Annotated in this window: 53 protein-coding genes, 1 tRNA gene and 5 pseudogenes (1 of these 59 running past the window's edge); 42 read left to right on the top strand and 17 right to left on the bottom strand. The window is 59.5% G+C overall.

Annotated elements, in window-relative coordinates; translation table 11 throughout:
• The 4 genes from NKH90_RS22870 to NKH90_RS22850 form a co-directional block, all read left to right on the top strand.
• Positions 1–202: the end of a peroxiredoxin gene (locus NKH90_RS22870; protein WP_352639849.1), read on the top strand. It extends 332 nt beyond the left edge of the window; the window shows 202 of its 534 coding nt (coding positions 333–534); its start codon lies off the left edge, out of view; it ends in the stop codon at positions 200–202.
• 69 nt (positions 203–271) lie between these two features.
• Positions 272–1,708 carry an RNA polymerase factor sigma-54 gene (rpoN, locus tag NKH90_RS22865; protein ID WP_352821022.1) on the top strand — a complete coding sequence of 479 codons (1,437 nt, stop codon included), beginning with the start codon at positions 272–274 and terminating at the stop codon, positions 1,706–1,708.
• Positions 1,709–1,765: 57 nt separating this feature from the next.
• Positions 1,766–2,983: an MFS transporter gene (locus NKH90_RS22860; protein WP_352639853.1), complete on the top strand. Its 1,218-nt coding sequence runs from the start codon at positions 1,766–1,768 to the stop codon at positions 2,981–2,983.
• A 443-nt stretch (positions 2,984–3,426) separates the two neighbouring features.
• Entirely contained in the window at positions 3,427–3,681 is a 255-nt protein-coding gene (locus NKH90_RS22850) for a hypothetical protein (protein WP_352821018.1), read from the top strand.
• A gap of 294 nt (positions 3,682–3,975) precedes the next feature.
• On the opposite strand, the gene NKH90_RS22845 is transcribed toward NKH90_RS22850, so the two are convergent.
• From NKH90_RS22845 to NKH90_RS22835, 3 genes are all read right to left on the bottom strand, one after another.
• Complete coding sequence (locus tag NKH90_RS22845; protein WP_352821015.1) at positions 3,976–4,854, bottom strand: hypothetical protein; 879 nt, start codon at positions 4,852–4,854, stop codon at positions 3,976–3,978.
• Positions 4,855–5,172: 318 nt separating this feature from the next.
• Positions 5,173–5,865, bottom strand: coding sequence for a pentapeptide repeat-containing protein (locus NKH90_RS22840; RefSeq protein WP_352821012.1), 693 nt, complete (start codon positions 5,863–5,865; stop codon positions 5,173–5,175).
• Positions 5,866–5,872: 7 nt separating this feature from the next.
• A protein-coding gene (locus NKH90_RS22835) for an IS3 family transposase (RefSeq protein WP_352821009.1) occupies positions 5,873–7,062 on the bottom strand; the annotation gives its coding sequence in 2 pieces (ribosomal slippage) (positions 5,873–6,810 and positions 6,810–7,062; 1,191 coding nt in all).
• 287 nt (positions 7,063–7,349) lie between these two features.
• On the opposite strand from NKH90_RS22835, the gene NKH90_RS22830 reads away from it, so the two are divergent.
• Together NKH90_RS22830 and NKH90_RS22825 are read left to right on the top strand one after the other, a co-directional pair.
• Positions 7,350–7,697 (top strand): hypothetical protein, encoded by a 348-nt coding sequence (locus NKH90_RS22830; protein ID WP_352639890.1) that lies wholly within the window; start codon positions 7,350–7,352, stop codon positions 7,695–7,697.
• Positions 7,694–8,167 carry a hypothetical protein gene (locus tag NKH90_RS22825; protein WP_352821006.1) on the top strand — a complete coding sequence of 158 codons (474 nt, stop codon included), beginning with the start codon at positions 7,694–7,696 and terminating at the stop codon, positions 8,165–8,167. The genes NKH90_RS22830 and NKH90_RS22825 overlap by 4 nt, the downstream gene beginning before the upstream one ends.
• Positions 8,168–8,251: 84 nt before the next feature.
• On the opposite strand, the gene NKH90_RS22820 is transcribed toward NKH90_RS22825, so the two are convergent.
• A complete protein-coding gene (locus NKH90_RS22820; RefSeq protein WP_352639894.1) occupies positions 8,252–8,470 on the bottom strand; it encodes a hypothetical protein in 219 nt (72 codons plus the stop codon).
• A gap of 146 nt (positions 8,471–8,616) precedes the next feature.
• On the opposite strand from NKH90_RS22820, the pseudogene NKH90_RS22815 reads away from it, so the two are divergent.
• Positions 8,617–8,730, top strand: a pseudogene (locus tag NKH90_RS22815) (transposase); the annotation flags it as partial.
• Between the two features lie 225 nt (positions 8,731–8,955).
• Here the strand turns inward: NKH90_RS22815 and NKH90_RS22810 are convergent.
• From NKH90_RS22810 to hemP, 5 genes are all read right to left on the bottom strand, one after another.
• Positions 8,956–9,576 (bottom strand): nitrogen fixation protein NifQ, encoded by a 621-nt coding sequence (locus tag NKH90_RS22810; protein WP_352821090.1) that lies wholly within the window; start codon positions 9,574–9,576, stop codon positions 8,956–8,958.
• Between the two features lie 341 nt (positions 9,577–9,917).
• Positions 9,918–10,130 (bottom strand): ferredoxin, encoded by a 213-nt coding sequence (locus tag NKH90_RS22805; protein ID WP_352821002.1) that lies wholly within the window; start codon positions 10,128–10,130, stop codon positions 9,918–9,920.
• Positions 10,131–10,169: 39 nt separating this feature from the next.
• On the bottom strand, positions 10,170–11,387 hold the full coding sequence (locus tag NKH90_RS22800) for a cytochrome P450 (RefSeq protein ID WP_352548234.1): 1,218 nt from the start codon (positions 11,385–11,387) through the stop codon (positions 10,170–10,172).
• Positions 11,388–12,235: 848 nt separating this feature from the next.
• On the bottom strand, positions 12,236–13,303 hold the full coding sequence (locus tag NKH90_RS22795) for a hemin-degrading factor (protein WP_352821000.1): 1,068 nt from the start codon (positions 13,301–13,303) through the stop codon (positions 12,236–12,238).
• A 32-nt stretch (positions 13,304–13,335) separates the two neighbouring features.
• Positions 13,336–13,440 carry a hemin uptake protein HemP gene (hemP, locus tag NKH90_RS22790; RefSeq protein WP_023678236.1) on the bottom strand — a complete coding sequence of 35 codons (105 nt, stop codon included), beginning with the start codon at positions 13,438–13,440 and terminating at the stop codon, positions 13,336–13,338.
• Positions 13,441–14,029: 589 nt separating this feature from the next.
• Here hemP and NKH90_RS22785 point away from each other — a divergent pair.
• From NKH90_RS22785 to NKH90_RS22705, 17 genes are all read left to right on the top strand, one after another.
• On the top strand, positions 14,030–14,350 hold the full coding sequence (locus NKH90_RS22785) for a HesB/IscA family protein (protein ID WP_352820997.1): 321 nt from the start codon (positions 14,030–14,032) through the stop codon (positions 14,348–14,350).
• Positions 14,351–14,613: 263 nt separating this feature from the next.
• On the top strand, positions 14,614–14,859 hold the full coding sequence (locus NKH90_RS22780; protein WP_352491468.1) for a NifU family protein: 246 nt from the start codon (positions 14,614–14,616) through the stop codon (positions 14,857–14,859).
• Entirely contained in the window at positions 14,810–16,027 is a 1,218-nt protein-coding gene (gene nifS / locus NKH90_RS22775) for a cysteine desulfurase NifS (RefSeq protein WP_352820994.1), read from the top strand. The genes NKH90_RS22780 and nifS overlap by 50 nt, the downstream gene beginning before the upstream one ends.
• Positions 16,024–17,232, top strand: coding sequence for a homocitrate synthase (gene nifV / locus NKH90_RS22770; protein ID WP_352491470.1), 1,209 nt, complete (start codon positions 16,024–16,026; stop codon positions 17,230–17,232). Before nifS ends, nifV begins: the two co-directional genes overlap by 4 nt.
• On the top strand, positions 17,229–17,609 hold the full coding sequence (nifW, locus tag NKH90_RS22765) for a nitrogenase stabilizing/protective protein NifW (protein WP_352491471.1): 381 nt from the start codon (positions 17,229–17,231) through the stop codon (positions 17,607–17,609). Before nifV ends, nifW begins: the two co-directional genes overlap by 4 nt.
• 178 nt (positions 17,610–17,787) lie before the next feature.
• Positions 17,788–18,639: an electron transfer flavoprotein subunit beta/FixA family protein gene (locus NKH90_RS22760; protein ID WP_352491472.1), complete on the top strand. Its 852-nt coding sequence runs from the start codon at positions 17,788–17,790 to the stop codon at positions 18,637–18,639.
• Positions 18,640–18,657: 18 nt separating this feature from the next.
• Positions 18,658–19,767: an electron transfer flavoprotein subunit alpha/FixB family protein gene (locus NKH90_RS22755; protein ID WP_352491473.1), complete on the top strand. Its 1,110-nt coding sequence runs from the start codon at positions 18,658–18,660 to the stop codon at positions 19,765–19,767.
• Positions 19,768–19,776: 9 nt separating this feature from the next.
• On the top strand, positions 19,777–21,084 hold the full coding sequence (locus NKH90_RS22750) for an FAD-binding protein (RefSeq protein ID WP_352491521.1): 1,308 nt from the start codon (positions 19,777–19,779) through the stop codon (positions 21,082–21,084).
• An 11-nt stretch (positions 21,085–21,095) separates the two neighbouring features.
• Positions 21,096–21,395, top strand: coding sequence for a ferredoxin family protein (locus tag NKH90_RS22745; RefSeq protein WP_352480510.1), 300 nt, complete (start codon positions 21,096–21,098; stop codon positions 21,393–21,395).
• Positions 21,396–21,577: 182 nt separating this feature from the next.
• The gene (gene nifA, locus NKH90_RS22740) at positions 21,578–23,341 is read left to right on the top strand and encodes a nif-specific transcriptional activator NifA (RefSeq protein ID WP_352820988.1); all 1,764 of its coding nucleotides are present in this window, start codon (positions 21,578–21,580) and stop codon (positions 23,339–23,341) included.
• 236 nt (positions 23,342–23,577) lie between these two features.
• Positions 23,578–25,056, top strand: a complete 1,479-nt coding sequence (gene nifB / locus NKH90_RS22735; protein ID WP_352821086.1) for a nitrogenase cofactor biosynthesis protein NifB — start codon at positions 23,578–23,580, stop codon at positions 25,054–25,056.
• Positions 25,057–25,088: 32 nt separating this feature from the next.
• Positions 25,089–25,283 (top strand): 4Fe-4S dicluster domain-containing protein, encoded by a 195-nt coding sequence (locus tag NKH90_RS34880; protein ID WP_023678248.1) that lies wholly within the window; start codon positions 25,089–25,091, stop codon positions 25,281–25,283.
• Positions 25,284–25,381: 98 nt separating this feature from the next.
• Positions 25,382–25,702, top strand: a complete 321-nt coding sequence (locus tag NKH90_RS22725) for a nitrogen fixation protein NifZ (RefSeq protein WP_352542072.1) — start codon at positions 25,382–25,384, stop codon at positions 25,700–25,702.
• Positions 25,699–25,911: a putative nitrogen fixation protein NifT gene (nifT, locus tag NKH90_RS22720; RefSeq protein WP_352687744.1), complete on the top strand. Its 213-nt coding sequence runs from the start codon at positions 25,699–25,701 to the stop codon at positions 25,909–25,911. Before NKH90_RS22725 ends, nifT begins: the two co-directional genes overlap by 4 nt.
• 38 nt (positions 25,912–25,949) lie before the next feature.
• Positions 25,950–26,855, top strand: a complete 906-nt coding sequence (locus NKH90_RS22715; protein WP_352820985.1) for an SIR2 family NAD-dependent protein deacylase — start codon at positions 25,950–25,952, stop codon at positions 26,853–26,855.
• A 73-nt stretch (positions 26,856–26,928) separates the two neighbouring features.
• Positions 26,929–28,797 carry an ABC transporter ATP-binding protein gene (locus NKH90_RS22710; protein WP_352820983.1) on the top strand — a complete coding sequence of 623 codons (1,869 nt, stop codon included), beginning with the start codon at positions 26,929–26,931 and terminating at the stop codon, positions 28,795–28,797.
• On the top strand, positions 28,797–30,692 hold the full coding sequence (locus NKH90_RS22705) for an ABC transporter ATP-binding protein (RefSeq protein WP_352820981.1): 1,896 nt from the start codon (positions 28,797–28,799) through the stop codon (positions 30,690–30,692). The genes NKH90_RS22710 and NKH90_RS22705 overlap by 1 nt, the downstream gene beginning before the upstream one ends.
• A 578-nt stretch (positions 30,693–31,270) precedes the next feature.
• On the opposite strand, the gene NKH90_RS22700 is transcribed toward NKH90_RS22705, so the two are convergent.
• The 3 genes from NKH90_RS22700 to nifA (NKH90_RS22690) all read right to left on the bottom strand — a co-directional run bounded on the left by NKH90_RS22700 (position 31,271) and on the right by nifA (NKH90_RS22690) (position 35,574).
• Positions 31,271–32,335: an LLM class flavin-dependent oxidoreductase gene (locus NKH90_RS22700; protein ID WP_352753917.1), complete on the bottom strand. Its 1,065-nt coding sequence runs from the start codon at positions 32,333–32,335 to the stop codon at positions 31,271–31,273.
• Positions 32,336–32,426: 91 nt separating this feature from the next.
• Complete coding sequence (hisC, locus tag NKH90_RS22695) at positions 32,427–33,566, bottom strand: histidinol-phosphate transaminase (RefSeq protein ID WP_352820978.1); 1,140 nt, start codon at positions 33,564–33,566, stop codon at positions 32,427–32,429.
• Between the two features lie 235 nt (positions 33,567–33,801).
• Positions 33,802–35,574 (bottom strand): nif-specific transcriptional activator NifA, encoded by a 1,773-nt coding sequence (gene nifA / locus NKH90_RS22690; RefSeq protein ID WP_352566037.1) that lies wholly within the window; start codon positions 35,572–35,574, stop codon positions 33,802–33,804.
• Between the two features lie 998 nt (positions 35,575–36,572).
• On the opposite strand from nifA (NKH90_RS22690), the gene NKH90_RS22685 reads away from it, so the two are divergent.
• The 3 genes from NKH90_RS22685 (at position 36,573) to NKH90_RS22675 (ending at position 39,482) form a co-directional block, all read left to right on the top strand.
• Positions 36,573–37,901, top strand: a complete 1,329-nt coding sequence (locus NKH90_RS22685; RefSeq protein WP_352591359.1) for a dicarboxylate/amino acid:cation symporter — start codon at positions 36,573–36,575, stop codon at positions 37,899–37,901.
• A gap of 302 nt (positions 37,902–38,203) precedes the next feature.
• Positions 38,204–39,235 (top strand): LacI family DNA-binding transcriptional regulator, encoded by a 1,032-nt coding sequence (locus NKH90_RS22680; RefSeq protein WP_023678260.1) that lies wholly within the window; start codon positions 38,204–38,206, stop codon positions 39,233–39,235.
• 61 nt (positions 39,236–39,296) lie between these two features.
• Positions 39,297–39,482, top strand: coding sequence for a hypothetical protein (locus NKH90_RS22675; RefSeq protein ID WP_352591356.1), 186 nt, complete (start codon positions 39,297–39,299; stop codon positions 39,480–39,482).
• A gap of 307 nt (positions 39,483–39,789) precedes the next feature.
• On the opposite strand, the gene NKH90_RS22670 is transcribed toward NKH90_RS22675, so the two are convergent.
• A complete protein-coding gene (locus tag NKH90_RS22670) occupies positions 39,790–40,719 on the bottom strand; it encodes a LysR family transcriptional regulator (protein ID WP_352591353.1) in 930 nt (309 codons plus the stop codon).
• 266 nt (positions 40,720–40,985) lie between these two features.
• Here NKH90_RS22670 and NKH90_RS22665 point away from each other — a divergent pair, with 266 nt between their 5' ends.
• The 9 genes and pseudogenes from NKH90_RS22665 to NKH90_RS22625 all read left to right on the top strand — a co-directional run.
• Positions 40,986–41,579, top strand: coding sequence for a NodA family N-acyltransferase (locus tag NKH90_RS22665; protein WP_352483781.1), 594 nt, complete (start codon positions 40,986–40,988; stop codon positions 41,577–41,579).
• The gene (gene nodB / locus NKH90_RS22660) at positions 41,576–42,235 is read left to right on the top strand and encodes a chitooligosaccharide deacetylase NodB (RefSeq protein ID WP_352457035.1); all 660 of its coding nucleotides are present in this window, start codon (positions 41,576–41,578) and stop codon (positions 42,233–42,235) included. The genes NKH90_RS22665 and nodB overlap by 4 nt, the downstream gene beginning before the upstream one ends.
• Positions 42,236–42,249: 14 nt before the next feature.
• Positions 42,250–43,575 (top strand): chitooligosaccharide synthase NodC, encoded by a 1,326-nt coding sequence (gene nodC, locus NKH90_RS22655; RefSeq protein ID WP_352753915.1) that lies wholly within the window; start codon positions 42,250–42,252, stop codon positions 43,573–43,575.
• Between the two features lie 80 nt (positions 43,576–43,655).
• Entirely contained in the window at positions 43,656–44,252 is a 597-nt protein-coding gene (gene nodS, locus NKH90_RS22650; RefSeq protein ID WP_352637458.1) for a nodulation methyltransferase NodS, read from the top strand.
• Between the two features lie 35 nt (positions 44,253–44,287).
• Positions 44,288–44,536 (top strand): annotated as a pseudogene (locus tag NKH90_RS22645) (carbamoyltransferase N-terminal domain-containing protein); the annotation flags it as partial.
• 38 nt (positions 44,537–44,574) lie between these two features.
• A complete protein-coding gene (gene nodI / locus NKH90_RS22640) occupies positions 44,575–45,486 on the top strand; it encodes a nodulation factor ABC transporter ATP-binding protein NodI (protein WP_352609809.1) in 912 nt (303 codons plus the stop codon).
• Positions 45,487–45,489: 3 nt separating this feature from the next.
• A complete protein-coding gene (locus tag NKH90_RS22635; protein WP_352450738.1) occupies positions 45,490–46,278 on the top strand; it encodes an ABC transporter permease in 789 nt (262 codons plus the stop codon).
• Between the two features lie 67 nt (positions 46,279–46,345).
• On the top strand, positions 46,346–47,308 hold the full coding sequence (locus NKH90_RS22630; protein WP_352516375.1) for a LysR family transcriptional regulator: 963 nt from the start codon (positions 46,346–46,348) through the stop codon (positions 47,306–47,308).
• Between the two features lie 8 nt (positions 47,309–47,316).
• Positions 47,317–47,579, top strand: a pseudogene (locus NKH90_RS22625) (hypothetical protein); the annotation flags it as partial.
• 77 nt (positions 47,580–47,656) lie between these two features.
• On the opposite strand, the pseudogene NKH90_RS22620 reads toward NKH90_RS22625, so the two are convergent.
• Positions 47,657–47,719 (bottom strand): annotated as a pseudogene (locus NKH90_RS22620) (hypothetical protein); the annotation flags it as partial.
• Between the two features lie 760 nt (positions 47,720–48,479).
• Here NKH90_RS22620 and NKH90_RS22615 point away from each other — a divergent pair.
• The 4 genes from NKH90_RS22615 (at position 48,480) to NKH90_RS22600 (ending at position 54,609) form a co-directional block, all read left to right on the top strand.
• Positions 48,480–49,271, top strand: a complete 792-nt coding sequence (locus tag NKH90_RS22615; protein ID WP_352820976.1) for a calcium-binding protein — start codon at positions 48,480–48,482, stop codon at positions 49,269–49,271.
• A gap of 386 nt (positions 49,272–49,657) precedes the next feature.
• A complete protein-coding gene (locus NKH90_RS22610; protein WP_352821083.1) occupies positions 49,658–51,430 on the top strand; it encodes a type I secretion system permease/ATPase in 1,773 nt (590 codons plus the stop codon).
• Complete coding sequence (locus tag NKH90_RS22605; RefSeq protein ID WP_352566043.1) at positions 51,408–52,721, top strand: HlyD family type I secretion periplasmic adaptor subunit; 1,314 nt, start codon at positions 51,408–51,410, stop codon at positions 52,719–52,721. The genes NKH90_RS22610 and NKH90_RS22605 overlap by 23 nt, the downstream gene beginning before the upstream one ends.
• Positions 52,722–53,391: 670 nt before the next feature.
• A complete protein-coding gene (locus NKH90_RS22600) occupies positions 53,392–54,609 on the top strand; it encodes a tyrosine-type recombinase/integrase (protein WP_352820973.1) in 1,218 nt (405 codons plus the stop codon).
• A gap of 21 nt (positions 54,610–54,630) precedes the next feature.
• Here NKH90_RS22600 and NKH90_RS22595 read toward each other — a convergent pair.
• Positions 54,631–54,706, bottom strand: a tRNA-Ile gene (locus NKH90_RS22595).
• Between the two features lie 173 nt (positions 54,707–54,879).
• Between NKH90_RS22595 and NKH90_RS22590 the strand changes: the two genes are divergently transcribed.
• Positions 54,880–55,590, top strand: a complete 711-nt coding sequence (locus tag NKH90_RS22590) for an SIMPL domain-containing protein (protein WP_352472400.1) — start codon at positions 54,880–54,882, stop codon at positions 55,588–55,590.
• A 132-nt stretch (positions 55,591–55,722) separates the two neighbouring features.
• Here NKH90_RS22590 and NKH90_RS22585 read toward each other — a convergent pair whose 3' ends face one another.
• Positions 55,723–56,082, bottom strand: coding sequence for a hypothetical protein (locus tag NKH90_RS22585; RefSeq protein WP_352637442.1), 360 nt, complete (start codon positions 56,080–56,082; stop codon positions 55,723–55,725).
• Positions 56,083–56,307: 225 nt separating this feature from the next.
• A complete protein-coding gene (locus tag NKH90_RS22580; protein WP_023678278.1) occupies positions 56,308–56,754 on the bottom strand; it encodes a YcgN family cysteine cluster protein in 447 nt (148 codons plus the stop codon).
• 232 nt (positions 56,755–56,986) lie between these two features.
• Between NKH90_RS22580 and NKH90_RS22575 the strand changes: the two are divergent.
• A pseudogene (locus NKH90_RS22575) lies at positions 56,987–57,416 on the top strand (OmpA family protein); the annotation flags it as partial.

The following is a 57,416-nucleotide window of genomic DNA, read 5'->3' as shown; positions in this document are numbered from 1 at the left end:
GTTCACACGCAAGATGGGCATGCTGGTGGCCAAGGACAATCTCGGCTTCGGGATGCGCTCCTGGCGCTACGCCGCCCTGATCAACAATGGCGTGGTGGAGCAGTGGTTCGAGGAGGAAGGTTTCTCCGACAACTGCGAGGCCGACCCCTATGGCGTCTCATCCCCGCAAAACGTTCTCGAAACGCTGAAAGCCGCCGCATGACCTAGAAAACGTCTCACTGGTGCCATTGCCCGCCCCAAGAGGCTCCTCGACAGGATTATCGCGCTCACCATGCAATCCTCAGCAAGCCTGCTTCAGCGCCAGAAGCAATCCATGGTCGCATCGCCTCAACTCATTGAGTCGATTCGCTTGCTGCAACTGGCGCATACTGAACTGCATCAGTTCGTGGAGCGGGAAATCGAGAAGAATCCGCTCTTGGAATCTGCGTCAAACGATGGCGGGCCTTTTGGCGATGTTTCGATTTCGGGAGCGGATCAGCCTGTCGGCCCACGCGCAAACGCCGTTGACGGACCGACCGGGGCCGGGTCGCCTGAACGGCTCGGGCAATGGAAATCACTTCGCAACACGACCAACAACCCGCCGGGTAATGGCCCTTCCCTCGACGAGTTTGCCACCCTCGCCGAAACATTGCACGACCATGTCGCTCGTCAGATCGCCCTCACCGCGTTCACACCACAGGAGCGGCTGATCGCTGGCCAGCTTGCCGCCGATCTGGAAGACACTGGCTATCTTCGGGCAAACCTTTTGGAGCTGGCCGAGAGCCTGAATGTCCGGGAGGCTGATGTGGAACGGGTTCTCGGAGCCTTGCAGCACTTTGATCCACCGGGAATTTTTGCGCGAACTCTCGGAGAATGCCTCGAAATCCAGTTGCGCCAGCGAGACCGGTTCGACCCGGCAATGGCAGCTTTGGTTGCCAATCTTGAAATGCTTGCGCGACGTGATTTTCAGGCACTGAAGCAGCATTGCGGCGTCGATGAAGACGACCTTCTCGACATGATGCATGAGATTCGGGCGCTCGATCCCAAGCCTGGAAATCGATTCCAATCCGGTGCGTCTGAATCAATCATACCCGACGTCTGGGTCACGCCCTCGCCGGAAGGCGGGTGGCAGATCGAACTCGATCCCGCCACACTGCCAAAGCTGCTGATCAACCAAAGCTACTATGCCGAAGTCTCGCGTCAAACTGCCCAAAGTGCGAAGGATAAAGCATTTCTCGACGAATGCTTGCAAAACGCGACCTGGCTGATCCGCAGCCTCGATCAGCGCGCCAAGACCATTGTTAAGGTTGCGGCTGAAATCGTGCGTCAGCAGGATGCCTTTTTGGAACATGGCGTCGCCCACCTGCGGCCTCTCAATCTCAGAACCGTCGCTGACGCGATCGGCGTGCACGAGTCGACGGTAAGCCGGGTGACCTCGAACAAGTACATGCTTACCCCGCGCGGAGTCTTTGAACTGAAGTATTTTTTTACCGTCGCGATCGCGTCCTGCCAAGGCGGCGATGCGCACTCCGCCGAAGCTGTCCGCCATCGGATCAAAGCGATAATTGCCGCAGAATCTCACGGGGACGTGCTTTCCGACGATGACATCGCTGTTCGGCTGAAGGAAACCGGCATCGATGTTGCGCGCCGCACCGTCACAAAATATCGCGAGGCAATGAACATCCCCTCCTCCGTGCAACGCCGCCGGGAAAGGCGCTTGTGTTTTTAATTTGGGTCAAGGCAGCCAACATCATGTTGCAGGGCATCCAAAGTGGAGACTTCGTTCATGACCCAATCCGCGGCAGGCGTCGTGGACGCTGTTCTGCACGACCCAGAAAGGCCCGACCAACCGTCTGGTCCCGCCTGGGGTGCGGTAATTTCGCTTTCCTTGGGCATCTTCGGGCTGGTGACGGCAGAGTTTCTGCCTGTCAGCCTGCTCACGCCGCTCGCGCATGATCTCGGTATCACCGAGGGTGCGGCTGGACAGGCGATGACGGCGACCGCTATCGTCGGGGCGATCTCGGCGCCGACGGTGGCCATCATCACAAAGCGCCTGGACCGCAGGATCGTCATGTGGGCGATGACGCTGCTGCTGATACTGTCGGACGTTCTGGCGGCCGGCGCGTGGTCGCTGGCGGTTCTCCTGACTGCACGCGTCGTGCTCGGCATAGCGCTCGGAGGCTTCTGGTCGGTGTCGGCAGCACTGGCGATGCGGCTCGTTCCAAGCCACCTCCTGCCGCGCGCCATGTCGATCATCCTCACCGGCGTTTCCGTCGCTACCGTTTGCGCAGCTCCAATCGGCGCCTATGTCGGCGATATCTGGGGATGGCGAAGCGCCTTCATGCTCGCCGCGGTCGTCGGCGCCGCTACACTGCTGGTGCAACTCATAACCATTCCGAGGCTGCCTCCGGTTGGAGTGGTTAGCTTCCGCAGCCTGCTGCATGTGGCCAAGAATCCGATGATCAAGGTCGCGCTTTTGGTGGTCCTGCTGGTCGCTTCCGGCCACTTCGCCGGCTTCACCTATATCCGCGCCTTCCTCGAGAAGGTTCCCGCGCTCGATGTCGAGACGATCTCGCTAGTGTTGCTTGCTTTTGGCATCGGCGGCTTCTTCGGCAATTTAGCCGGCGGGCTTCTGGCCGAGTACAGTCTCAAGGCAGTCGCGGCCCTGGCACCGCTGCTCATAGCGATATCCGCTGTCTCGCTGCTGACGGCGGGATCATCGGCCTCGGCCTCGGCGCTGGCGGTTGCCGCGTGGGGCTTGGCCTTCGGCGCGGTGCCGGTGGGATTGCAGACGTGGATGGTGCGGGGCGCCCCTCCTGAGCAGGTCGAAAGCGCCGGTGTGCTGATGGTCGTAGCGTTCCAAGTGGCAATCGCAGCCGGCGCCATTTTCGGCGGACTATTGGTGGACAATGCCGGGATTACCAGTGGCATTGCCTACAGTGCTATTGCCACGTCCCTCGCCGCCCTGACAGTATTCCTGCTAGGCCCGAAGCGCGAAACCTAGACCGCCTGACAGAAGAGGCCTCACCAGCGCAACGGGACGAGAGATGCAATCGCATGCACGGCGCGGCGCGATTAGCATGGACCAGCGCAAGCGCCTCGCCGGCTTCACCTCCGGGTCATGGCGACCTTCGCCGCCAGACACGCGAACCTCGCCGGCACCGGTTTCCATTTGGCGACGATGACGCTGCCAGCGCGATGGAACCCTTGCTGGCGGTCATATCCTTCACGACAAGCCGGCATTCTGGGCGAGCGACAGCTACGCGCCGGCCTTGCCCGTCAGAACGCCGGCGAAGATGCCGCACGATAGCGCAGACAGGTCGCGAAATGCCAGTGGTGTCAACGGCGGCCGTATTGTCGTCGATCGCGCGAAGCCCTAGGCCGACGCGGGTGCTAAACAGCACCAACCAGGCAGATGGCATCATTAGGACGCGACATAGACCAGCAGTGAATGTCTTTGCGTCCGACGAAGGAATGCCGCTCGACCACCACAACATTCTTGCGCGCGTCTGGACGCCCCTCCTCGTTGGTGCTGGGCTATTTAGTTTTCACCCCGTCAGGCGCGATGCTGACGGTGCTCCAATGAAAATCGCCAAGTACAATTTTCATGCGCTGCGTCATGCGGCGGCGAGCCTCTTCATCCAACAGAAGCTCTCGCCGAAGCGTGTACAGACGATATGGGACACAGCTCGATCAGGGTGACGTTCGACACTTATGGCCATCTTTTCGAAGATGACGCCGCCGATCAGACGGCAGTCTCTGAGATCGAGGCTCGACTGCTTTCCTAACGAAGGCTGCAACACGGCTGCAACACGGCTGCATTTCCTAGCAAAAACAACGGATAGATCCGTCTCTGCCTCCGTTAGTCCTGGTTCGAATCCAGGTTTCCCAGCCATTCTATCTTTATTGAACAAAATCAATGCTTACAGGAAATTCATTTTTTTAATGTAAGGTATTCTAGGGCACCTTTTTAGGCCGCAATCGCGAGTGCGCGGTTCAACGAACTGGCCCTGCCAAGAGGTCCGATCTGGCGATTCTTTTGTCTATGCGCGCTAGCTCGCAAAACGACCTGACGGCGTCTTCAAACCATATAGGGGATGCTGGCGAAACATATATGCCCAGGATCAGTTCTGATAAATCACACCGGACAGCCTTGCCGGGCGCGGGATCAATTTTGTCGCGCTCAGCTTTTGGTCGCTCTCCTTTCATGACGCGCAATGTCCCGTTCAACGGAAATAGGACATCCATCTCGCTGTCAGAAAAGTCCCAAATGAGAAGCCTCATCTCTTTTTCATGCCCGAAGCTTAGACGTTTGTGTAAAGCCGGAATGAACCCATTGGACATGTCTAAAGTTTCTGATTCATAGTCTATGTAATCGACGCTCCCGGCGAATATCTCTTCCTTGGTTGCGTTGAATGCTTTTGCTATAGAATTAATGTCACTGGTCACCGCAATCCCAAACTGCCTCTCCCCATAAATGTGCCACATCGAAGCAGACTCATAACTCGAAATATGCCAGCAATTAATATAATTTTCTTTTCGAGCATTATATGCTTCATCAACCTCATTATCTAACAACGCTTTGTATGCTTTAATATCGCTATTGATATCTCCACCTTTGCCGATGAAACTTCCTCGTTTTATGTCGTTTAATTTTTTTTGTGGAACGTCGGCTTCGTTGTTCCACTGGCGATGGGCATAATTTCCGGCTGGCAATATTCCCTCATATGGATCATCCACGCTCAGAGTGTGCATGTTAGAAAACCAAAGAGTTTTCGTTGTAATCATTGAGGCGAATTTCGGGAAATTTATATATCGCCATAGAACCTGTTCCTTTGCCGGCCTTCTAAAGGCCGAATGTTCCGCTAGTGGCATTTTTCTCCCCTTCGTGGCGGCGCTTCATCCCTAGTCGTTGTCGCCACTCTTCTTAGCGAAATCTTTCACGACTTCGATCAACTTCGCCCCACCAAAAGTGGCCATGCTCATCAACGCTGCGTAAGTTGCAGGCGCTCCGCAGAGTGTTAAAAACGGCATGCTCACACCAATAAATGCCAGTTCGCCAAATTCCCGCGACCATGCCCTTGTTTTCGCTCGCCCAACTCTCTATCCGATCTCTAATTGCAGTGACAATTTCGCGAGCCGACGAATAGTCGCCACTACCGGGGTTCTTGCCGGCTTGTTCGATAGCTTCAGCTAACGATCAAGAGACTTTGCTAATTCCTCTAAAAAGTTTGTAAGCCCTTCGAAGCGAGCGAGATCGTCGGGCCTGTTTGGGCGCGAAGACTGCATTTCCTCTAACTCTTCCCGCACCGCAGCAGAGAGCATGGCTGCCATAAGAGCGAAACCTTTCGGCGCTTCGGCTAGCCGGATCTCGATCGTTCTTGCAAGGTCGCCAGAATTGCCCTTGCGGTTGGAGGTGTTGGCATCCGGAGAACTGTCCGATCTTAAGTCGTCCTCCTTATCTTCACTGCTCTCTTTTTCGCTGGGAGCCGCAGCTGCAGTCGCTCCGTCTTTTCGAACAAGCTTACCGCCAGAATAGTTATATCTGCTAAAAACGGGATACCTAGATGTGCTCCTGAGAATTTCTACATTATCAAATCGTGTTTGCTCATCGTATGTCACATTGTCAAATTTTATGTCCTCTCCAAATATTCCTCCGATAAAGTCAGCTCCGCTAATGTTTGCTGAACTAAAGTCAACGCGTGATCCTCTAAAACCTATTTTTGCGTTTCTCAAATTGGAATTATTAAGTTTCACGGCTACCATCACCGCAGGAAAGACGACACCGGAAAGGTCAGCGTTACAAAAATCGGCGCCAACGATAGAGGCACTACTTAGATTAGCTCCGGATAGATTGGCATCTTTCGCCCTTATCTGACCTGCCACTGAACTGTCATCCAGTTGCGATTAGAGCTGCGACCATTTCTGTTACGCCGTTTGGCGCGGGTAAAGCAACCGGCGGAGGCGCGGAGCCTTCGATCGGCGCAGCGTCGGAGCCGGTTGCGGTGATGACCTCGGCATAGGCTGCCGGGGTCTGGTAGCCAAGCGAGGAATGTGGCCTGGCGGTGTTGAAGTCCTCCCTCCATTCGGCGATGGCGCTGCGAGCGTGGTCGAGGCCGAAGAACAGGCTCTCGTTCAACAGCTCGTCGCGCATCCGGCCGTTGAAGCTCTCGACGTAACCGTTCTGCATCGGCTTGCCCGGCGCGATGTAGTGCCATTCGATCCTGTAATCCTTCGACCAGGCGAGGATGGCGTTCGAGGTGAACTCGGTGCCGTGGTCGGAGACGATCATGCCCGGCTTGCCGCGGTGGGCGATCAGTTCCGTCAGTTCACGGGCAACCCGACGGCCGGAGATCGAGGTGTCCGGGATCGCGGCCAGGCATTCGCGCGTCACGTCGTCGACGATGTTGAGCACGCGGAACCTCCGGCCGCAGGCGAACTGGTCATGCACGAAATCCAGCGACCAGCGCGCGTTCGGCTTTGCCTCGACCAGGATCGGCGCCCGCGTGCCGACCGCTCGCCGCCTTGCCCGGCGCTTGCGCACCGTCAGGCCCTCCTCGCGGTAGAGCCGATAGATGCGGTTGACCCCAGATGCCTCGCCCTCGCGCCTGAGCAGGATGAACAGCCGCCGGTAGCCAAAGCGTCGGCGCTCGTTGGCGAGGTCACGCAACCTGCCGCGCAACTGCGTCTCGGGTGGACGCCGGGACTGGTAGCGGATCATCTTGCGATCAGCGCCCACAAAGGAACAGGCCCGACGCTCCGACAAGCCCATGACGGCCTGCAGATGCGCGACGGCTTCGCGCTTGACGGCGGGCCCTACCATTTTTTTGACAGAAGCTCACGCAGCGCCGAGGCTTCGAGCATCTGGTCGGCGAGCAGCTTCTTCAGCTTGGCGTTCTCGTCTTCCAGGGCCTTCAGCCGCTTGGCGTCGGAGACGTCCATCCCGCCGTACTTGGCCTTCCAGTTATACAGCGTCGCCTCCGAGATCCCATGCTTGCGGGCCAGATCGCCCGCCTTTGCACCCGCCTCATGCTCGCGCAGAACCGCAATGATCTGCTCTTCCGTGAACCGCTTTCTCTTCATCAGTCCGTCCTTCAATCAAGGGCCGGACTCTAATCTCAGATGGAGGAAAAACTCAGTGGCAGGTCAAAATGAAATAGGGGCAAATCCAAGCCCTACCGCGCGAGCGGCGGGCTTCTGGTCGGTCGGCGCTGGCGGCACATATTTGCACCCCTCTAATCTCTTAGGCTCGCCCGCACGCTAAGCGGGCCAAGGTCCAACACTCTTTGCCATGGTTCGCTTCGGTGCCATGCACCACGCGCTTTCCCGTCTGCCCGGTCCATCCTTGGGTCGAACATGACGCCGCTGAAATGGTCACGGAACGCTTCGGCCGATGCAAGATCGGCGAAGCAATGAAGCCGGAAAAGCTCTTCCCTGCCATTCGACCAGATCGCCGTCGCGTGCCTGATCAGGAAGGCAAGGCCGCGCTGGTGGCAAAAATCCCTGATCAGCGTGAAGGTCCGATCGACACAAGGACCGTCAAGCAGCGCGAGCTGATAGGGCCACTCACGATCGATTCTTGTCGGCGATGGGCCGCCACTACGCCTCACCATGGGCACGATAAGAACAAACCAGGAACCACTGAGGTCAAGCTCCTTGCACGGAGGGAGGCGGCTCGGCTACTGAAAGAACTGTGGGTTTTGGAGGGACTAATATGACCGCTGACTTTTTTGCCCGAGCGCTGAAGCAAGTGTTTCTTGACGAGTATGGGCACTTTGCCGACAAGCGTCAGAAGAATCTAGACACCGCATCACGATTTATTGTCGATGATCGGAACGAGGGAGACTATGACGCGCGGAACAAACTGTTCGGATGGTTTTGTCAAATCACGGCTGATGTAAAGACCCGCGACCGTGTGGACCTCTCGATTGGCAGCCAAGTGCCAAAGAGTCCTGCGGTAGAGGCTTGGTTGAAAGCGAACACAAGTCCAGGATCGTATGGGTTCCCCGCGATCGTGATCAACCGTGGGGACCAATCAAAGCTGCTGGAATTGGCGGCCGCGATAAAGGCAATCACGGCAAGGGGTGCACCCCGCTATGAAGTGAAGGCCTATAAATTCGTTTGCCCGCGCACGGCCGACTCCCTAAAGCGAGTCAAAATTGTATTAGACAAAGCGTGGAATGCCTAACGGGGCGCGACAAAGGATAGGGAAGCGGGCACTGGACACCCTAAGAGAAGAGAAATGCGGAGTAAAAATGCCCCGCCATTCTTGTCAGTGTCCGACAGGTTTGATCCTGCATCGCCTGAAAAGCTCTGCGATCAAATCATTGATGATCACTGTGCCGGCATCGCCGGACGCCGGTTTGGCGGTCGATCGTTTGTCACCGTTGCCTTGGACATGGATCATGTCGTTTTGCTCGTATACTTCGAATGAGTAGGACTCACCGTTAAGCGTGCGGTGTTGGTCTTTGTATTCGGTGCGCTTCCCCATCACGCCGTCTTGCCATCATCAGCCTGAACGCTAGCCGGCCAGATCCAAGCGGCCATGAGTGCATCCACGAATTGGTAGGGCTTGACCTTGCCCCTCTGATCTAATCCGGTTTGAAGTTCGTTCTGGCCCATCGAGAGGACCAGGACATGAAACGTAGCCGCTTCTCTGAAGAGCAGATTATCGGACTTTTGAAGGAACATGAGGCCGGGGTATCGGTTGCCGATCTGTGCCGCAAGCACGGGGTCAGCGACGCCTCGATTTAAAACTGGAAGGCCCGCTTCGGCGGGATGGATGTCTCCGAGGCTCGGCGACGGGTGCGGGTCGGGTCGTGCACCGCCATGATGACGGCGCCCGCCGAAGCGAGCATCGCGAGCAATCGGACAGCAGGCACAGCATTCAAATCCCCGAAGGCGTCCGTCGACATTCGACAGGAGACAGATGGGGCGGCGCGAGCGCTGGCGCTGTACGACTGACGAAAGCGGCTCTCAATCCGAGGCGACGCCGTTCTTGATCCGTGTGAAGCGGCTTTCGCCTTCCTCCGGGCCGAAGCAGCTTTCGAAATCATTGCATACCCGGCAACTGGGCGCGCTGCACAGCGAAAAACCTTCGGCCTCGCAGAGCTTGCGGTAAAAGTATTTCTTCCATTTCATGTTTTGGGTGTTGCCGGCCGCCAGCGTCGGAAAATGCGCGGCGAGCAGGCGGCCGAGGTCGCTTCGACTAAAAAGGCCAAGGTCCTGCCAGAGATGGTCATTGCGCATGGCACGCCGGGCGATGATCTTGGCGAAGCGGGCGCTTGCCGGATCGCGCGGCCGGGCATGCGCCAGCAGCAGTCCGCGCAGAAGTTCTTCCTCCAGATCCGGCTCGGGCTCGCGCACCTCTTCCAAGGCAAACGCGTTGATAGGAAAAGCAGGGAAACAGCGGGCCAGGACATCGCGCAGCTCGGCGCGCGCAAGGCCGGTTGCCTCCGTCGCCGTCGCCTCGCCGGCCTCGATCTCCTCGAGCGCACGTGAAAGCACACAGGCAAGCACATGCTGGTCGAACCTCCTCTCCAGCTCGATCTGCGGCCATCGGCCGGTGCTGAGCCGGGCATAGTGTTGGGCAAATATGGTGCCGTTCTCCTGGTTTGTCCTATCAAGTCATGCAGTGACCCGGCCGGCCGCAACATGGGTCGGGCAGTTCTTCGGGTAGAGGCAGTCGCGGATCGCCTCGCGGTCGAGTAGTTCGGTAGTTTTCGTCGATCGGCTCTGTCGCAAATTCTGTGATTGGAAGAGGTGTTTCGCGAACCCCCGCCCTGCCGTTTGCGCCTCAGGGGAACACTGGCGCTGGAAATGCCCCCGCGGAGTTGGACGTGGACCGTGCTGGGACAGAGGTCGCGTGCTGTTCTTTCCAGTGCGGCCACGTGGTCGACCCCATTCAAGCCCGCCTGACTCCCGACTTGAATGACGTCCTATTCAACCCGCGCAGCCGGTGTACGGTCGAGTTCGAGCGCCCGTTCGGGGCAGGATCGCGCGCCTCGCGATGCAGGCAGCTCCTCCCCTTCCGCAACTTCAATGTTACCAGGCAGGATGTAACCGTCGTCATCAAGCTTGAAGATGTCCGGCGCTTGCGCCGCGCATCGCGCGTGACCCTGGCATTTGGCATTTTGGACGATGATGCGCATGGCGCTGCCTCCATTGTCTGTGCCCGGGCCGGGGCGGGCCTAGGACCAGTCCAGGATCAAATTTTCGATCCCGAATACATGGCCGCCAGAGGTTATGGGTGCCGTACCCTGCTTGATCCTGAAAGCCGGGATGCGCGCCAGCCACTCCTCCAGCCCAATGACAATCTCCCGCCGGGCAAGGTGTGAGCCAAGGCAACGGTGGGGACCATAGCCAAACGCTGCGTGGCGGTTGTCCTCACGCTCCAAATCGATTGTGTTGGGGCATTCGAATTCCGCCGGGTCACGATTGGCAATCATCGTGGCGCAGGAAACATAGTCCCCCTTCCGGATCGGCGCGCCTTCGAAGTCGATATCTTTCGTAGCCACGCGGATCAACTGAATGGGCGGATAGGCCCGCAGCAATTCTTCGGTTGCGAGCGGGATGCGGTCCGGTTCGCTCCGCAGCAATTGCTGATCTTTGAGGTTGCGCGCGAGGTACGCCAAGTCAAAGCCTATAGCTGCTGCGACCGTGTCGAGCCCAGCGACGAAGACAAGCACGCCGATGCCGCGGACTTGGGTGTCCGTCAGCCGGCGGCCCTCGACCTGTGCCTGCACGATAAAGGTCATGAAATCGTCAACCGCCTCCTGGCGGCGCATGGCTGCAAGTTCGTCGATGAATGCCACGATCGTCCGGGCAGCCACAGGTCGTTCCTTATCGTCGCCGTGGAGCAGATCTTTCCCCCAGCCGACGAATGTATCGAGTCGGTCATCGGGCAACCCCAGAAAGCGAAGAAAGGTGCTCACCGCGAAAGGAAAGGCAAAATCCTTCATCACGTCGCAGCTTGTGCCCGACGCGGCGATCCTTTCGATCAGCTCGACCGCCCGTTCGCGGACAGCCGGTTCCAAAGCCAACACCCGCTTTGGCGAAAGCAGCGGATTGAGCAGTGAGCGAAAGACGCCATGGGCCGGTGGATCGAGCTCAAGCGGGATCGTCGGCCAGTTTTCACCCAGTATGGAGGAGAAGATGCTGCGATGGCTGGAAAAAGTCTCTGCGTCCTGCAGCACCTTCCGCTGGTCCGCGGCACGGGTGATGACCCAGGTACCCCGGCCATCTTGCGTGTTGTAGCGGGAGTAAAAGATCGGAGGCCCGTCATGTACGCAAGCGACAGCTGCGTGTGGATCCCCGTTGGGTGTTGGTGGCATCCCTGGCGATGTAAACAGGCTGAAGTCCCTCACCATTTCGGGCGGGACATGATCTGGAACGGGGTTGGTCGCCATTTTGTTTTCTCTACATTGGCGTTCATGGCTCGATTGAGATTGCACCGCTGTTCATAAAGTCGATTTCCAGCATGGGCACGTCTCTTGTCGGGCGCCTTCTAGATTCTGTCGCCTGATACAGCCCACCTGCACCAGCGCGGATGAGATCGGTTGCGAAGTCGATCAGAAGGGGCATCTCCGCCGCGCTGCGGTCATGAAGCAAAGCCGCCGCTTATCCCCGTTAGGGTTGAGAGGCTGGTCAATCACCTCTGAGCTCCGTGACGCACTGCTGATGCCCTGCTGATCAAATTGTCGAAGCAAGTCGCGTGCCGGATAGGCGTACCCATGGCGCTGCACCAAGCAATGCCAGCCTGCACTAGGCCCGCCGCTGATGATCACCTGTCCATCATTCTTAGGACAACGTCCGACAACCGACATCCGTGGTCGGTTTGTCGAGTCCGCGACATCGGGCTGTTCGGCTTGGCTGCTGCTGCACAGCCTTCCGGTCGACGAGCGAGGAGATCGCTCGCACGGCCCGGATTGAGCAACGACGCGACCCAGCGCAAGGTTCGGGTGCGGTCCGACAAGACCTGGCGGCGCTTCCGCTTCGGTTCGGCGCTGATGGCATATGCGTTGTTTTAGCCGCTGCAAGGATTTCCCTCAGACGGCGATGCACTCGTGCGCACCGGTCCGGCGACGACTAGCTTGACTGTATCGATGCCGTCGATTCCGGCGTGCATCATCTGACCGTGCGTATGCGCTACGACGGCAAGCTTTTCCGCACATGGACCTAAATTTCCTCGCGAGCCGCTGTCGGAACGTGGTGCCGAGTCCTATGGCGGCCGGTTCATTCCGAGGGCCTGTCGGCTCTACACATCCCTGTCGGTCGGACCGGGAACGCGTGGCAGACTCTCGGCCAGAAACCGCCAGTCGCTGCGCTCGCGTTCGCCTTCCATGCGCGTGCCGAAGAACTGGATGATCATCTTGCCGTCGGCGCCATAGGCTTCAATGGACGTGACGTGACCGTCCCTCGTCGGCTTGCGCACGGCCCAGACCTCGCGGATGTGATGGGTCCTAAGATGCAGATGGAAGGTCTCGTCGAGCACATTGATCCGCGGCCCGATCTGCTTGACCGACTTGATCGGGCCGGAATGGATCTGGATGCAACCATGATTGCCGACAAAGCACATGATCGGCATCTCGTCTTCGGCCGCCTGTTGGAACAGGGCGCCAACGGCATCATTGTCGAGCAGCCAGGCGTAATCCTCGTCGGCCATACGCATCGCCTGGCAGCGGCTGAGCTTCAGTGCCTTCAACATATGGTAGAACTGATGCACGTCGCTCAGCCGGCTCCAGTGCTCGCGTAGGTCGTCGACCGTGGCGGCTTGGTCTGGACTCACTGCGTTATCGCGCACCCCGCTCGCCTCGACCGATATGATCGGCTCCTGGTCGGAGGATGCGAGCTCTGCCGCCAGATTCTGATAGGCCTGCAGGTTCGAGGCGGGCCTGAGATGTACTTTGTGCATCGCCTCGCCGGTGGCATCAAAGAATTGCAGGCTGCGGCGGATCTCGGCTCCCTCGCGCTTCTCGACGGCGAAGCCATACGCCCACGCTTTCGGGAAGATGCGCAGGTCGATCTCGTCGCCGAGCACCATGGCATGCGGGTTGCCGGTGACCACTTTGTCGTAGACGCCGATCTTTTGGTGCACGGCACTTTGGTTGCGGGTGACCGCCATCACCTCGCCGACCGCTTCGAGGCCGGTCAGCAGATCATCGACGCGCGGCTCGATGCGCACCGCGCCGTGACCACAATGCGCCGCGACCAATTCGGCTTCCGAAATGCCCAATCGAGCGGCGAGATCATGCTCCCGGATTTTCGGATTGTCTTCGCACGCCCGCCGGATTTCGTCCGGCGACGGTTTCTCGCGCTGGTCCATGTCTTACCCCTGCTTCCACCTACGTGTGAGGATCAGCTGCCCTGCCGGTGAATCTTCAGCCGATAGGGCGCGCCGTAATGCTCGACCCTGATCTGCTGCTGGCCCGTGAACAAAGTGTCGCTGGACAGCGTGCGCACGTCGTCGCACCCGCGCGAAAACCGGGGGTGCTATCGGAGCGGCGAGACCCGAGTGACACGAGCAGGCACCTGCCGATGGAATCCCGTCGAGCCGACCGGCGGCCACTGGGCGGTGGTGAGCGATTGTGGGTGTTGTCGCAATCGGCCAATCGGGCATTCGGATGCCACGGGCGGCGCTGCTTTGCCAAACAAAGCGTATCTGACCCAGTCCTGACATGTTGCTCCCTTGCTTCGCCCCATCGATCGCGAGGGCACCCACGACATGATTGTGGATCGGCAGTCTCTTGCCGCCTCGCCAAATGGAGCTTCAAAAACCGTGCCAATCGCGCCGGAGCAAGCTCAGAAGAAGTCTTCTGTAATGGTCATTGGTTTAATGTGAGTTCAGCCAAGAACTCAGGCCCAACATCCCTCGTGGCGGACCCGACAAACCCGACAATACGTGTCGGTTGCCCGACACCTTCGCAGCAATGGACGCACAAGAACCACGGCAGTGTCAGAGATGCCGCGCTGTGTTGAAACGTTTTTTCGCTTTGGCACGGTGCATGCAACGTGATGCGCAAGCAGGTCCCGGACTGAGGAGAATGGACCCATGATTACGCTCACCGACAACGCTGTTGCCGCCATCAAGACTGCTCTTTCCCGCGCCAGCGAGCCGGCGGAAGGCTTTCGCATCATGGTCCAGGCCGGCGGCTGCGCCGGCTTCAAATACTTAATGGGCCTGGAGAGCGTGTCGCGCGAGGGCGACGCGATCACCGAGACAGATGGGATCAAGCTGTTCGTGGACGCGGGCTCCCAAGCCCATGTCGCCGGCATGACCGTCGACTTCCTCACCGGGCTCGAATCTTCCGGCTTTGTCTTCGATAATCCCAACGCGCGCGAGAAGTGCGGCTGCGGCAAGTCCTTCAGTTGATCGCCCGAAGCGCCTCGCGGGTCCATGGAGCGATTGCCGCCGACGGACTCATTTGCGGCAGAGGAGGCTTATATGGCCGGCACAACAGATGTCCCTGTCCTCAAGAACAAGGCAAGGTCGAAGCCGATCTTGGGACCGGCAATCGGTTCCGGTAGGATGCAAAGAACGTCGCCTCCCGAAACAGTTCGGTTCCTGGTGGCACACGAGCTGCTGGCGGCCAAATCGCGCCGCTGCGCCAAATTCGGCTTATCGATAACGTTGTCGTGTTCGGGTGTCCTTGCCTGCGGGCTGACGGCGGCGACTGCGGACTTGTCCATGTCGACGCCGATCCGGTCTACGTCAAACTCTCGGGCGTCTGCGCTGGCTGCCAGTTCGGGCCCATCATCATCAACGGCATACGCCAGAGGCTCAATGAGGCGGTCGCGCGCTCGCGTCATTCCGGTCAACTGAGGATCGCACATGAAACCTGTCTACCTCGACAACAACGCAACCACACGGGTCGATCCTGAGGTCGTGCAAGCGATGTTGCCGTTCTTTAGGGATCAATTCGGCAACCCTTCGTCGGCGCACGCTCTTGGCGCCTCAGTCAGTGCGGCGGTGAGAAAGGCGCGGAGGCAGTTGCAAGCTCTGATCGGCGCGGAGTTCGACGATGAGATCACCTTCACCTCGGGTGGGACAGAAAGCGACAATGCAGCGCTTCTTTCGGCGCTCGAGGCGGCGCCCAACCGAACCGAGATCGTGACGTCCGCGGTCGAGCATCCCGCCGTGCTGACGCTCTGCGCGCATCTTGAGAAGACCCGCCGCGTCAAGGTGCACAGGATCCCGGTGGATTGCCGTGGCCGGCTCGACCTCGACGCCTATATGGCCGCCCTCACCCCACAGGTGGCAATCGTCTCGATAATGTGGGCGAACAATGAGACTGGTGTGATCTTCCCCGTGGCCAGGCTTGCCGAGTTGGCCAAGGAAGTGGGCGCCCTTTTCCATACCGATGCTGTGCAGGCGGTCGGCAAGCTTCCGATGAACCTGAAGTCGGTCGCAATCGACATGCTGTCGCTCTCCGGCCACAAGCTGCACGGGCCGAAAGGGATCGGCGCGCTTTTCGTAAAACGTGGCGTCAATTTCCACTCGCTGATCAAGGGGGGCCACCAAGAACACAACCGGCGTGCTGGCACCGAGAATACGCCCGGCATAGTCGGGCTCGGCATGGCGGCCGAACTCGCCTTGAAATTCATGGACGACGAGACCACACGGGTAAAGTCGCTCCGCGACCGTTTAGAGGACGGGATTCTCCAGCGCATCCCAAGCACCTGTGTCACTGGTGATCCCCTGGAACGGTTGCCCAACACCGCAAACATCTCCTTCGAACATGTCGAAAGTGATGGAATTCCACTTCTCCTCAGCCGCGTGGGCATCGCGTGTTCCTCCGGCTCCGCCTGCACCTCCGGCTCGCTGGAACCGAGCCATGTCCTGAGCGCGATGAAAACGCCACACGCGGCAGTCCGCTTCTCCTTGGCGCGGGACAACGGCGAAGCGGACGTCGACCGGGTGCTCGAGGTCATGCCGGCAATCGTGGAGAAGCTGCGTGGCTTTCCCAGTCCTGGGGCCGGTAGGCGAGGCGCCGAAGACGTTCAATCCGGTCTATGCCTGAGCGGCAGCAGAACAGGCTACCGTTCATGAACCGCCATGTCTTTCTCAACGATACGACCTTGCGCGATGGCGAGCAGGCGCCCGGCGTCGCCTTTACCATGACGGAAAAGCTGGAGATCGCCGAGTCTCTTGCGGCGGCCGGCGTCACAGAGATCGAGATCGGCACGCCGGTCATGGGCGCCGACGAGATCGAAACAATTCGCGCCGCGGTCGCGCGGCGTCTCCCGGTTCGGCTCATGGCCTGGTGCCGGATGACGTCGCTGGACCTCGATGCAGCGATCGAGAGCGGTGTCCACGCCGTCAATCTATCGCTGCCTGCGTCGGACATACAACTTGCCGCCAAGCTCGGCCTCGATAAGGCGGGAGCGCTCCAGGTCATCGAGCATATGGTCAGGCGCGCAGCCGCCGCCGGCTTCTTCGTCGCGGTGGGCTGCGAGGATGCCTCGCGGGCCAATCGGGATCATCTCGCCCGCGTCATCGAGACGGCTGCACGCGCCGGCGCAAGCCGCCTCAGGCTAGCCGACACAGTCGGCGTTCTCGACCCGTTTTCGACCTTCGAACTTGTCGCCGAGCTTGTGGCGCAGTCTCCAATCGACCTTGAATTTCATGCGCACAACGATCTCGGACTTGCTGCCGCCAACACGCTTGCCGCGATCCGCGCAGGCGCGCGCCATGCGTCCGTCACCGTCCTGGGGCTCGGCGAGCGTGCGGGCAATGCCGCGCTGGAAGAGGTGGCCGCCGCGATGGCGGTCCTCGACGGCGCGGATACCGGCATCGAGCTGACCGCATTGCCCGACCTCGCCGCCCAGGTGGCTTGGGCCGCCCGCCGGCAAACCGCGGCCATTAAACCGGTCGTCGGCGCCGATGTTTTCACGCACGAATCCGGCATTCACGTCGCAGGGCTGCTGAAGGACTCGCGCACTTATCAGGGGCTCGATCCGGCTCTCGTCGGCCGCTGCCGGCGTATCGTCATCGGCAAGCATTCCGGCGCCACTGCGATTGCCCATGTGCTGAGCGAAAGCGGTCGCGATCTCGACCCGGATCTGGCAGCCGCGATGGTGGCCCGCGTCCGGCGCGAGGCGGCCGAGACCAAATCGACCGTCACTGCAACTCAACTGGTCGAGCTCTACGATGGAATGTGCAGCGAGGCATCCCTCGCGGAGCTGTGCGGGTCCAGGTCAGCCGTGCGCGAGCGCACCGACACCACAGTTTTCCGACCAGGGAGAATGCAATGAATTGTTCCGCTGACAGCCGCCCCATCGACGTCACCGACATCCTCGCACGACTGAAGCGACTGTCGGCTGCGGAGGAGTTCTTTGCAGTCCTTGGCGTCTCCTATGACCCGAAAGTGCTGAATGTCTCGCGGCTCCACATCATGAAGCGCGTGGGCCAATACCTTGCCGAAGAAGATTTCTCCGGTCTGCCCGACCAGGTGATTGCCGCGCGGGTGCGGGCGACGCTCGAACGCGCTTACGAGGACTTCGCGATTTCCTCGCCGCTCACGCATCGGGTCTTCAAGGTGCTCAAAGACCACGATCCGAACAAACCTGCCACGCCGGGCCGCACCTTTGTCCCGTTCGATTCCGTACTGAAGCGGTTCGGACAGGAATGACCGCGACACGGGTTGCGACGCGACAATGTCGAGAAGCCGACAAATCCGGTCATCACCACGGCGCCCTCAGAAGCAACCAATCGCAGAGGGGGCACGCAAAACAGTTGGCACGAATGATGCAAACCAAGGAGATGAACCGCCAAGCCCGCATCCGGACAGGAGCCTGGAGAAACCGCCAATGCACATCGTAATCTGCATCAAGCAGGTGCCGGACTCGGCACAGATAAGGGTCCATCCGGTGACGAACACGATCATGCGCCAGGGTGTTCCGACTATCATCAACCCTTACGACCTGTTCGCCCTCGAAGAAGCCCTCAGACTGCGCGACGCCTATGGTGGCGAAGTCACCGTGCTCACTATGGGTCCGCCCATGGCAGAGGACGCGCTGCGCAAGGCGCTCGGTTACGGCGCCGACCGAGCGGTGCTCTTGACCGACCGCTATTTTGCCGGCTCCGACACGCTGGCGACCTCGTTCGCCCTTTCCCAGGCAATCGCGAAGGTTGGCGAGACGTTCGGCACGCCAGACCTCGTCTTCACCGGCAAGCAGACGATCGATGGCGACACCGCCCAGGTCGGGCCCGGCATCGCCAAGCGCCTCGGACTCCTGCAACTGACCTATGTCGCGAAGATCGCCTCTATTGACCTTGCTGCGCGCGAGATCAAGGTTGAGCGCCGCTCCGAAGGCGGCACACAGATGCTGAAGAGCAGTCTCCCTTGCCTGATCACCATGCTGGAAGGCACAAACGAGATCCGCCGGGGCTCGATCCAGGACGCCCTGTGCGCCGCGCGCAGCCAGGTCTTGAAATGGAGTGCCGCCGACGCCGGCATTGAGGATCTCACCAAATGCGGCCTGCGCGGTTCACCGACCGTCGTCAAGCGCGTTTTCGCCCCTCCTGCGCGGGCGGAAAAGGCGGCAAAAATCGAAACCGCCGAGATGGCCTTGCGCGATGTCGCTGACAAACTCATCACGGCAATCTTCACCCGCCAGCCGGCATTGGAACATGAGCTCGCCTTCAACGGCGGCGCGTGAGAGGGCAAGGAGCAGACGATGTCGAACGCGAACCGAGAAACCCCTCGCCCTGCCGCCGGCCGTGCCGGCATAAAGAAGGAGCTGCCCGCGCATTTCAAGGACTACCGGCACGTTTGGGTTTTCATCGAGCTCGAACGCGGCCAGGTCCATCCCGTATCATTCGAACTGCTCGGCGAAGGCCGCAAGTTAGCAGACAAGCTTCAGGTCCAGCTTGCAGGCGTCGTGCTTGGACCGCCGGGAGAGGCCATCGGGAACGCCGTTGCCGAAGCGTTCGCTTATGGCGCCGACCTTGTCTACATCGTCGAGGCGCCGCTGCTCGCCGACTATCGTAACGAGCCATTCACCAAGGCGATGACGGATCTGGTCGATACCCACAAACCCGAGATCCTTCTTCTCGGTGCCACCACACTCGGCAGGGATCTTGCCGGCTCCGTGGCGACGACCTTGCAGACAGGGCTCACGGCCGACTGCACCGAACTTGATGTGGATACCGACGGTTCGCTCGCCGCCACCCGTCCGACTTTCGGCGGTTCCTTGCTGTGCACGATCTATACGCTCAATTTCCGCCCCCAGATGGCGACAGTGCGACCGAGGGTCATGCCCATGCCACCGCGGGCGGATAAACCGGTCGGGCGTGTCATCCGGCACAAGCTCTCGGTAGCCGAGGACGAGATCGTTACCAAAGTCCTGGGCTTCCTGCCGGATAGTCAGTCGGCAAAGGCAAATCTTGCCTATGCCGACGTCGTGGTTGCGGGAGGCCTCGGTCTAGGCGCGGCGGAGAACCTGCAGCTTGTGAAGAATCTCGCGCGGGCAATTGGTGCCGAGCATGGCTGTTCGCGCCCGTTGGTCCAGAAGAGCTGGATGCCGGCTGATCGGCAGATCGGCCAAACTGGCAAGACCATCCGGCCGAAGCTTTACATAGCGGCTGGGATTTCCGGCGCCATCCAGCACCGGGTTGGCGTCGAGGGGGCGGATCTCATCGTGGCCATCAACACCGACCCGAACGCGCCGATTTTCGATTTCGCTCACCTCGGGATCGTCACCGACGCGATCCGCTTCCTGCCCGCACTGACGGAAGCCTTCACCCGGCGGCTGTCGCCCCACAGTCGCGATAAGCTTGCGAGCTAAGGGATGGACATGATTGAGGAACAATTCGACGCCATTGTTATTGGGGCCGGCATGTCCGGAAACGCAGCTGCTTACACCATGGCCAGCCACGGCCTGAAGGTGCTGCAGTTGGAGCGGGGTGAATATCCGGGCTCCAAGAATGTCCAGGGTGCCATCATGTACGCGAACATGCTGGAGAAGATCATCCCGGATTTCCGGGACGATGCGCCTCTCGAGCGGCATTTGGTTGAACAGCGGCTTTGGGTGATGGACGACACATCCCATACCGGGATTCACTATCGGTCGGACGACTTCAATGAGGCGAAGCCCAACCGCTACACGATCATCCGTGCCCAGTTCGATAAATGGTTTTCGCGTAAGGTGCGCGAGGCCGGCGCGACGGTTCTGTGCGAGACGACCGTGACGGAACTCATCCGTGACGCCAAGCACAGGGTGATCGGCGTCCGCACAGACCGGGCCGGCGGAGCCATCTACGCGGACGTGGTCGTCCTCGCAGAAGGTGTATGCGGACTGCTTGGCACGCGGGCCGGCCTGCGCGAGATGCCGAAGCCGCAAACCGTGGCGCTCGCCGTCAAGGAAATGCATTTCCTGCCCGAAGAGGTCATTGAGCAGCGGTTCGGCCTCAAAGGCGATGAAGGCTGCGTGATCGAGGCGGTGGGCACGACCTCCCGCAGCATGGCCGGGCTCGGCTTCCTCTACACCAACAAGGAGTCGATCTCACTGGGCATTGGCTGTCTCGTCTCCGATTTCGCCGCGATGGTCGAGAGCCCTTACGTCCTCCTCGACGCCTTAAAAACCCATCCTTCGATTCGGCCGCTGATCGCCGGCTCGGAAGTGAAAGAATATTCCGCGCATCTCATTCCCGAAGGCGGCTACAAGGCTATTCCGCAGCTCTTTGGCGACGGTTGGGTCGTGGTCGGCGATGCCGCGCAACTGAACAACGCCATTCACCGCGAGGGTTCGAACCTCGCCATGACCTCCGGCCGCATCGCGGCTGAGGCAATCATCGAGGTCAAGAGCCGCAACGGTCCTATGACCAAACGGAATCTCGCCCTTTACAAAGCCATGCTGGACAAGTCCTTCGTGGTCAAGGACCTAAGGAAATACAAAGACATGCCGGCCTTGCTCCACACCAATTCCTGCAATTACTTCACGGCTTATCCGCGGTTGATGTCGCAAGCCGCGCAGAACTTCATGCGTGTCGACGGCACGCCGAAGATCGAGAAGGAAAAGGCGACCACGGCGGCCTTCATCAAGGCGCGCTCGCGCTGGGGGCTGGTCAGCGACGCGGTCCGCCTTGCATTGGCGTGGCGCTGAGGGGAGACGAAATGACGATCGCAGTGACGAAGTCACGTGTCGAGGACAAGCTTTACCAGAACCGCTACTTGGTGGATTCCGGCCGTCCGCATATCAAAGTGCTACCGCACGAGAGGCCAAGCGCGAACTTGCTCGCGCTGACCCACGTCTGCCCGGCGAAATGTTATGAGTTGAACGACAAAGGCCAAGTGGAGATCACCGCCGACGGCTGCATGGAGTGCGGCACCTGCCGGATTTTGTGCGAGACTAGTGGCGAGATCGAGTGGAACTATCCACGCGGCGGCTTCGGAGTCCTCTTCAAATTCGGATGACCGAGGCACGCACCGTGTCAACAGGGTCAATCTTGGTACACCTGAGGTCGGGACCAAGGCCAAGTCTGCCTTTGCTGGAATCGCCTCGCAACGAAGAGAAGCTCGTGAATACTGTGCTTTCAGAATTCAGACTCAGATTCAAAAGGAGGAGCACTCTGGACGACAACCCCTGAGGTGTTTCCATGGCTCACGTACCGCAAGATCGGGTCGACCAGGTAGCACCTCGGGATACCCGCCCTGAACCGCCCATCAAAAGCATGCCCCAAGCAGATATCGCGCTCAGGGGACTCTACGAGATATCGAAGGTGCTGACCGCCCCCAGCGAGCTGGAGATTACGCTCGCCAATGTCGTGAACATCCTGCCTTCGTTTCTGCAGATGCGTCACGGAGCAATCGTCGTCCTGGACGCTGAAGGAGAGCCGGAGATTGCCGCAACTGCCGGCAATACCCACGCACCTCAATCAGGCACTCGCCGCCTCATACCACAGGCCGTAACAGATCAAATCGTCGCTACGGGGACGCCGCTGTTCATACCGGACGTCCGCAAGTCCCAACTATTTCAGGCTGACCTTCAAACGTCTTCGAGCAGCGGGACCATCCCAATTGCCTTTATCGGTATCCCGCTAAAGGCTGATCATAAGATCCTTGGGACATTGTCGATCGACCGCGCCGGAGACGGCGTCACCGACTTTCGCGACGACGAGGACACATACTTCCTGACGATGGTCGCCAACCTTGTCGGCCGGACCATCCGTCTCCATCGCACCCTGAGTACAGATCGTCAGCGGTCTGTCCATGAACAATGGGGACCGGAGAAATCGCCCAACGAGGGGAGGACCTACGACCCTGCCCGGCATGCGGATGCCAAAATCGACGGGATCATCGGGGAAAGCCCCGCACTCAAGCAGGTGCTCGAAACCGTCTCGGTCGTAGCAGGGACCAATTCCACCGTGCTTCTGCGGGGTGAAAGCGGCACCGGCAAGGAATTCTTTGCGCAAGCCATCCATAAGCTCTCACGTCGGAGGAAGAGGTCTTTCGTCAAATTGAACTGCGCCGCACTGTCTGAAAGCGTTCTGGAGTCAGAACTGTTTGGGCATGAAAAGGGCGCTTTCACGGGTGCTATCTCCCAGCGCGCCGGTCGTTTTGAATTGGCAAATGAGGGAACGCTGCTACTTGATGAAATCGGCGAGATTTCGCCGGCCTTTCAAGCCAAGCTGTTGCGTGTCTTGCAGGAAGGCGAGTTGGAGCGAGTCGGCGGCACCAAAACGCTACAGGTCGACGTGCGCCTCATATGCGCCACCAACAAGAACCTCGAGACGGCCGTCATAAAAGGGGAGTTCAGGGCCGACCTTTATTACCGCATCAATGTGGTGCCAATTATCCTGCCTCCGCTCAGAGAGCGACCCGGCGATATTCCACGCCTTGCGAACGCCTTCCTCAATCGATTCAACAAGGAGAACGATCGCGCACTCGCCTTCGCGCCGTCGGCGCTTGACCTGATCTCGCAATGCTACTTCCCTGGTAACGTCCGCGAGCTGGAGAACTGCGTCCAAAGGACGGCGACACTTGCGCGTTCAAGGACGATCACGCCATCCGATTTCGCCTGTAAGAAGAGCCAGTGCCTTTCCTGGCTCCTCTGGAAGCGAGCCGACCGCTCGAATGGCGGCAATACCATCGACGATCTCGCACGGGTCAACGCAGTGCCGGTCGGATTGCGGCTGCCGGCCAGTCGCATCGGTGCCTCCGCAGGCAACGTATCTCCCCTTGCGGCCGGCGATCCGAACGATCCCGCTTGTCCCCCGCGTCTGACGGAACGCGACCGGCTGATCGACGCGATGGACAAGGCCGGTTGGGTTCAGGCCAGGGCGGCTCGTATCCTCGGCCTCACGCCGCGGCAAATCGGCTACGCGCTGCGCCGGTATGGTATCGAGGTGAAGAAATTCTAGACGTCGTGATGACGTCAAACGTAAGCCCGGAGTAGTCTCCCTCACACTCTGCGCGCCCAAGGCTGGTAACCTTCGCGCCCGATTTGCTTGTCCACTGTCGGAAGCCCGACAAAGGTGTGTCGGAGCAATCCGACGGAATCCGACACGAAAGCCAATTCGTGAACCAAAACCGCTCTTTGACATGGCATAGCTCTTGCGGTTCGAACTGCGACATTACCCAGCAACGGAGCCGTTCGATGTCCGCACCGGCAATTTCGCTTGAGAGCCTCAGCACGACATTCGATCACCAGTTGCTTGCCACCGTGAAAGCCGGTGGCTGCGCGTCTTCGTCCTGCGGCTCGTCGATAAAGCCGGACGACACGGATCCGGCTGTCTGGGAGAAGATCAAGGATCACCCCTGCTTTTCAGAAGAGGCGCATCACTATTTCGCGCGCATGCACGTCGCGGTCGCGCCCGGCTGCAATATCCAGTGCAACTACTGCAATCGCAAATATAACTGCGCCAACGAAAGCCGGCCTGGGGTGGTCTCCGAAAAGCTGACGCCCGACCAGGCGCTACGCAAGGTGATCGCGGTCGCCAACGAGGTGCCGCAGCTTTCCGTGCTCGGCATCGCCGGACCTGGCGATGCCTGTTACGACTGGAAGAAGACGAAGGCAACGTTCGAACGAGTCGCCAGGGAAATCCCAGACATCAAGTTTTGCATCTCCACGAATGGGCTCGCGCTGCCGGACCATGTCGATGAGCTTGCCGACATGAATGTCGATCACGTGACGATCACCATCAACATGGTCGACCCTGAGGTCGGTGCAAAGATCTATCCTTGGATCTTTTACGACCATCGCCGCTACGTCGGCATCGAAGCCGCCCGGATCCTGCACGAGCGGCAGATGTTGGGTCTGGAGATGCTGACCGCGCGCGGCATCCTCACCAAAATCAATTCGGTGATGATCCCCGGCGTGAACGATGAGCATCTGATCGAGGTGAATAGATGGGTCAAGGAGCGAGGCGCGTTCCTGCACAACCTCATGCCGCTGATTTCGGACCCGGCGCACGGCACGCACTACGGACTGAGAGGGCAACGCGGCCCAAACGCAATGGAGATGAAGGCTCTTCAGGATCGTGTCGAAGGCGGCGCCCAGTTGATGCGCCACTGCCGGCAGTGCCGGGCAGATGCCGTCGGCCTGCTCGGTGAGGATCGTGGCCAGGAATTCACACTCGACCGGATTCCCGGCGAGGTCACCTACGATGCCAGCAATCGCAAGGCCTATCGGGAGTTGGTCGCGGAGGAGCGCCGTGATCACGTGGCGGCTAGGAGAGAAGCGATCGGATTGGTCAAGGCAGCGAGCCCCGGCAAGTCCCTTCTCTTCGCGGTGGCGACCAAGGGCGGCAGCCGCGTCAATGAACATTTCGGCCATGCGAAGGAATTCCAGGTTTATCAAGCCTCGCCGAGAGGGATCAGTTTTGTCGGGCATCGGAAGGTGGAGCAGTATTGCCTCGGCGGCTGGGGCGGAGAAGCCGCCCTCGATGGCGTCATCGCAGCGCTTGAAGGCATAGATATCGTGCTGTGCGCCAAGATCGGAAACTGCCCGCAGGATCAGCTCGCCGACGCTGGAATCCAAGCCACCGACGCATATGCCCACGACTATATCGAGACCGCAATCAGCGCGATTTACGCGGCCGCGTCTGGGACCCCCGCACTCGCGGCGACGGCCTGAGCGCGTCTCATCCATTCGGACCAGGAGTTAAAATGGCTTTCAAGATCATCGCATCCCAATGCACCCAATGCGGCGCCTGCGAATTCGAGTGTCCCTCCGGCGCGATCAAGTTCAAAGGCGAGAGCTATGTGATCGAGCCGCAAAAGTGCACCGAATGCGAGGGGGTCTTCGATGCGCAGCAATGTGCCTCGGTATGCCCGGTGCCGAAGACCTGCGTTCCTGCGTGACGGACATTGGGCCGCCGACATGGTCGGGGATGCCTTCGCAGGACGCCTGGAACGCCTTTGTTCACAATCTGCAGCTCAAGAGAAATCAGGGAACGGACATGTCGCTCGGACGCGAAGAGGAGGTCGAAATCCGCAGGCCTCCACGATTCATGCCGGGAGAGCGGGTACGTGCCACTCGCCACATAAAAAATGACGGCACCTATCCTGGCAGGGAGATCGGCGAAAATCTCGTGCGGAAGGGCGACGAGGGATATGTGCGCGACATTGGCACCTTTCTCCAGCAGTTCTTCATCTATGCGGTCGAATGGGTCGACCGTGGCACCGTCGTCGGCATGCGAGCGCGTGAACTGATGAGCCTCGACAAAGCCGAGGCGCCCTGCAGTGCTGAAAGCAATACCAATGAAGGGACGGCCAGATGAAAGTCATGATCCGCAGGACCGAGGCTGGCTTGTCGGCGTATGTCCCGAAGAAGGACCTCGAAGAGCCGATCATCAAGCTCGAGAAGGAAGAGTTGTGGGGCGGAACTGTGACGCTCAGGAACGGGTGGCGGCTCCTCCTACCCGATCTTCCACGGGATACGCGTCTGCCGATCACCGTCGAGGCAAGGAAGGTTTCCGAAGAGGACTGATGCTGCCCGTTCATAAGGTGCGTCGCGAGGAAACGAGCATGAACACGATCCTGACATCGGGCCACCTGGTCATCGTGCGGGACAGTTTTGCCGAAAAGCTGCTTGACCTGGCGAAGCAAGCGCTCGCCGCCGATCAGGTGATCCCCTATCTCGGTCCGGGTCTTCTTGGGTTCAACTGTGCGGAACCGCCTGTGCCGCATACGCCCGAGGTCGTCGCCGCGGCACTCAATGCACGGGCGCCAGCCCCTTCCAGGATCCGCACCAATATGTGGTCGGTTGCGCAGTTCATCGAACAGCGCCGGCATCGCCGGACGCTTCAAGCTTGGATGACCGACATATTCGCAGCGCCGGTGGCGCCTACCCTCCTCCACGCCTGGCTGGCAAGGCTGCCGCTCTCCCTCATCGTCGACAGCTGGTACGACGGCGCGATGCGCACGGCTCTCGTAGAGACCGGCCGAACGGACGTCGTTGAGATACAAGGCGTCACGCGGGCGAACGAAATCGGTAACATTTGGACGAAAACCTACGATTTGTCCGGGAGGGAACTCGACCCCCGATCGGGGGAAAAGACGGTTCTCTATACACCTCACGGGAGTATTAGGCCGGCGCAAAACTTTCTCGTCGCAGATTCCGACTATGTCGAAGTCCTGACCGAAATCGATATCCAGACACCGATCCCAGACGTGGTGAAGGAAGGGCGCATCACCCGTGGATTTTTCTTCGTTGGCTGCCGCTTCAATGATCAGATGCTGCGCACCTACGCCAGGCAGATCATGAAGCGCTCCCGAGGTCCACATTGCGCGGTAATGGACGCGGAAACGCTGACCAGAAACGAAGCGCGTTTCCTTGCGGCAAGCGGAATCACGGTGATCGACATGCCAGTAAGTGAAGCCGCGGCTCGGCTTATAGGAACGGGCACTGCTGCAGGTGGTGGACAGGATTAACAATGGCGGGCCCCTTTGATGATTGGTCCTTCGGCTTGCCTCGAAGGCGCAAAATGCAGTCGGGAATACACCCGTGAGCAGTGATGCTATCGGCAGCGCAACGAACGCTCTAAATTCGTTGACCCATGTGGAAGCGGCGCGCTGGGGCCGGGATTTGAGTACGCTGTTGCGCATCACGCGTATGAATTTGCGGCATCCCTGGCAGGTCGCCTTCGCTATGGGCTCGACGGTCCTGGCGGCAATCCTCCAGTTGCTCATTCCCCAGCTTCTCGGCCGGGCCGTCGACCTGACCCAGACAGCCATCGGGGGCGGTGTCGCGGGGACCGCGGCAGGACAAGCGCTCTGGATCCCGGCTCTCCTGCTGCTCGCCGTCAGCGCGCTACGCGGCCTTTTCACGATGGCGCAGAACTATTTTGCCGAAGCCGTCGGGCATCATGTCGCGTACGAACTGCGGCTCGCCTACTACGACAAGATCCAGCGTCTCAGCTTTTCCTTTCACGACCGGGTCCATTCAGGCGATCTGATCACCATCGGAATGCTCGATCTCCAAGGCGTGCGGATGTATTTTTCCACCGCGCTCGTTCGCGTGCTCCTGCTCACCATGCTGATCGGGATCGGCGCCTACATGATGATCTCGACCGATCCCATGCTCGGCCTGGTCGCGCTGAGCTTCGTGCCTTTTGTCGCCTGGCGCTCATCGGCCACACAGCTTAGGCTGCGCGCCACCTGGCTCGACCTGCATGAGCGGCTTTCAGTACTAAGCCGCGTGATGGAGGAAAATCTCGCAGGCATCCGCGTGGTCCGCGCTTTTGCGGCTCAAGCCTATGAGATGCTGAAGTTCGACGGCGCTTCCAAGAACGCGCTCGACCTCGCCCACGACCGAGTTGACATCTACGTGCCCAGCACGTCGGCGATGACCTTGTCCTTCTTTTTCGCAATGGGATTGGTGCTCTGGATCGGTGGCAGCAAGCTCGTCGCTGGCGAGATAAGCGTCGGAACGGTGGCGACCTTCCTGACCTTCATGACAATCCTGCAAATGCCAGTCCGCCAGATCGGCCTCATGGTCAATGCCTTTGCCCGCGCTTCTAGCTGCGGTTCGCGGCTTTTCGGTCTCCTCGACCAGGAGATCACAATCAGGGATGCTCTCGAGGCCAGACCGCTCGAGATAAGCGACGGCACTCTGCGCTTCCACAATGTCTCGTTTGCGTACCCCAGCGCCGAAAACCGCGCCATTCTGAAGAACGTCAGCTTTGAGGCCCGTAGAGGCGAGACGATCGCGATCGTCGGTCCGCCGGGTTCGGGCAAATCGACGATAGCTCATCTGGTCCCCCGCTTTTATGACGTGACCGGTGGCGCCATCACGCTGGACGGCCAGGACATACGCAATGTCACCCTCGCGACGCTTCGCAAGGCGGTCGCCGTCGTACAGCAGGATGCATTCCTATTCACCACCACGATCGAGAACAACATCGCTTATGGCGATCCCTGGGCGAAGAGACAGCGAATCGAACGCGCTGGCGAATTCGCCCAGCTCCACAACTACATCCTCGGGCTCCCAGCGGGCTACGAGACGGTCGTGGGCGAACGCGGCGTCTCTCTCTCTGGCGGCCAGCGCCAGCGTCTCACGATTGCTCGCACCATGATGCTGCGCCCCTCCGTCGTCGTTTTCGACGACTCAACGGCCGCGATCGATGCCGGCACCGAGCAGCGCATCCGCGCGGCGATGCGGCGCTTCGCCAAGGATCGGGTGACGATCATCATCGCGCACCGGCTGAGTGCGCTTGTGCATGCCGATCAGATCCTTTTTGTCGATAACGGCGAAATCGTAGAACGCGGCACGCATCAAGAGCTTTTGGCGAACCGGGGACGCTACAGGGCCCTTTACGATCTCCAGACGCGCCCGGGTGATGACATTATGACCCAGTATGGGGGCGCCCGCTGATGGCGCAGGGCCGCGCCGGCGAACTCGAAGCCGAACGTGACGACGGCAGACGCCCTCCGCGCGCGGTTGTCGGCTCGCATCGCATCGAGGAGGAGATGTTCGGCCGGGCTTTCGACAAGAGCATCCTCCGGCGCATCTGGGCCTTCCTCCGTCCCTATCGGGCCAGGGTAGTCATCACGATTGCAGCAATGCTGATCTTCACCGGGACGCAGCTTCTCATCCCGTTGATCATCCGCTACGCGCTCGACCAGGGCATGAACCCGGCAAGGACCGATCGCTCAGCCCAGCTTGCGGCCGTCGGCGCGTTCGTTTTGGCGATTTTGGTCAATTTCGCTGCCGGCTACATGCAGGAAACCGTGGTTGGGAAAGTGGCCGAAACTGTCCTGTTCGACATCCGCCGCGCCATGTTTGGCCATCTGCAGAAGGCTTCGCTCTCCTTCATGGACAAGACCGAGGTCGGACGCCTCATGTCGCGCCTGCAAGGCGACGTCAACTCCATACAGGAATTCCTCGAAACCTCGGTATATTCCGTAGGCGATGTTGCGCTTCTCTTCGGCATCGTTTTCGTAATGCTGTGGCTCGACTTCCGCCTCGGCCTCCTGACGCTCTCGGTTCTGCCGGTCCTGGTGATCGTCCGCATTGTCTGGCTGCCGCGTGCCCGCGACGCCTTCATGGCCGCACACGAGACTAATTCCGTCGTCAACGGCGCGCTGGCCGAAGCCATTCACGGCGTGCGCACCGTCCAGTCAATGGACCGCCAGCAGGTGAATTTCATCCTTTTTGACGACAAGGCCCATGCCAACCTCAGGACCCACCTGATCGCTGCCAAATATGCACTGGTCATGGTGCCTATCGTCGATGGCCTCACCGGCCTCGCCATGGCCGCCGTTATTGTGGTCGGCGGCTCGATGGTCATGAATGGCCGCATAGATGTGGGCGTATTGGTTGCCTACCTATTTTACATCCAGCGCTTCTTTGACCCGATCCGCTCACTCACCCTGCAATATTCGGTCATGCAGCGCGCCATGGCCTCAGGCAAGCGCCTGACCGATGTGCTCGACGTCAAGATCGATGTTCAGGACAAACCCAATGCCGAGGTGCTTTCGCCCGAAATGGACGGCTCGGTCGAGTTCAGGGACGTCACCTTCGGCTACAATCCGAACCGTTCGGTGCTGAAAAATGTCTCCTTCCGGGTCAATCCCGGCGAGACGGTCGCACTGGTCGGGCCGAGCGGTTCCGGCAAATCGAGCGCGATGGCCCTGGTCCACCGCTTCTATGATGTTCAGCAGGGCCAAGTGCTGGTCGGCGGACATGATGTGCGCGATCTCACCCAGGAATCGCTCGGCCGCCAGGTCGCCATGGTGCTGCAGGAGCCATTCCTGTTCACCGGGACGGTCTTCGAGAACATTCGATACCACAAGACGGAAGCCACGCGCGACAAGGTGATCGAGGCCGCCAAGGCGGTCGGCGCCCACGACTTCATCATGAGCCTCGCCGACGGGTATGAGACCCAACTTGGCGAACGCGGCGACAACTTATCTCTCGGCCAGCGCCAGCTTATCAGTTTCGCCCGCGCCCTAGTCGCCGACGCCAAGATCCTCGTGCTCGACGAAGCTACCGCCAACATCGACAGCTACACGGAAATGCAGATTCAGAAGGCTCTGATAAAGCTGCTTGAAGGCCGCACTGGCCTCGTGATCGCCCACCGTCTTGCCACGACCCGGGGTGCCAACCGCATCATCGTGCTTCAGAATGGCCAAGTTGTTGCGACTGGCAACCACGATGAGCTAATAGGCATGGGCGGCCTGTATTCCAAACTCTACTATCTCAACTACGCCTCCTTCGACGACCTTCCCGAACACGATACGACCGTACAAGCCGGCTCCCAGACCTGACGTCTTGTCGGCCTTGTGGTACTGGCATTGACTTCGGGCGTGCCGGCGGACACTCAGGCCGCCGCAGACGAGGAAGCAGGCAGCATTCATGGAAAGCACTCGCGCACATCGTGAAGACCGGCTGCGAAGATTTCCTCCAGCATCGTTATCCGACCGCGGTGCACCCCGCGACATCGGGCGAACTCGCTCCAGGTGGTGTCGCTCGGCGTAGCAAAGCCGCTCGCGAGCGCGCCCTCAACAGCGCCGTAGCGAGTGACGGCTTTGCTACCGCCGAGCCGCTGATGAAGCTGGATCTGGGCGGCGCACCGGCGCCGCCCCTGGCGAGAAGAACCTCTGCGGCGGGCTATGGGCAACGACTAGCGCGAGCGCGACGAGCAGACGCGCCCGCATCGTGACGCGCTCGGCTCCTTAGGATCGTGCAGGTTCACACGATGGCCCAGACGCCAGCCAACGCACAAACCTGGTAATCTGTGCCGCCGGCTCGTCGTCAGTTTGGCCTCCCTCCCGATTGCCCGCCCCCACCACGTGCACGCTCGAGCACGTGGATGTGAGGGAGCGCTGTTACTACGATTTAACCTTCAGATCAGACCGCGAATTTCATGGCAGCCAAGTCGAGCCATGATTTCGGATTGAATGGTCGTCGCGGTGTACAGGGAAGCATCTAGCGGCAGATTTCCAAATGCCAGTTGACAAAGAAGGTAGTTAGCACCTGCCTCTTCCAACTGACTGAGCAGAGCTTCTCGCACAGACGCTGCTGATCCTACCACGCACAATTCACGCTCTATTGCCGCATCGAAGGTCAGCGGCAGGTTTGGTGGAGTCGGGATGGCATTAAGGTCGTAAAGGAATTGGAAGCTCTTGAGCCATCGATCGTAAGCAGGTGCCGCGATCGAATACGCGTCTGTTTCAGAACGCCCAACCACGACCATGCGGAGCAATCCAATAAATGGCGCTTGATCGCCCGCGCCAGCGTTGTCCTCTCGATAGGCGCGGAACGCATCAGTAGTTTTGCGAACAGAAGAGGAAGGTCCTACACACGCGATATTTGCTCCATTCGCAGCGGCCCAGGCTGCGGACTCGGGTCGATTGGCGGCGACCCATGTCGGCGGATGTGGACGCTGATGAGGTCTTAGCGTCAAAGGAACGTCATTGAGCTCAAAATGGCGGCCTTGATAGCACAGCGTGCCAACCTTCATGGCATTAACAAGTATTTCAACAAGAATTTCGCTGGCTTCCGCATAGCGGCCCGGCACCGCGTCCGCACCAATCCCGAAGTAACCCAATTCGATCGGGAGAGCACCGCGCCCTATGCCCAGTTCGAGCCTGCCACCGCTCAACTGGTCCAGCATACAGATCTCTTCGAACGCACGCAGCGGATGATAAAGCGCAAGCAGCATCACCAAGGGTCCGAGACGCAGGCGCCGGGTGCGCTGGGCGACGCTCGATAAGAACAGATTCGGCGATGGACCTCTCCCATGGGGGGTACAGTGGTGCTCTGCGAGATGATAGGCATAGAACCCTAGCTGATCGCACGCCTCTGCTAATATCAGGCGATCTTCGTACTGCCGGGCGATATCGAGGCCGTCCTCGTCCAGATGATCGAAGATGCCGAAGGCTAGGTTTGAAGGAAAGACGTTTGTCACTCGATATTGTCCCCGATTTTAAAGAAAAATGTTGTCGTGCTTGGGTGACCAAGCAAGTCTAAAGATAGCAATGTGTGATATCGGATTAGCGTCAGCGTACCGAACGAGCAGAGCCTGACGCTCCCCTGCCCGTGGTGCTTGGTATGTTTAAGCTTCCAACTATATCGCGAGCGGCAGCAAGAAATGCATCCAATTGCTCTTTTGTGCCGATGCTGACGCGGATGCAATGTTCCAAACCATTGTCCGGAAAGTAGGCAACGAGTATCTTTTGCCTTTCCAAGGCTGCTTGCCACCATGAGCCGTCCTGTCCCGCTGGTACACGGGCTAGCAAGAAATTTGCGTGGGAGGGCGTTACGGAAAATCCAAGTTGCGACAGTGCGGCTGTCACTCGCTGTCGTTCATGTCTGATGTGCTTGTGGTTCTCTGCGTAGGCGCCGCGATGCGCAAGCACGCTGATACCAACCGCATGCCCAATCACGTTCATGTTGAAGACGTTCTGGATGTTGCGCAGCCTGCCAATAATCTCAGGGTGACCGAAACCGAAACCGACGCGAATGCCGGCGGCGGCATAGCTCTTCGAAAATGTTCTCAAGATCAGAAGGTTCGAATAACGGTTGATGAGGCGCAGCCCGTGATCGGGTGCAAAGTCGACGTAGGCCTCATCAAGGACGACCAGGCGATCCGATTGTGCCACGAGGCGTTCGATATTGCTTATCGAGAGGAATGTTCCGGTCGGATTGTTTGGATTGGCCACCAGAATGAACTTGGCGTCTTTTGCCGGACCGGAAAGCAATTGCTCCATTGGCAGCGAATGAGTTTGACATCCGATCTCGAGAAACTCAGCACCATGCAACATGGCAAGTTTGCGGTTGAACGAAAACCCTGGCGATATCATCGCCACCTTGTCGCCAGGGGCGAGGAAAGCTCTGTAGATGAGTCCGAGCAGTTCAGACGACCCGTTGCCTGCGATGACCTGATCCGTGGATACGCCATAGGTATTGGACGCTGCTTCCCTCAAGCTGATGTTATCGTCGTCCGGATACAGATACTGGCGCTGGAGGGCCGCCACTGCACTTTGCATTATGATTGGCGGCAACGGAAACGGGTTCTCATTCGTATTCAGCTTGACAAAACTTTTGTCCGGCGCTGGTCCGTTGGACGGCAGAGCATCTAACTCTCGCGTCCCTTGCGGAAGAGACGAAAGCACAGCTTGCAGTTTTGCATCGGACATATTTTATCTCCGTTTCAGTCGCACAGGGGCATCCGTATGAGCTCGCAACGAGAGCAACATGGCGGACGGATTGACGATGGCAGCGTCGCCTTTCACAAGATGGTCGCAACGCCGGCTGCCACGGGAATTCGGCCAGGCTGTCCTCGGTCGGATCGACTTGACGCGGACGCGGATCTGCATCCCTGCGCGGGCCAAGCCGCTAAGCGGTCTCAGCTAATCCGCGTGAGTCAAGCTTTCACAGACGCTTGACCTCGATGCCGTATTTCCTCAGCACGTAGCCAATCTGGCGCGGGGTCAGTCCAAGCAGGCGCGCCGCCTTTGCCTGCACCCAGCCACATCTTTCCATGGCAGCAATGACGCGCTCGGCGTCGGTGGTCCTCGCGCCCAATGAGTGGGTTGCTCCGGCAGGCGGGACTGTGGTGGCGGCCGAACGAGCGGCCGCATCCGGCGGCGTGGCCGGATTCACTGCCTCTGGGAGGATTGGCGCTGGTTGCAGCGCGGCCTTGCCCGATCTGCTCTTCCGCAGCGCCTCGGCAAAGCATTGGTCGTGGGAGCACGCAAAGTCGTTTCTCCCGATTGATCGTCCCTCCGCCAGGATCGCTGTCCGGTGCACGCAATTTTCAAGCTCGCGAATGTTGCCGGGAAATTCACATTTCATCAGTACTTCAATCGCACGCGCATCGAAGGTCAGCGTACGGCCGTTCTCATCGTTGAAATTCTTGAGAAACTCAGCTGCGAGGAGCGGAATATCGCTGCGCCTTTGGCGTAACGCCGGCACCAGCAAGGGAACCACGTTGATGCGATAATATAGGTCGGCGCGGAACTCATTCCTTGCAACCGCCTCTTCAAGGTTCCTGTTCGTGGCGGCAATCACGCGAACGTCGACCTTGATGGTCTGGTTGCTGCCGACGCGCTCAAACTCCTGCTCCTGCAGCACGCGCAGTAGCTTTGCCTGGAAGGAGGCCGAGATCTCGCCGATCTCATCCAGAAACAACGTCCCCTTGTCGGCGAGCTCAAAGCGACCCTTGCGGGAATTGAACGCGCTTGTGAAGGCACCCTTCTCGTGACCGAACAATTCGGATTCCAGGACTGTCTCTGGCAGCGCTGCACAATTGAGTTTGATGAAGGGCCGCTTGGCGCGCGGCGACAACTCGTGAATTGCCTTCGCGACCAGCTCCTTCCCGGTACCGGATTCGCCTCGCAACAGAACCGTGGTCTTTGCCTTAGCTACCACTGCGATCTTCTCGAGCAGCGCGCTTAGCGCCGGACTGTCGCCAATCATTCCCTTGACGTGAACCTTCTTGCGCTGCGGTGCAGGGTGCTTGACATCAGAGAATTGCGTTTGCAGCCGATCTTCCACCTCCGTCGGTCGTTCGCGGTCGCCCGCGGAGAAGCGGTGCAACTTGACTGTCTGTCCCACCATGTTGGCTATCATGGTGAGCAGCCGGACATCATAATCGAGCCGATACGTTGACCTGCTGTCCAAGGCGCGGTCGATAGTCAGCGTGCCTACGGCGTTCCCATCAACACGAATGGGAACGCCGATGAAGGACACGGTGTCGGAGGCCCCAAGCACCTCTATGTCAGCGGCAGTGAAGGCCGAATGCACCGCTATGTTCTCGGCGACGAGCGGCGTGTCCGTCGTCACAATCAGATCGATTGCCTTGCGCGGCAGGCGCATCCGGGAGCGCTCATCGCTGTTCTCGTCGCAGCCGGTGACTACGGTGATGTCCAGTACGCCCTCAGCGTCGAAGAGAGCGATGATGCCGTGCCGCATCTGCACAAACGAGGGCAGGAGATCGACGACCTTGGCCAACGTGACTTCGAGCCGGGCGGGGTCGGTGAGTACTTTCGATATTTCGAAGATGCCGGTAAGCGCGTGCTCGTGCGATGGCACAAAAGGGACCGCGGTGTTCATCTCGGACTTTGGGTAAGCCCTTTTCGCATCCGGAAGCGAAATGCGGCACTCGCTGGCATTTTGTTCTGATTTGGGAATGTTGTGGTGCATATGATCCTCGATCTCGCGCCATGAAATGCATGCCGGCGGCATGTGCGCCCGCGACGTCGCGGGCAAGCGCGAAAATGCTCTGACGTGAACTCGTGCCACCGCCGTGTGGTCGAGTGCAAAGCGGGTCGACCCCTGACGCATCGCTTGGCTCTCCCTCCACGAAGCTTGGCCACGTTCTCGGCTTGCACGGGGGCAACCACACGTTGATTTTCAAAAGACTGGAGCGAGGCGGGATAGTCAATCGAGCTTTCTTTCATTCGTGAAAGGAAACCTCGCGGCCTATGATAGAATTCATCAGTTCTAATTTTTGTCGGCGATGTTGAACGACAGAAATACGGCGCCGGCGATGCGGTGCCCGAGCGGCTGACCGCGCCGAGTTGCCGGGCCGTGCCAGTCACCAGCGCCTGCGAACCAGGGGCGGGAGCGATAATCACTGCCGACGACACTGGTCGGTCGCGGCAACCGCCATTTCCTCGATATTGATGACGGAGATAAGGCGGCGGCATCGCGTGTGAAGGCGCGAAGCTGGCGGTCGAGCGCGGCTTTTTCGGCGGTGCTCGGAACTTCTGAACCGCATCGTCGCGGTCAGCACCAGCGGCGTCAATCCCTACGTCTCGACGTCGCTTTCAAGCTGTCGCTGCAGCGGCAGCGCGGCAAAGAACACGGCAATTCTCCGCTCTGGTGCCAGCGATGCGGCCCTTCCCAAAGTCGGCAAACCGAGGAGCCCACCACGATGTGCAGCAAAACCGCAAGCCAGAGAGATCGACCGGCAATCTGCCGGAGAACATCAAGCGCGTGCTGGACGGCGGCCTTGTCATTCCCGTCTTGTGCCACCGCATTCATCCCATCATTGGCGAGCCAACGTCAGTTCAGGTCATGCGAATCCATTTGGCATGGGTATTGCGGCGGCGTTGGTGCAGCGTTCGACCGGAGCGCCGCGATAGGGAGAAGCCCGGGAGAAGTCACGCCACCTCGATCCGGTCAGGGAGAGAGAAACAGTGTCAGCTGCACAAGTCCGCGGCGCGAGTCCCGCGCCCCGCAAACCCTTCTATGCCAAGCTTTACGCGCAGGTGCTTGCCGCCATCGCCCTCGGCGTCGCAATTGGCTATTTCTATCCGGGGACCGGCGAGAGCCTGAAGCCGCTGGGTGATGCCTTCATCAAGCTGGTCAAGATGATCATCGCGCCTGTCATCTTCCTGACAATTGCGACCGGCATTGCCGGCATGAACGATCTTCACAAGGTCGGCCGGGTCGCCGGCAAGGCAATGGTCTATTTCCTCACCTTCTCGACGCTCGCGCTGATCGTCGGCCTGATCGTCGCCAATGTCGTCCAGCCTGGCGCCGGCCTCAACATCGATCCGGCCTCGCTCGATGTCCAGGCCGTGAATACCTATGCCGCAAAGGCCCACGAGCAGTCGGTCACCGGCTTCCTGATGAACATCATCCCGCCAACGATTGTCGGTGCCTTCGCGGAAGGCGACATCCTGCAGGTGCTGTTCTTCTCGGTTCTGTTCGGCATGGCGCTCGCGATGGCCGGAGAGACGGGCAAGCCTGTCGTTTCCTTCCTTCAGGCGCTCATCGCGCCTGTCTTCAAGCTCGTCGGCATTCTGATGAAAGCCGCGCCGATCGGCGCTTTCGGCGCAATGGCCTTCACCATCGGCAGATATGGCATCGGTTCGGTCGTCAACCTCGCGATGCTGGTCGCGACGTTTTATTTCACCGCCTTCCTCTTCGTGTTCGGGGTTCTCGGCGCGGTCTGCCGCTACAACGGCTTTTCGATCTGTTCTCTCATTCGCTACATCAAGGAAGAGCTGCTGCTTGTCCTCGCAACGTCCTCCTCGGAGGCCGCGCTCCCCTCGCTCATGCAGAAGATGGAGAAGGCGGGCGCCAGGCGTTCGGTTGTGGGTCTCGTCATCCCGGCCGGATATTCGTTCAATCTGGACGGCACGAATATCTACATGACCCTGGCGGCCCTCTTCATCGCGCAGGCGACGAACACGGATCTGTCAATCGGCGATCAGGTGCTGCTGCTGCTCGTTGCGATGCTTTCCTCCAAGGGCGCTGCAGGTGTAACAGGTGCGGGCTTCATCACCCTGGCTGCTACGCTCGCCGTAGTTCCGAGTGTTCCCGTTGCTGGGATGGCACTGATACTCGGCATCGACCGCTTCATGTCCGAATGCCGGGCGCTGACGAATTGCGTCGGCAACGCAGTGGCATCCCTCGTCGTTGCCCGCTGGGAAGGAGAATTGGACCGAGCGCAGATGAAAGCCGCCTTCTCCGGTCATCAGCTTGCCGAGGCATCAAACCGGCTATCCTCCGCCGAGTAAGGGCGACGCACCGCGACCGGTTTCGCCAAGCTGGTCACATGACCTGAACGATCGACTCGCAGGCTCTAAACGGCGCCTCACGGACCATGTATCAGAAGCGCTAAATGTGTGAGTGCAAATCGTCGCCGCCCTAAGCGAATGAACCTTCCGTTATACCCGGCCGGTCTACGTCTGGAGTAGTCCAATACGCTGTCGATCATTCAGTATGCGGGCGTCTTCACTTTGCCCACCCGAAACCATTGTCGAATCGCGCTAGGTGACAGAGAGCCAGCCTGCGTCAAAAACCAATCAGAATAGGACCCATGACCAAGCGCCCCACAATTGCCGATCTCGCCCGCGAAGCCCGAGTCAGCGTAGCAACGGTCGATCGGGTTCTGAACGCCCGCCATCCGGTGCGCGAGGAGACCGCGCGGCGGGTCCACGACGCCGCCCACGCGATCGGCTATCATGCTGCCGGGCTCATCAAGCAGCGCTTGCGGCGAGACCTACCGTGCTACCGTCTGGGCTTCATCTTGAGAAAACCGGCCCAGCATTTTTACCAAGACTTTGCGCGCGAGGTCGAAGCGTCGGTCAATTTGGCCCAGTCCTTCCACGGCATTCCGCTCATCCAATTCGCCCCGTCACATATGCCGAGCGACCTAATCGCACCGCTCAAGGATTTGGGCGCACGCTGCCATGCGATCGCGATGGTGGCACCGGACCACCCAAAAATTACAGCAGCGGTTGAGGACCTCAAGGCCAAAGGCATTCCGGTTTTCTCGCTGCTTTCCGACTTCGCCGCCGGCGTGCGACAGGGCTATATCGGCCTCAACAACCGCAAGGTGGGGCGCACGGCCGCTTGGATGGTGTCCAAGGTCGCAAAACGGCCCGGCAAGGTGGCGGTGTTTGTCGGTAGCCATCGTTTCCAGGGGCACGAGCTCCGTGACGTCGGCTTTCGCTCCTATTGCCGTGAGAACGCGCCGACGTTCGAGGTGCTCGATCCGCTTGTGAACCTGGAGAAACGGCAGGTCACCTACGAGGCAACGCTTGATCTCATGCAGCGGGAACCCGAGCTCGTCGGCTTCTATGTCGCCGGGGGCGGCATGGAGGGCGCCATCTCCGCGGTCCGGGAAGAGGGTAAAAGTCGCGATCTCGTCGCGATCGTGAATGAAATCACGCCGGAATCTCGGGCGGCACTCGCTGATAACATCATCACGATGGCGGTCGCCACGCCAATGCGCCGGCTTTCCCAGGAGCTGATAACGCTGATGACGCGGGCTATCGAGACCGGCACTGCTGAAACACCAGGACAGACATTTCTGCCGTTCGATATTCATCTGCCGGAAAATATATGAAACTGATGGCTTCTATCGTAAGCGGGGAAGTTTCCTTTCATAAATGAGAGAAAGTTGATTGATGATCCCATCCACGCGGGGTAGCCGCACCCCACAGGCCTCAGCCGCGGCCCAGGATGAAGCGCCAATTGGTGAACGGATCGGCCACGCGTTCAGGCGGAAGCGCGAGGTCGCGACCGGCTTCATTGCCAACATCTCGACGTTGTCGGTCCAGGGCGGTGTCGTCAAGGATGCCTCACGCCAGTAGCCGAGCGAGGCCGGCACAGTCCATTGGGATTGACCTCGTCGACCGGCATCTCCTCGCCTGGCCGCGCGTGAAAAGCCGCGGCAAGGCCGGCAAAGTTGGCATTTGAGTGGGGCTAGACATCTTCTGGGACTTCGCACGCGAAATCGGAGGCGGCAGTCAACTCAGCACCAACCCGGGCATGTGTTCTGCTCGTTCCTGGCCCTCGTACTCAGCAAGGAACTGCGCCGCTCTGCCGAGCCAAAGGCCTGACGCCCGAATGGCAACCGCTCCTACGCGATCGCGACCGCCTCCAGGAAGCCCGAGACGCTCAATAGCTTTCAAGCAAAGGCGCCAGGCGAGATGCCTCCTGCAACATCATTTCCCGCATCCACAGGCTTGCCGGATCAGTATTGTGAAGCGCGGGCCATTGGACGGCCTCCGTGAATGCGGGATGAGGAAGTGGCGGCGGAAGTTCGACGATCCGCAGGGGTGTTGTTTTTGCGAAATGCTGCGCCAGCCGTAAGGGCATGGTCCCGATGCGGTTGGTGCCTGATAGGACGGGCGCGATCAGGCTAAAGCCCTGTACGACGACCTCGATACGTCTCTCGAAACCGTGCTCGAGCAAATACCACTCCTCCATGGTGGGCTGCCGGGTGTGCCTGAATTTGAGCACGACATGCCCCATCGACAAGTATCGCTCGAATGTAAGTGGCTCTGACAGCTGCTTGTTCGTGCCGCAGCCTACGCATACGAGCATATCTTCGAACAGGGCTGCGCGAGGATGTTTCGACATGAACACTTCCGGCATAATCAGAAAATCAACGTCGCCGCGCCGGAGAAGCTCCTCGGGGTCGTCGCAAATAGGCAGACATTCGAAGCGGACGGCGGGAGCTTCCCGCGCAGTACGCTCTACGATCCTCTTAAAAAGCACGAGCGTGAGGTAATCGGAAAGCATGATTCGGAAGAGACGATCCGATTGGGCTGGGTTAAAGGCGTCGGAGGAAATAATCGATAGCTGGATGTGCAGCAATGCGTCCCGGACTGCTGGGGCAAGCCCCTCCGCGCGCGGTGTCAAAATGAGCTCGCGGCCGTTCATCGTAAATAGCTCATTGCTGAAGTAGGCGCGTAACCGAGCGACGGCGGCGCTCATGGCCGGCTGGCTCAGGTTAATACTGTTGGCCGCGGCAGTGACTTTACGCTCCCTGATCAGAGCGTCCAGCACAACGAGGAGATTCAGATCCAGCCCCTTAAACCGCATATCCTGATCTATCCAGCGTGTGGATGGGCATCATCTAAACAATCAATTTTACGAATTTACGAACCATGCATTAGAGGAACGTAAATGACCGACGTCAAGCTCAAATCGACGGCGCCGCGACGGGCGGGAACATCGAGAGAGCTCATTGGCGAGCCCCACCGGCTGGCTCACCTTCGCTAACGACAACGGTTGAGTGCAGCCAACAACGCCGCCGCTTTGGCCGGGTAATGCGGCCCGCAAGAAACTATTTTGAAGAGAGGTCCTAAATGCGCCCTCAGGTGCAGTGGAAATTGTGCTGGGAAAACGAGTTGCAGCTCTCGGACCACGTCGAGCTCGCCCAGTTCTTTCGTAATACCTACGGGCCGACTGGGGCGTCCAACGCAGAACCGTTCGAAGGTAGTCGAAGCTGGGCCGGCGCCAGGCCTGAACTCCGCGCAATCGCCTATGATTCGAACGGTGTAGCGGCTCACATGGGCATACTGCGCCGTTTCATCAAGGTTGACGCGGTCGATCTGTTGGTGGCTGAGCTGGGCCTGTACGGGGTACGTCCGGATCTTGAGAGTCTCGGAATCGCCCATTCAATCCATGTCGTGCTTCCAATACTGCAGGAGCTTGGCGTTCCATTCGCTTTCGGAACCGTCCGGCACGCGCTGCGGAATCATGTTGAGAGGTTCGGGCGGCGATACAGCCCTTTGGCCGTCTTGTCGGGAATTCGCGTGCGCTCCACCCGACCAGAGGCGCGCCTCGACCTGCCGCCCACACGCATTGATGACGCACTCACCATTGTTCTGCCAGTTGGACGGCCGATCAGCGAATGGCCCACGGGCACGATGATCGATCGGAACGGACCAGAGCTATGAGCCGTCCCGATTGCTTGTACGAAGTGCGCCGTGAGTGCTCTGACGGCACCGGCCGTCGCAGCGTTTATCTGACGTTTGACGACGGTCCCAATCCACTTTTCACACCGGAGATTCTGGATGTGCTGGCAGAGCAGCGGGTGCCGGCCACTTTCTTCGTCATCGGCGCCTACGCCTTAGAGCACCCGGATCTAATCCAACGAATGTTTGCAGAAGGGCACGAGCTAGGCAACCACACGATGACTCATCCGGATCTGTACAAATGCGGCTTCGGCGAAGTGCAACGTGAGATCTTTGAAGCGAACGGCGCCATCATGAGGGCGTGCCCTCAGGCCTCGGTGCGCTATATTCGCGCGCCCTACGGGGCCTGGAGCGAAGAAGTCTTCACAGCGTCACAGATCGCCGGGCTGACGGCCCTCCATTGGTCCGTCGACCCTCGAGATTGGTCTCGCCCTGGGGTCGACGCGATTATCGATACCGTGCTCGCCTCTGTCCGGCCGGGCGCAATCGTACTCTTGCACGACGGATGCCCTCCCGGCGAGTTGAGCCAGGGCGCTCACGCCGGTCTGCGCGACCAGACGGTCACGGCGCTGTCCCGGCTGATTCCAGCACTTCATGAGCGCGGATTTGTAATCCGCTCACTTCCTCAACATCACTGAACAAACGAGATCCCATGACTCTTCTTGGTACAACCAGCACTGTGGCCATTTCGCTTTATGCACTGCTCTCGACTGCTTATAAGAGCATGCAGGGGATTTATGCTCTGCCGACAAACGACTCATCGGCGTTGGAGGATCTCGTCGGCTCCGATCAACTGCCCAGCGTGGATGTCATCGTCCCCTGCTTCAACGAGGATCCGCGCACGCTTTCAGAGTGCCTGGCGTCCATTGCAGACCAAGAATACGCCGGAAGACTTCGGGTCTATGTGGTTGATGACGGTTCTGGAAATCGCGAAGCCGTAGGAACTGTCCACGAAACCTACGCGCGCGACCCTAGGTTCGACATCATTTTGCTTCCCGAGAATGTTGGAAAGCGCAAGGCGCAGATCGCCGCGATACGCCGCTCATCCGGGGATTTGGTGCTTAACGTTGATTCAGACACGATACTCGCGTCCGACGTCATTACCAAGCTTGTACCGAAGATGCGAGATCCAGCGGTCGGCGCAGTCATGGGTCAGTTGATTGCCAGTAACCGGAGCGAGAGCTGGCTGACCAGGCTGATAGACATGGAGTACTGGCTGGCTTGCAACGAGGAGCGCGCGGCACAGGCTCGCTTCGGTGCCGTTATGTGCTGTTGCGGCCCATGTGCCATGTACCGCCGGTCTGCGCTCCTTTTGTTACTGGACCAGTACGAGTCGCAATTTTTTCGGGGCAAGCCAAGCGACTTCGGGGAGGATCGCCATCTCACTATCCTCATGCTGAAAGCAGGCTTTCGAACCGAGTACGTTCCGGGCGCCATCGCGGCCACAGTCGTTCCGAACAGACTCGGACCGTATCTGCGCCAACAACTCCGTTGGGCACGAAGCACATTCCGGGACACGCTGCTTGGGCTGCGCTTGCTGCCCGGCCTCAATAGCTATCTCACGTTGGACGTGGTCGGACAGAATCTCGGGCCGCTACTCCTCGCCCTATCGGTACTAACGGGCCTCGCACATTTCGCACTGACAGGCACTGTGCCTTGGTGGACAGGACTGATGATTGTGTCCATGACCATGGTCCGATGCAGCGTGGTAGCATTTCGTGCTCGACAGTTTCGATTTCTGGGCTTTTCCCTGCACACGTTCATCAACATCTTTCTCTTACTTCCCTTGAAGGCCTACGCGCTGTGTACATTGAGCAATAGCGATTGGCTGTCGCGAAGCTCTGCTGTCGCTACATCGAACACTGGGGGAAAACAGGCCCCCACCCAAACTCCGATCACTGGATCAAGCAGGGCAGAATTCTCACCGCATGCGGCTCCGCTTCGCAGGCTCAATCTTGCGCGGATTCTTCGGGATTAGCGCTGTCGAGCAACATCTGCGGCGACGAGTGATCGCTAATTACCTAGGTGGACGAGAGGTGGACGAGTTTGACCCAGAACATGAATCATCAGTTGCTCGATCGGGAATTGGCCGCAGACGATCCGTGGCGCCTCGACGGCAATCCGTTCGAGCGGGAGCGCCACACGCAAATGCTCCAGCTGGCGCTTGCCCAAGGCTCCATTACAAATGCCCTCGAAGTCGGGTGCGCTGCCGGCGCATTCACGGAAAAACTAGCTCCCAACTGCCAAGGGCTCACCGTCATCGATGTCGTGGCGCAAGCGATTGCTCGAGCACGTCAACGGATAAAGGAGCCGTCGCGCATCAACTGGATAGTCTCCGATGTTCAACAGTTTTCGACCGACGAGTTGTTTGACCTGATCGTTGTGGCGGAGGTCCTATACTACCTCGAAGACATAGCCGAGATGCGCGCGGCCGTCAAAAACCTGGTGCGGGTGCTTGCGCCAGGCGGGCATCTGATCTTCGGATCGGCAAGGGATGCTAATTGCCGTCGCTGGGGTCACGCCGCTGGTGCTGAGCCGGTCATCGCCATGCTGAACGAAACGTTGATCGAGGTAGAGCGTCTTGAGTGTCGGGGCGAGTCGGTCAACGAAGACTGCTTGCTCGTCCGTTTCCGGAACCCGCTTTCCACTTCCTGATGAATCGAATCTATCGCCGTTAACGTGGAGACACTATGCGCATCTGTGGTACCAAGCTGACCCATGATGGGGCGATCGCCCTTGTCGAGGATGGACGGCTCGTCTTCTGCGTTGAGCAGGAAAAGCGGCACAACAATCCGCGTTATCAAACCATCGATAATCTCGACGCAATTGTCGCCGCTTTGGCGGAACAGGGGCTAAATCCTTGTGATGTCGATCAGTTCGTTATCGACGGCTGGGATGGCGAAGACGAGTCACAGTTTCAGGTCCGGCAGGCAACAGCAACCGCCAGTCGTGGCGACGCTCTCGGTAAAATGAACCCATGTCCACGGTAACGATCGATCTTACTGACGTAAGCAAAACTTATGACAAGCTCGTTGTCGACAGACTGTCGTTCCGCGTTACGGCGGGGGAATGCTTCGGGCTCTTGGGACCGAACGGCGCGGGCAAAAGCACGATTGCGCGTATGGTCCTCGGCATGACATCGCCTGATGCGGGGAAGATTACTGTGCTCGGCGCTCCAGTGCCGGCGCGCGCGCGTTTGGCACGTATGCGCATCGGCGTGGTCCCGCAGTTCGACAATCTTGATAACGCGTTCACTGTACGCGAGAACCTGTTGGTGTTCGGGCGCTACTTCCGGATGAGCAGACGCCAGATCGAAGCGGTCATACCGTCGCTGCTTGAGTTCGCCCGCCTCGAGAACAAAGCGGATGCGCGCGTCGCCGAACTGTCCGGCGGCATGAAGCGGCGCCTGACGCTCGCGCGTGCGCTGATCAATGACCCGCACTTGCTAGTGATGGACGAGCCGACCACCGGCCTCGATCCGCAGGCCCGCCACCTGATCTGGGAACGGCTGCGATCGCTGCTGGCGCGGGGCAAGACTATTCTTTTGACTACCCATTTCATGGAAGAGGCCGAGCGGCTGTGCGATCGGCTGTGCGTTATGGAGGAGGGGCGCAAGATCGCCGAAGGCCGCCCGTCCGCACTCATTGACGAGCAGATCGGCTGTGACGTGGTCGAGGTCTACGGCGGCAATCCGCATGAACTGGGTGCGCTGATCCGGCCGTACGCACAGCGCATCGAGGTGAGCGGTGAGACGCTTTTTTGCTATGCACCCGATCCGGAGCAGGTGCTGGTGCAGCTACGCGGGCGCGCGGGTCTGCGCCTTCTGCAGCGTCCCCCCAATCTCGAGGATGTGTTCTTGCGGCTAACCGGGCGCGAGATGGAGGACTGAACAATGGGCGAACGTTATGCGGCGGCCATGCCCGCCAATGCGTGGAATTGGGTCGCGGTTTGGCGCCGCAACTATCTTGGATGGAAGAAAATCGGGCTTGCATCGGTTCTCGGCAACCTCGCCGATCCGATGATCTATCTGTTCGGTCTCGGCTTTGGCATCGGAACAATGATAGGTCCTGTTGAGGGCACTTCGTACATTGCGTTTCTCGCGGCTGGCATGGTTGCCACAAGCGCGATGGCATCGGCGACTGCTGAAACGGTTTACGGGAGTTTCGGCCGCATGGACAACCAGCGCACCTGGGAAGGAATGCTATGCACTCAGCTGACGCTCGGCGATATCTTACTCGGCGAATTGGCGTGGGCAGCCACCAAGGCCCTGATGGCGGGCACAGCAATCACTATTGTTGCCACCACGCTCGGCTACACATCGTGGCCATCCATCCTCTGCTTGCTGCCAGTCATCGCTCTCAGTGGCCTCGCCTTCGCGAGTCTAGCGATGGTCGTCACGGCGCTTGCGCCCAGTTATGAATATTTCATATTTTATAATACGCTTGTTATAACACCCATGCTGTTCCTTTGCGGCGCGATGTTTCCGGTCAACCAATTGCCCGGCGCTTTTCAGGACGTCGCCTCCTTGTTGCCGCTCGCACATGCAATTGACCTCATTCGTCCGGCGATGCTTGGCCGTCCGGCCGGCAGCATGGGCCTGCATATCGGCGCGCTTTGCATATACACGGTTTTGCCGTTCTTCCTATCGGTTGCTCTATTTCGTCGTCGGCTGATGCGTTGACGCTACTCACCATTCGTAAAATTGATTCTTTGGGCGATACCCATCCACGCGTCGGATAGGTCAATACATGCGTTTTAAGGGACTCGATCTAAATCTCCTGGTTGTGCTGGACGCTTTGATCAGGGAGCGTAAAGTCACTGCCGCGGCCCGCAGTATTAACCTGAGTCAGCCGGCCATGAGCGCCGCCGTCGGTCGGTTACGCGCCTATTTCAGCGATGAGCTATTTACGATGAACGGCCGCGAACTCATTTTGACACCGCGCGCGGAGGGGCTCGCCACAGCAGTCCGGGAGGCATTGCTGCACATCCAGCTGTCGATTATTTCCTGGGACGCCTTTAACCCGGCCCGATCGGATCGTCGCTTCCGCATCATCCTTTCCGATTACCTCACGCTCGTATTTTTTAAGAAGATCGTAAAGCGTGCTGCGCGGGAAGCTCCCGCCGTCCGCTTCGAATGTCTGCTTATTTCCGACGACCCCGAGGAGCTTCTCCGGCGCGGCGACGTTGATTTTCTGATTATGCCGGAAGTGTTCATGTCGAAACATCCTCGCGCAGCCCTGTTCGAAGATATGCTCGTATGCGTAGGCTGCGGCACGAACAAGCAGCTGTCAGAGCCACTTACATTCGACCGATACTTGTCGATGGGGCAGGTTGTGCTTAAATTCGGGGACACCCGGCAGCCCTCCATCGAGGAATGGTATTTGCTCGAGAACGGTTTCGAGAGACGTATCGAGGTCGTCGTACAGGGCTTTAGCATGATCCCGCCCCTTCTATCAGGCACCAACCGCATTGGGACAATGCCCTTACGGCTGGCGCAGCATTTCGCAAAATTAACACCCCTGCGGATTGTCGAACTTCCGCCGCCACTTCCTGCCGCATTCACGGAGGCCGTCCAATGGCCTGCGCTTCACAATAATGATCCGGCAAGCCTATGGATGCGGGAAATGATGTTGCAGGAGGCATCTCGTATGATTACCCCGCCTAAGAGCACCGGACGTCTCAGTTGTCGGCCGACGACCCCTCGGTTATGAGAGGAGGCATGGATGGCGATTGGGATTGGGCGATTCCTGCATTGTCGAGAACGATGCAGGGAGAGCAGATCCTTCAGCCTGAAGAGGTGGCAGCGATGCTGCCGCTGGATGAGCTTGGCTGGGGAACCGACGGGCGAACGAATTCGGGTGCGCTCGCAACACGGTGCCTCGGTATCTAAGCGAGGGCGGGACTGTTCCGTTTCGCAAGCCTGTGCGGCCGACCGCGTTTGACGGACTGGACGATTGGCTGCGGGAGCGCTTCTTCCCCCATGGCTCGGGCTGGATGACGATCTCGACCCGCTCCAGATGCGCCGGGAACGCCTTGCGCGGTCGCGCAGCACGTCGCGGCTCGCCTGTCGGTCTTGCGGCCTCGAGCTCGGACTCAATCGCGCCGAGCCCGGTCTGGATTTCGAAGGCGAAGGCCTGCTGGGCACGTTCGAGCTTCTCGGAGCTGCGACCGAAGCGGCGCGCTCCAGCTGCTTGACGATCCCATGAAGGTCGGCGATCCTCTCCTGGGCACGCTCGTTGAGTGTCGCCATCCGGACGATCTCGGCCTTGAGTGTTTCGCTCCGGAGTTGTTGCAGTTCGGCCTTCTCCGCCGCCATGGCGACGAACATCGCCTTGAGCGGATGATTTCGTGGGGACGGGCCGAAGCGCTTCTCGTCATGACGCCGACAGGAGCTTATTTTGCACGGCCTGAGGCCCGCCTTTTGCGCCTGAGTCACTTCGCCACGGCCTATCCGGCCGACGTCGGACGCCGTCTCCGTTCGGCTCAAACGCGCCAGTCCATGCCTTCGACGAGCGCCATCAGTTCGGCGCGGCAAGCCGGATCACGCCGTTCTCCACCCGCGGCCAGCGGAACTTGTCCTCGTCCAGCGCTTACGGTGCGGGTATGCCGGCGTCGAGCAACAGAGAGAAGTTTGGGGCCGAACTAGGACGGCCCCGTTACGAAGTGTTGTCCTGGTGGTTTGAGTGTCGAATCTTCAGATCGATTGCTTGGGCGACCAGCGTCCCCGCCGCCAGCGAGCCCGCAACTGCTCAGCAGAACGGCGAAGTGAACGTGAGTGCATCCATTTCGTAAATGTGTGTCTATCCAAGCAATCGATTTTTCTAATTATCCGATGAGGAATATGAACGCGTCAGGCAGGGTGCATCATTAGGAGTATTTTCGATGGCAAAGATTATCGAGGGTGGCCCGGGTTCCGAAACACTCCTCGGCACCGAGCTTGAAGATTGGATGGAGGGTTTCCAGGGCAATGACTGGATTGACGGTCGTGCCGGCAACGACGAGATCTCGGCTGGCCAGGGCAGTGACCGAGCCATTGGCGGCGAGGGTAACGACCGCATCTTCGGCGGAGATGGCTGGGACGATCTCTCCGGCGACAACGGCCGCTTCAACGCGCGCATCTCCGGTGAGGACAATGACAGGCTCAGCGGCGGTCCCGGCCAGGATGTCCTCTACGTGGGTGACGGCCAGGATACGTTGACCGGGGGCACCGACAATGACACGTTCGTGTTCCAGTTCCACAATCCGGTGCCTGGGGTTGTCGGGTCGAAGTCGGACATTACCACTATCACCGATTTCAACCCGACGGAGGATAAGTTCGCCTTCGATGCTGTGGGCCTCTACAACGACGGTTTTGGCGCGAACTTCGTCAACAACGCCAGCATACAGTCCGGCTACCCGGTGAGCAGCTTCTACAGTGGTGCGGCCTCGGGTGCGAACGGCGAACACGTCGTGGTGATCACTGGCGAATCTTTCAACTCTGCTTCTGAAGCCGCGAGTGCGATCTCCGGCGAGCACGCCGGCGACATCATTGTCTACCAAAGCAGCTACAGCGACAGAGTCGCAACTCTGGCCTATGTCACCGCCGAGAACAACGGGCATGAGTTCGCCCACCTGGGCGGTGTGGTCACCGTGGCCGACCTAGGCCTGACCGCGTCGGACTTCACCTTCGTTTGATCCAGAAAACCCATACGGAACAGCGCCCCGCCCCCCTGGGCGGGCGCTTTCCGTCTCCGCTACTTGCGATGGGCCGGGGCGCCCGGGAGCAGTCGCAGCGTGTATAGCTTGACGAAGCCCTGCACGTCGCGCTGGTCGTACACCGAAATCTCCCTGAACGCGTGGAGGCGGAAGCCTGTTCGGGCCCTTGCGGCCGGCCACGATGACGTTGCCCTTCCAAACCTTCAGCCGGACGGTGTTGTTGTTGACCCGCTCCATTAGATGCCAAGCCAAACATATTCGGCGGGAGCACTGATCCTGAATCAGCGAGTCGGTTCCCGCTCGGGGAGCAATATAGGGAGCTGGGTCGCCAGATCCTCACGGAGACCTACGTGAGTAACCATTCCTTGAAGGATTCAGCTTTGAGACCTTTCCCTCTGACTTCCGCTATTTGGGGAATTCTGTTGATCAGCGGCGTGGTCAACGTGCTTGCGCTGATCTCGCCGCTGTTCATGCTTCAGGTCTACGACCGCGTTCTGGCAAGTGGCAGCGTATCGACGCTAGTGGGGCTCGTCGTGCTTGCTGCAGGGCTTTATGCGTTCCAATGCCTGCTCGACGTTTTGCGCGCCCGCGTGCTGCTGCGGATTGGCGAGCGTTTCGATGAACAGTTTTCCGGACGCGTTCACGATGCGATCGTTCGCCTTCCGCTTTTAACGCGCATGCCGGGCGACGGCTTGCAGCCGCTTCGCGACCTCGACAATATTCGCGGATTCTTAGGTGGAAACGGTCCGACAGCGTTCTTCGATCTGCCATGGATGCTGCTTTATCTTGCCATTTGCTTCCTCCTTCATTTCTGGATCGGCATGACGGCACTTATCGGGGCGATCGGTCTCACATCTCTGACACTTCTTACCAACACTCTCTCGCAACGGCCGATACGCGATACCATTGACCACAACATAGTACGCAATGGTCTACTGGAAGCAGCGCGCCGCAATGCCGAGGTCGTTCAAGCTCTCGGTCTCGCAAAGCGGATCGCTGCCCGATGGCACAAGGCCAATGCCGAGTATCTGGCCGCCAACCGGAAAGCTGGGGACGTGGCAGGTGGGCTGGGTGGCATTGCAAAGTCGTTGCGCGTGCTGCTGCAATCGGCCATTCTTGCCGTCGGCGCGTATCTTGTCATCAGGCAGGAGGCTACGGCCGGGGTCATGATTGCCAGTTCGATCATGATGGGGCGTGCGCTGGCTCCGGTCGATCTGGCCATTTCAAGCTGGAAACCCTTCCTCATGGCGCGCCAGGGTTGGGCGCGGCTGGAGGACCTCCTGGGAAAGGTTCCTGAAACCGCTCCTGTTATGCCAATGCCTGCACCTGAACGCGAACTCCGCGTCGAAGGCGTGACAATCGTTCCGCCCGGCGAAAGGAAGCCGACCGTGACCGGCCTTGCGTTTGCCGTTCAGGCGGGAAGCGCACTCGGGATCATCGGTGCATCGGGTTCGGGCAAGTCGACACTCTCGCGCGCCATCGTCGGCGCATGGACGCCGGTCGCCGGAAAGGTTCGCATCGACAGCGCAAGCCTCGATCAATGGGACCCGGAAGCGCTAGGCCGTCATATCGGCTATTTGCCGCAAGGTGTTGAACTGTTCGACGGCACCATTGCCGAAAACATCGCTCGTTTTGAAGATAATCCTGACCCTGAGGCTATTGTCACCGCGGCGAAAGCAGCGGGCACGCACGAACTGATCCTCGGATTTGAGCACGGCTACGAAACTCCGATTGGTGAGGCCGGATCGGCACTTTCCGCCGGGCAGCGCCAGCGTATCGGTCTTGCCCGTGCTCTTTATCGAGACCCTTTCCTTGTTGTGCTGGATGAACCCAATGCCAATCTCGATGCGGAAGGTGAGGCTGCGGTCGTCAAGGCGATCGCCTCCGTGCGCGGGCGCAAGGGCATTGCGGTTGTCGTCGCCCATCGGCCGAGCGCCATCCGCGCCGTGGATTTTGTGTTGGTCATGGAAGGTGGACGGCAGCGAGCATTCGGTGCGCGTGATGAAGCGCTTTCCAAAGTCTTGAAGAGGGCAGCGATGGCACCAGGCGCTGGCGTCAAGGCCATCGAGTCTACACAGGATAACGTGGGAGAGCGCGCTGACATGGAGGATCCCGGTGGCCGGCATTCATCAGAATAATGACGTTTCCAGCTCCATTCGCCGGCACCTGGTGGCGGGCCTTCTGGCGAGCGTGATCTTTGTTGGAGGAGCCGGAGCCTGGGCGGCCTTCACGAATCTCTCCGGTGCGGTTGTCGCGTCCGGACACTTTGTCGTCGATTCCTATGTGAAGAAGGTGCAGCACCCGACCGGCGGGGTGGTGGGAGAAATCCTGGTGAGCGAAGGTGATAAAGTAAAAGCCGGCGACATCCTCATGCGGCTCGACGCCACCCAGACGCGCGCCACTCTCGCTGTAGTCACCAAGCGGCTCGATGAGCTGGCCGCCAACCTGGCACGACTCGAAGCTGAGCGTGACGATCTGGCGGAGATCGCCTTCCCGGACTGGCTGCTCGCCCGCAGAGATGTTCCGGACGTAGCTTCGGCAGTACATGGCGAGACGCGGCTGTTCGAATTCCGCAGACAATCCCGCGACGGAAGGCAGGCGCAGCTAGCGGAACGCATCACTCAATATGAGCACGAGATCGAGGGGCTCAAGGCGCAGGAAATCGCTTCTGAGAAAAGCACCGAGATTCTCCAAAAGGAAATTGCTGCCCTGAGTGGGCTGCGCGACCAAGGCATTGTCTCGGACCAACGCTTGAACAGCCTGAAGACGCAGGTTGCCACTTTCGGCGGCGAACGCGGTGAGAAGATTGCACATCAGGCACAGACGGCAGCCCGCATAGCCGAAACGCGCCTCCAGATCCTGCAGATCGATCCGGATTTCAAGACGGAAGTCGGCCAGGAGCTCAGAGAGGTTCAGGCGCAGGTCGGGGAGTATGTTGAGCGCAAGGTGGCGGCTGAACAGGAACTGCGACGGATCGATATTGTCGCGCCGCAGTCAGGCGCCATTCAACAACTCGCAGTTCATACGGTCGGAGGAGTGATCACGCCCGCCGATCCGATTATGCTAATCGTGCCGGAAGGCGACGATCTTGCGCTTGAAGCACGAATCACCCCGAAGGACATCGACCAAATCCAGCTTGGTCACAAGGCCGTGCTGCGGATGTCAGCCTTCAATCTGAGGACCACGCCGGTATTGAACGGATATGTCAGCCGGATCGCAGCCGATCTGGCGACGGACGAAAAAAACGGCGTTTCGTATTACCTGGTGCGTCTGTCGGTTCCGCATGCGGAACTGACGAAGCTCAAGGACCTGACGCTCGTGCCCGGCATGCCGGCCGAAGCGATGATCCAGACGGGCGAGCGTACGGCGCTTTCTTATTTTGTGAAGCCGCTGTCGGACCAAATCAGTCGCGCATTCCATGAGGAATGAAAGTAATCCACAGAAATATTTTGTTTGTATTCTTGTTGGTTGTTACGCATGCATGAGAGTCATAACCGTCTGAAAACACAGCCATGCTTTCCTCAGTTGGATTCCGCCTCTGACTCAGATTCGTGGTTCCGCGGTCATTTTGCCCTTCCAAGTCGCCGACCATTCAGTTCTTGGCCTCGAGCGCATTAAGATACCCATCATCGTACACAAAGGCTGGAAAAGAGTCCGGTGTCTTGAGCGATCCTAGGTCTGGAGACCTAGGGTGAGCCTGCAAGCACAGGGCCAGGACATGATTGAGCGTCTGCAATATTCGGACAGGTACATAGGAAGACAGGCAGGCGTCAAAAACGCGCTTTCAACGCGCTAAACCGATGCTACGCACCCCGAGCGTCTTGCCGCCCTCGCTCCCGCCGGTAGGAATCAATCGCGAGCAGGCTGCGACGTTCATCGGCGTAAGCTCAACGACCTTTGATGAAATGGTCCAGGACGGCCGGATGCCGCAGCCACGAATGCCGAGCAAGGGGCGCATTGTTTGGGACGTCGAGGAACTTGTATTGGCCTTTCGAAAGCTCCCTCACCGCCAAATCGGAGGAGCACCAAAGCTTGACGAAGATTCGCCGCCACTAGACAATCCTTGGGATCGAAAACCACGAACATGACGGATGAGCCCGTGAAAATCGATCTTAAGGGCGTAGTGAAGGACACTGATCGCCACGGCAATGATCGGTACTATTTTCGCGCACCGGGTCGGAAGAAGGTCCGGCTCCGTGAACCGACCGGCAGCGACGAGTTCCTCGAGGAACTGCGCTGCGCACGCGCCGAGGTCTCTTATGTTCGGCCCGGCACTCTTCCCGAGATTTGCCGGCGCCTCCCCAAGCCTTCCGAGCCAGCGAAGAAAGGCACGTTACTGTGGCTTTGCCAGGAGTATTACCGTCGGGGCGGCACGGAAATCACCCAAGACACTATGGCGCGCCGACGAGCAATTCTGGAGCGCGTATGCGAATTACCTCATCCCCTCGAAGGTGACCCGGATCCTCAGTATCCCACCAAGGGATCTCTGCCATTCGCCGGTATGAAACGGTCTCATGTTAAGGAGATCAGGGACACCAGGCTCGACGCCCTGGGCGCGGCAAACAATATCGTAAAAGCCATCAGCGCGATGTTTGAGTGGGCAAGGGACACAGAGATTCCGGGCGTCGACTCCAATCCCGCCCGCGGCATCAGACGGCTAAAGAGCGGCGACGGCTGGCACCCATGGGACGTGTCGGAGATCGTTCAATATGAGAAGCGGCATCCGCTGGGTACCGCAGCCAGACGTGCGCTCTCGATCTTCATGTTTACTGGCCTGCGGTTGTCCGACGTCGCGATCTTCGGTCGACAGCACATCACGCTCGTCTACAACGAGGAGACCGAGCAGTGGGAGAAGTGGATCAGAATTAAGCCTGGGAAGACCAGTCGTAACAAGGATGCGGTGTTGGTGGAGCTCCCGCTTCTGCCCGAACTAGAGGCGGAACTTGAGCACACGCCTTCCGACCAGATGACCTTCCTGGTCAATGAGTATGGTCGCCCGTTCTCGGAGAACGGTCTGGGCAACAAGATGCGCCAGTGGTGTGATCAAGCTGAGCTGCCGCACTGCAGTGCTCATGGAATTCGGAAGGCCGGCGCGACGATCGCCGCTGAGAACGGCGCGACGCACGAGCAGCTGAAGGCGATATATGGGTGGACTACGTACCAGCAGCCCGACCACTACATCAAGAAAGCGCGTCGCCGGAAGGTAGCGAGAGCGGCGAAATACCTGCTGGTTATCGATCGAAAAGAGAACAAAAGTGTCCCACTTTCTGAGGGGGTTGAAAGAGGTGGGACAAAAATGGCCAAAAAATCCAATTAAATCAACGGCCACAAAAGCCAATGGTGGGCCCGGAGGGACTCGAACCCCCAACCAAGCGGTTATGAGCCGCCGGCTCTAACCATTGAGCTACAGGCCCCACGGCGCTGGATTAGTGTTTTTCCCTGAACCGCACAAGGCTTTCCGAGCAGGCGTTCCAAGGGGGCTGGCAGGGATCGCCCAAATCAGCCCATATTGATAACCTATTGCACGTCGCCCATTGGACGCCGGCCAACACTCGGCTGTCTTGGGATCCCAGATCGAGGAGATTTCATGACCAGACGTATCTTGCCCCTGGCGATTGCCGCCGCAATCGCATTTCCGGCGATCGCGGCCGCCGCCGATTCGCCACCGCCGCCGCGTATCGTCGTCACCGGTGAAGGCGAGGCGGCGATAGCACCCGATCTGGCTCTGCTGACGCTCAGCGTCATGCGCGAAGCCAAGACGGCACGTGCAGCGCTCGATGCCAATAACGACGCCATGGCCGCGGTGATCGCTGCCATGAAATCGTCCGGCATCAAGGAGCGCGACCTGCAGACAGCGGGCATCCAGATCAATCCGCGCTATAACTACACCAACAAGCCCGACGGCAGCCAGGAGGCCGAGCTTGTCGCCTATCAGGTGACCAACACGCTTTCGGTGCGCGTCCGCGACATCGACAAGACCGGCGACATTCTCGACAAGGCGGTGTCGCTCGGCGTCAACCAGGGCGGCGGCATCTCCTTCTCCAACGACGATCCGGCGGCAGCCGTCACCGAGGCGCGCAAGAAGGCCGTCGCCAATGCCATGGCCAAGGCCAAGACGCTGGCCGAAGCGGCCGGCGTCGGCATCGGCCGGGTCCTGGAAATCACCGACCAGAATTTCGCACCACCGCCGATGCCGATCAACGCCAAGGCATTCGATGCCGCCGGCGCGTCGGTCCCGGTGCAAGCCGGCGAGAATTCCTATACCGCACAGGTGACGGTGACTTTCGAATTGAAATGATCATCGCTTGCAGCATGAAAAAACCCCGGAGGATCGATCCTCCGGGGTTTTTTGAGCCGCGCTTTCCGTCCTGGCGGAAAGGGCTCCGCTACTCTACCGGCTGCAAGTCAGCCGGCCGCAAGCCCGAAGACCTTAGCGATAGATGATCGGACAGCCGCGCTCGTTGGCGAATACGATTACGACGCGGTCGCCATACTGGCGGCCGGCGACCTTGACCGTGCGGCGGTTGATGTCGATGATGCGGGCGCGGTGCAGGCCCATGCGTTCGGCCTTGTCAATGGCACGCTCCGGCGAACAGGACCGGCGCCAGCCGCCATGACGGCGGTGTTCGCGATAGTAACCATCATCTTCGTCGCCGGTATAGACGCCGACGCGCGGATCCTGGTTGTTGCCGAAGCCGAGATAGATGCTGTCAGCATGAGCGGGGATGGCAGCAAGCGTGCCAAGGCCGACAAGTGCCGAAAGAGCAACCGTCTTGATGGTATTGAACATTGTCTTCTCTCCTTGTTTGAGGGTTTCCACCCGTTTTCGTCAAACCTATGCGAGGAGAATGCACCCGCCTGTCTGAATTTTTTGCGAACCGGCCATTCATCCCCCGTTCATGCGGCAAGAATGGGCCAGCCGTTAGTCTGTCCGTTTCTGGAACCGTTCTATGCAGGGCAGATGGGGAACGTACCCTTTTGCCATGGTTCCCGGTCTTCGTTACCGCAGGAAATCCTAAGGCTCGTCCGCGAGCATATGGTCGAAATAGTCGTCCGGCTCGGCAAGGTCGGTCTCGCTGGCGCTGACCCGGCCGCGCATCGAGATGCCGGCCTCGTGCACGGTCTCGTCGCTTCCCGACACCAGCCTGTGCCACCAATAGAGATCGCGGCCCTCGGCCACCAGCCGGTAAGCGCAGGTCTTGGGCAGCCAGCTGATGGTGCGCACGTTCTGCGGCGTCAGCCCGACGCAATCCGGAACACGCGCCAGCCGGTTGGCATAGTCGGAGCAGCGGCAGCTTCCAGCGTCGAACAGCCGGCAGCCGACGCTGGTCCAGTAGATCTCTCCGGTGTCCTCGTCTTCGAGTTTCGACAGGCAGCACTTGCCACAACCGTCGCAGAGTGATTCCCACTCGGCCGGGGTCATCGCCTCGAGCGTCTTGGTCTTCCAGAACGGCTTTTCCATCGTCGGCATGTGGCCCCCGGACGCTTCAAGGTCAAGCACGGCAACCGTGCACCCTCGTCCGAACGATACGCCGGGACCATACGCCGGAACATACGCCAGGACCATACGAATGACATGAAGTCGCCTTCAAAACGCCGGTCAATCGCCCTGTGCCACAGCTAGAACCTACAAACAGGAACCAAACATGGTTGCTGAAAGTTTGGGCATGGATGGGACGCCACAAGGAGTGTTTATGATGAAACGCCAACCACGGATTCTGGCAGGCACGGCGCTTGGCCTGTTGATGGCGTCCGCGCCGCTAGGCGCGTTCCCACTGCAAGGCGACGCCGCATTCGGCCCCGTGCAACGTACCGCAGCGCCGCTCATCCCAGTGCAATCGAGTTGCGCCGAGGGCGAGTCGGCGGAGGCCTGCGCGCAAAGCCAGCAGGCAGAGCAGCCCAGAAAGAAGAAGCGCGACCAGCAGCAGCAAACGGAATCCGCTCCGGCCGAGCAGGCGGCTCCAGCCGAGTCCGAGCAACCCCGCAAGAAGCGGCGCAATCAGCAGCAGCAAACAGAATCCGCTCCGGCCGAGCAGATCGCTCCAGCCGAGTCCGAGCAACCCCGCAAGAAGCGGCGCAATCAGCAGCAGCAAACAGAATCCGCTCCGGCCGAGCAGATCGCTC

The organism is Mesorhizobium sp. M0898 (assembly GCF_040319695.1).
Lineage (GTDB): Bacteria > Pseudomonadota > Alphaproteobacteria > Rhizobiales > Rhizobiaceae > Mesorhizobium.
The sequence above is the reverse complement of the archived record's forward strand: the minus strand, read 5'-3'. Positions and strand labels throughout refer to the sequence as shown.

Bases quoted from the DNA above. Each gene is read 5' to 3' on its own strand.
- rpoN (WP_352821022.1), top strand. From the start codon at position 272: ATGCAATCCTCAGCAAGCCTGCTTCAGCGCCAGAAGCAATCCATGGTC.
- NKH90_RS22860 (WP_352639853.1), top strand. From the start codon at position 1,766: ATGACCCAATCCGCGGCAGGCGTCGTGGACGCTGTTCTGCACGACCCA.
- NKH90_RS22845 (WP_352821015.1), bottom strand. From the start codon at position 4,854: ATGCCACTAGCGGAACATTCGGCCTTTAGAAGGCCGGCAAAGGAACAG.
- NKH90_RS22830 (WP_352639890.1), top strand. From the start codon at position 7,350: ATGGTCACGGAACGCTTCGGCCGATGCAAGATCGGCGAAGCAATGAAG.
- NKH90_RS22825 (WP_352821006.1), top strand. From the start codon at position 7,694: ATGACCGCTGACTTTTTTGCCCGAGCGCTGAAGCAAGTGTTTCTTGAC.
- NKH90_RS22820 (WP_352639894.1), bottom strand. From the start codon at position 8,470: ATGGGGAAGCGCACCGAATACAAAGACCAACACCGCACGCTTAACGGT.
- NKH90_RS22805 (WP_352821002.1), bottom strand. From the start codon at position 10,130: ATGCGCATCATCGTCCAAAATGCCAAATGCCAGGGTCACGCGCGATGC.
- NKH90_RS22800 (WP_352548234.1), bottom strand. From the start codon at position 11,387: ATGGCGACCAACCCCGTTCCAGATCATGTCCCGCCCGAAATGGTGAGG.
- NKH90_RS22795 (WP_352821000.1), bottom strand. From the start codon at position 13,303: ATGGACCAGCGCGAGAAACCGTCGCCGGACGAAATCCGGCGGGCGTGC.
- NKH90_RS22785 (WP_352820997.1), top strand. From the start codon at position 14,030: ATGATTACGCTCACCGACAACGCTGTTGCCGCCATCAAGACTGCTCTT.
- nifS (WP_352820994.1), top strand. From the start codon at position 14,810: ATGAAACCTGTCTACCTCGACAACAACGCAACCACACGGGTCGATCCT.
- nifV (WP_352491470.1), top strand. From the start codon at position 16,024: ATGAACCGCCATGTCTTTCTCAACGATACGACCTTGCGCGATGGCGAG.
- nifW (WP_352491471.1), top strand. From the start codon at position 17,229: ATGAATTGTTCCGCTGACAGCCGCCCCATCGACGTCACCGACATCCTC.
- NKH90_RS22760 (WP_352491472.1), top strand. From the start codon at position 17,788: ATGCACATCGTAATCTGCATCAAGCAGGTGCCGGACTCGGCACAGATA.
- NKH90_RS22755 (WP_352491473.1), top strand. From the start codon at position 18,658: ATGTCGAACGCGAACCGAGAAACCCCTCGCCCTGCCGCCGGCCGTGCC.
- NKH90_RS22750 (WP_352491521.1), top strand. From the start codon at position 19,777: ATGATTGAGGAACAATTCGACGCCATTGTTATTGGGGCCGGCATGTCC.
- NKH90_RS22745 (WP_352480510.1), top strand. From the start codon at position 21,096: ATGACGATCGCAGTGACGAAGTCACGTGTCGAGGACAAGCTTTACCAG.
- nifA (WP_352820988.1), top strand. From the start codon at position 21,578: ATGGCTCACGTACCGCAAGATCGGGTCGACCAGGTAGCACCTCGGGAT.
- nifB (WP_352821086.1), top strand. From the start codon at position 23,578: ATGTCCGCACCGGCAATTTCGCTTGAGAGCCTCAGCACGACATTCGAT.
- NKH90_RS34880 (WP_023678248.1), top strand. From the start codon at position 25,089: ATGGCTTTCAAGATCATCGCATCCCAATGCACCCAATGCGGCGCCTGC.
- NKH90_RS22725 (WP_352542072.1), top strand. From the start codon at position 25,382: ATGTCGCTCGGACGCGAAGAGGAGGTCGAAATCCGCAGGCCTCCACGA.
- nifT (WP_352687744.1), top strand. From the start codon at position 25,699: ATGAAAGTCATGATCCGCAGGACCGAGGCTGGCTTGTCGGCGTATGTC.
- NKH90_RS22715 (WP_352820985.1), top strand. From the start codon at position 25,950: ATGAACACGATCCTGACATCGGGCCACCTGGTCATCGTGCGGGACAGT.
- NKH90_RS22705 (WP_352820981.1), top strand. From the start codon at position 28,797: ATGGCGCAGGGCCGCGCCGGCGAACTCGAAGCCGAACGTGACGACGGC.
- hisC (WP_352820978.1), bottom strand. From the start codon at position 33,566: ATGTCCGATGCAAAACTGCAAGCTGTGCTTTCGTCTCTTCCGCAAGGG.
- nifA (WP_352566037.1), bottom strand. From the start codon at position 35,574: ATGCACCACAACATTCCCAAATCAGAACAAAATGCCAGCGAGTGCCGC.
- NKH90_RS22680 (WP_023678260.1), top strand. From the start codon at position 38,204: ATGACCAAGCGCCCCACAATTGCCGATCTCGCCCGCGAAGCCCGAGTC.
- NKH90_RS22675 (WP_352591356.1), top strand. From the start codon at position 39,297: ATGATCCCATCCACGCGGGGTAGCCGCACCCCACAGGCCTCAGCCGCG.
- NKH90_RS22670 (WP_352591353.1), bottom strand. From the start codon at position 40,719: ATGCGGTTTAAGGGGCTGGATCTGAATCTCCTCGTTGTGCTGGACGCT.
- NKH90_RS22665 (WP_352483781.1), top strand. From the start codon at position 40,986: ATGCGCCCTCAGGTGCAGTGGAAATTGTGCTGGGAAAACGAGTTGCAG.
- nodB (WP_352457035.1), top strand. From the start codon at position 41,576: ATGAGCCGTCCCGATTGCTTGTACGAAGTGCGCCGTGAGTGCTCTGAC.
- nodC (WP_352753915.1), top strand. From the start codon at position 42,250: ATGACTCTTCTTGGTACAACCAGCACTGTGGCCATTTCGCTTTATGCA.
- nodS (WP_352637458.1), top strand. From the start codon at position 43,656: ATGAATCATCAGTTGCTCGATCGGGAATTGGCCGCAGACGATCCGTGG.
- nodI (WP_352609809.1), top strand. From the start codon at position 44,575: ATGTCCACGGTAACGATCGATCTTACTGACGTAAGCAAAACTTATGAC.
- NKH90_RS22635 (WP_352450738.1), top strand. From the start codon at position 45,490: ATGGGCGAACGTTATGCGGCGGCCATGCCCGCCAATGCGTGGAATTGG.
- NKH90_RS22630 (WP_352516375.1), top strand. From the start codon at position 46,346: ATGCGTTTTAAGGGACTCGATCTAAATCTCCTGGTTGTGCTGGACGCT.
- NKH90_RS22615 (WP_352820976.1), top strand. From the start codon at position 48,480: ATGGCAAAGATTATCGAGGGTGGCCCGGGTTCCGAAACACTCCTCGGC.
- NKH90_RS22590 (WP_352472400.1), top strand. From the start codon at position 54,880: ATGACCAGACGTATCTTGCCCCTGGCGATTGCCGCCGCAATCGCATTT.
- NKH90_RS22585 (WP_352637442.1), bottom strand. From the start codon at position 56,082: ATGTTCAATACCATCAAGACGGTTGCTCTTTCGGCACTTGTCGGCCTT.
- NKH90_RS22580 (WP_023678278.1), bottom strand. From the start codon at position 56,754: ATGGAAAAGCCGTTCTGGAAGACCAAGACGCTCGAGGCGATGACCCCG.